This is a genomic window from Mesorhizobium sp. CA13, assembly GCF_020165235.1.
Classification (GTDB): Bacteria; Pseudomonadota; Alphaproteobacteria; order Rhizobiales; family Rhizobiaceae; genus Mesorhizobium.
Window position 1 is genome coordinate 1 of the sequence record NZ_JAIUHS010000021.1, and the last position, 47,775, is coordinate 47,775.

A 47,775-nucleotide genomic window follows, 5' to 3' on the forward strand; every position below is an offset into this window, starting at 1 on the left:
GACGGGCGCATGTCCGGCAAGCCGATCATGATCGGCGGCCGCCATGTCATCAACATCGCGCTTGGCATCGCCTTGGTCGTGCTGATCGTGCTTCTGGTCTCCACCGAATCCAAGCTCGTCTTCTGGCTCATCGTTGCCGCATCGCTGGTGCTGGGCGTGCTGCTCATCATCCCCATCGGCGGCGCCGACATGCCGGTCGTGGTGTCGATGCTGAATTCCTATTCCGGCTGGGCGGCGGCCGCGCTCGGCTTCACGCTCGGCAATCTGGCGCTGATCATCACCGGCGCGCTGGTCGGCTCGTCGGGCGCCATCCTGTCCTACATCATGTGCAAGGGCATGAACCGCTCCTTCATCTCCGTCATCCTCGGCGGCTTCGGTGGTGAGACGGCGGCTCAAGCCGATGATGGCATCGAGCGCACGGTCAAGCAGGGCTCGGCCGACGATGCCGCCTATCTGATGATGAACGCGCAGAAGGTCATCATCGTGCCGGGCTACGGCATGGCCGTCGCGCAGGCGCAGCATGCGCTGCGCGAGATGGCCGACAAGCTCAAGGCCAACGGCGTCGACGTCAAATACGCCATTCACCCCGTGGCCGGGCGCATGCCGGGCCATATGAACGTGCTCTTGGCCGAAGCCAACGTGCCCTACGACGAAGTGTTCGAATTGGAGGATATCAACTCCGAGTTCGCGCAGGCCGACGTCGCCTATGTCATCGGCGCCAACGACGTCACCAACCCGTCCGCGCGCGACGACAAGAGCTCACCGATCTACGGTATGCCGATCCTCGACGTCGACAAGGCGCGCACCTGCCTGTTCGTCAAGCGCTCGCTCGGCTCCGGCTATGCCGGCATCGACAACACGCTGTTCTACAAGGACGGCACCATGATGCTGCTCGGCGACGCCAAGAAGATGACCGAGGAAATCGTCAAGGCCATGGATCACTGAGATTGATACGCCCAGCAAGGCGATGAAGCGGGAAGGGCCCCAGCCACTCCAAGCCTGCTCATTCCAACGCGGCGCAGTCTGCCTTTGCGGCTAAGATATCCTTCCTAGGCCGAAGCGGCCCTCCGCGACGATCGTCACGGTCGAAGGGCGTGGGCTCTTGACACCTATACCGCACAGCCTTCTGGTCTGGCGCAGCTTTCCGGGGAACCGCCGGATCCGGAATCGTATGTCAGGCAGACCGCTCTGCGGACTAAGCCGAAAGCCGGATTCGGCATGCGCAAGCCGGCGTCCATTGTGCTCAAGGGTCAAGTGCGACAGGTACGTTCAATGAACCCAAAGCTTACAGACTTACACTCGCTCTTGCCGTCCATGGCCGATGCCGGACTGGCGAGCCGCGAGGCTACGCGGGGCCTTTTCGGTGAGAGCACCGCCTCGCGAGCCTCCGACCTGCACCGCCTGATCGAAGCGCAGATCGTCGACGCCGATGCCCTCGCAGGCTTCCTGTCGTCCTATTATGGCGTGCGGCTTCTCGACCGGCAGCAACTCGCTGACTACAGGCCCGTCGCGCAGAATCTCTCAAACCGATTTCTTGTGGAGAACTGGATCGCGCCGCTCACGGCGCCTGACGGGAGCGCCGTCATAGGGGTTCTCCACCCCGGAGACGCAGACCCGATAGAGGCGCTGCGATCCATTCTCGATGGTGACGTCGAGGTCTGCGTGGTTCCCGCACCCGACTTGGAATCTTGCCTGGAACGCCTTTCCGGCACCCAGGATGTTGCCCAGGCCACCGGCGAAGGAGCAACCTCCGAAGCGGCTATCGCAAGCCTGCGGGATCTCGCGAGCGGCGCGCCGGTTGTGGTTGTCGTCGACGACATCTTCCGGCGCGCGCTCGATCTGAGGGCAACCGACATCCACCTCGAACCGATGCGCGGACGGCTCGTGATGCGTTTCCGCATCGACGGCGTCTTGCGGATCATGCCTCCGCCGCCGCACGAAATGGGCGATGCGATCGTGTCGCGAATCAAGGTTCTCGCGGGCCTCGACATCACCGAGCGCCGCAAGCCTCAGGATGGTGCTATGCGCCTTCCCATCGGCGACCGCGAAGTCGAACTGCGCGTTGCCACCCTCTCCTCCATCCATGGCGAGACCGTCGTCATGCGCATCCTGCACCGCGACAGCGTCCTGCTGGATTTCGCTGGTGTGGGCCTGCACGAGGAAGAACGGCAGACGCTGAACCGGCTCCTTGAGCACACCCACGGAATGATCGCCGTCGCCGGCCCGACCGGCAGCGGCAAGACGACGACGCTCGCCGCCGCGCTCTCGAAGCTAAACGATCCGGGCCGCAAGATCGTGACCATCGAGGATCCCGTCGAGTACCAGATTCCTGGCATCGTGCAGTCGCAGATCAACTCCGCGATCGGCATCACCTTCTCATCCGCGATCCGGACGTTCGTGCGACAGGACCCCGACGTGATCCTGGTCGGCGAGATACGTGACGGCGAGACGGCACGGGCCGCCGTCCAGGCAGCGCTCACCGGACACCTCGTTCTCACCACCGTCCACGCGAACACCGCTGCGGCGGCCTTCACGCGTATGCGCGACCTGGGTGTCGAGACCTATCTTCTGGTCGGCGCCGTACGAGGCATCATCTCCCAGCGCCTGTTGCGGCGGCTCTGCGATCACTGCAAGCAGGAAGGAATTCTTTCGACCGAGACTTTCTCCTCCGACTCGCGCTACCAGGCTGTCGGGTTCTCCCAGGGCCAGAAAGTGTTCAACGCAGTGGGCTGCGGCCGTTGCAACGGCACGGGGTATCGAGGCCGCATCGCCGTGTTCGAGATACTGGTCCTCGAGGAGGCTATCATCGAGCTCGCTTCACAAGGAGCAGACCACTCCAGGATCGAAGCGCTCGCGCTGGAGCGGGGCATGAGCACGATGGCGCATGACGGTGCCAGGAAGGCAGGGCAAGGTCTCACCTCGCCGGCGGAGGTACTCAGGGTCACCGGGTTTCGCTGAGCGAATCCGTCCGCGGGTGTGCTTGCCTCTGATCTGCGGACTGGCGGTTGGAAAATCCTGCGCAGCCCTTGGTTACTATTGCCCGCCGCCCTCGTTTTCATAGGGCTCGATGCTCTCGCCCTCCAAAACATAGCCCGAAGCAACGGCGTTTGAACCGTCGACGAAGGAGAGGTCTTTCTTTTCGGACTGCACCCGCATAGTGCCCGTTATTCGAACGCCCTCGAACAGGCTCGCAGGCGCGAACGGAGCGGATGACTTTATGTAGATCACCTGGTTCGGCGGCGGTGGCGGCTCATGGATGCACGCACCGAAATAGGGGACAAGCAGGAACTCCGTCGTGCCTTTCGGATCGAACTCCAGCGGCAGAAGATATCCGGCGATGGCTACCCGCTCGCCGTCATACTTCTGCTCGGTAAGGGTTCCGCGCCTCTCGACCTCCGTAGCCCAGGCTACGTATCGTTCGTAGAGCGCATCAAGATCGACGCCCTGCTTTGCAAGTTTCTCCCTGTCGGCGTCGACCCTCTTCTTGGCTTCCTCGCGCTGGAGTGCGAACTCCTCGCTCAACTCGCCCGACGGGTGACCTTTCCAGTAGAGGACATTTCTCAATGCCTCCTGCTGCTCCAAAGGAAGTTCGTCCGGGGAATTTGCCAGCGATTCGGCCGGCGGGACAAGCATCTCCCATTTCAGCTGGGTGGGCCCCACGCTATATGCGGCGCCGCAGCCAAGGCCCAAGACCGCGAGCATGAGCGCGATGCTGTGGAACATCGATCTCGCGTTGCGGAGGAAAGTTCTTCGGGTCTTCATGTTCTCACCATCATGCCGTTTGCGAGGGACATCCTGTAGGCGCGATAGGCAGGCAGAAAACCGGCCGCCATTCCGCCGATCAATATTGCCAATAGCAACAGAGCATCGGTCGTGGATGGAGGCTGAATGCCGATGTCGATGCCGAACTGTCTGTCAACAAGCGGGCGGGCCACCGCCAGGACCGCATAAAGTGCCGCCGTCCCTATTGCGATCCCCGCTACTGTCAGCAGTGTCGCCTCTCCGACAAGAAGTCCTGCAACCGTGCCGGGCTTTGCCCCCAGCGAGCGCAATATCGCGATCTCACGCCGTCGCTCGTTGAGCGTCGACAGGATCATCGCCGACAAACCGAGCATCGAGGTCACCACGACCATCGCGGAGACGCCAAGCAATGCGGTCTCGGCGGTGGCGACCAGTCTCCACATCTCCTGCAAGGCGACCCCCGGCAGCACAGCCGAAAGAGGCTCGGCCCTGTATTCGTTCACCCCGCGCTGGAATCCGATGACTTGCAGGCGCGACTTCAAGCCGATGATCGCGGCGGTTATCGCCTTCGGAGGAAGCGACATCTGCCGCAGACGGTCGGCCGTCGTAACTTGCCCCGGGATCCGTGAACCAGACCGCCAGTCGACATGAATGGCCTCGACAGCCTTCAGACTGACATGGAGGGACTTGTCCACAGGCGTGCCGGTACGCGCCAAAATGCCGGACACGCGAAACGGGAGGTCATCGTGCTGCGGCCCAAGGGAGCCCGCGCCGTGCGCGACGGTGATGTTGTCGCCGATGGAATAGCCAAGCCGGCTCGCGACGTCCGAGCCGATGACGACATCGAAGAGGTCATTGAAGGGGGCGCCAGCCGCAAACTTCAAGGACTGGCCGCCGCGATACTGGAAGTGCACAAAATAATCCGGAGTCGTCCCGATGACGCGAAAGCCGCGATGGCTGTCGCCAAGTGAAAGCGGAATTGCCCAGGCGACCTCCGAGCGCGAAACGATATCCTGGTAGCTGCGCCATGTGACGTTGTTGGTGGCGTTACCGATGCGGAACACGGAGTAGAGAAGGAGTTGCATGGCGCCTGACCTTGCACCGATGACCACATCCGCGCCCGACACGGTCCCGGCAAAGCTGCCTCTTGCGCCGCTGCGCACCTTTTCGACACCGAGCAGCAGCATGACGCTGACGGAGATCGCAAGAATCGTCAGCAGCACCGTGATCCAGCGGTTGCTCAGGGACTGGAAGGCAAGACGGGCGACGATCATCTCTTGTCGCTTTCGCGTTTCGACTTTGCCAGGATGTCGGTGAGCTGGACCACTCTGGTGAAATGTCGTGCCAAGCGTCGGTCGTGACTGACCATGATCAGAGTTGCCTTGGTGGCGTCGATCTGGCCGAACAGCAGGTCGAGAAAATCCTGCTGCCGATCGTCGTCGAGAGCCGATGTCGGCTCGTCGGCGACAACAATATCGGGGGAGCCGATGAGCGCCCGCGCCGTCGCGACGCGTTGCTGCTGACCGACGCTCAAGGTGGCCGCCGTCTGCTGCCCGATATCCGCCGGAAGCCTCAGGGCCGACAAGAGGCGCCGGGCTTCGCTCTCCGCGCCGCCCGCAGCCGTTGCGCGGGCGCGACGTTCCGGTGCGAAGCTGAGCGGTAACAGCACATTGTCGATGACGGCGCCGTAGGGAAGAAGATTGAACATCTGAAAGATGATGCCAAAATGTTCCGCCCGAAACCGATCGCGCCCGCTGCCGCTCAATTCGTCAAGCCGTTGCCCGAGGACTTCCAAGCGCCCAGCTTGCGCCAACGCGATGCCTGTCAGCAAGCTGAGGAGCGTCGACTTTCCGCTACCGGATGCGCCAAGCAGCAGAAGACGCTCCCCGCGGGAAACTTCGAACTCGCCGATTGAGAGGCAAAACGGATCTCGCGCGTTCCACCTGTATTCGACGCCGTGCAAGCGCACGGCGTCTGTCGCGGCTTCCGCGTTCATCTCATCTCTCCAGATAGCGCGCCTCGCGGGACACCTCAAAAGCGGTCTGTCCATTGGCATCGACGACCGTCACGCCGAGTTTCCCGGATCCGGCGAAGCGATCGAAGAAGGGGAAGTCGAGCCACGAGGCCTGGGCAGTATCCGCGCAGGCGAGAGCATAAGTTGCTCGGAACTCGGTGTGATGGGCCTCGTGCTCTTCAGAACCCGCGGCCTCACCGGCCTCCGCCGTGGCATGGTGGTCCTCATGTTCTTCCGCGACGACTTTGACGTCGGCGGAGATGACGGTGCACTCTGCGGAGTCGGGCAACGCGAAGAGCTTCAAGGGTTCCTTAAGGTCGGCGAGCGCGGTCTCGACGGCGCTCTTCTGCTCTGCGGTTTCAGCTTCGTGCTCAAACCCGACAATATCCATGCCGGGGGCAGCGAGCTCCATCTGAACATTGTTGGCCTCGAAAGCGATCGCCAATGTCCCGTGTCCATGGACATGTGGTCCAAGCTCTCGACGACCTTCTTCTGCGTGCGCCGTCGAAATAACAATAAACATGCCAGCGGCAAACAACGTCCCGGTGTGGTGATGCAATCCCATCTCTGTCTCTCCAGATCGATATGATCATAGCCGCCATCGACAAGTGTCGGCGCGTTGCGCGACCGCGAGAAGCGGCAGCTCAGCGATCCATTCAAGCTCCCGGAGGGCCGCGGATATCGTAGTGTGAAGAGAGTTCTATGGTGTCCGGGCGCGCCGCGGTCGCGACCCAGTCGATCGTGTAAAAGGTGAGCTCGGAAAGGACATGAACTGCCGGAGGCGCCGGCAGTGCGGCTCCCATGGAGCCGATGATGCATATGTCACAATGGCCCTTGTCGTCGTGGTGCCCCGACGCGGGCCCTTCTCCGGATCGTGCGAGCAACCGCTCGAAGCCGGATAAGAGCAAGCCGTTTCCATGCGTCGGGCCATCGATGTGTCCGAAAGCAAATGCCATATGGAAAAGCACGCCAAGCAATGTCACGCAGGCTATCGCCTGAGATCGTCGCAGCCATTCCGGCACAGTGAGTTCGCCTGGTGTCATCCTGCAAGATGTCCTGGTTCAAGACATGTGAGGAGGCCTTCGGGGCGCGCCGCTGAAGGTCTTGAGATACTCGGCTTAGTTGATTCGTCGAGAGCGTCGCGTGGCCTGTGACGGTCGTAGCGATGGGCGAAGGCATCGACGAAGGGCTGCCGCTTGTCGATCTGGTGCGGCAAGTCTCGCGGCAGGATCGAAGCGACGACTTCGAGGTGTGCGTCTGGCTTTTCCTCTCGCTTCTTGCCAATGGCTGCTGGCACGTTGGCCTCCCAATCCGCGAGCATGTCCTCCAGGCATGCTGCAACGAGCTTGTTGTGGGTCCCTTCGGGCCTGCCTGCCGGGTTTCCGGACTGACATGGCTTGAAAGGCCCCCAGGGCTGTTTCGGTGCTGTTGGATCAGCCATCTTCCTCAGCGTCGAATGATAGCGATGTCGTTGAAGCGGTAGGTCGATGGTGGCGATGGACGCGGTGGCGCGCCCAGCGCTACACCATCCTGGACAATTCGACACTGATCTGTTTCGCCGTTTGACGCACCAGCCTTGCGCAGAGCTCGTGGCGCCGCGCGTCGTGCCGATACACGGGCATGCTGATACTTACCGCTCCGATCGGTTCCCCCGAACGATTGAAGATCGGGCTGCCGAGACAGCGGATATCCGGTTCGTTCTCCTCGTCATCGAACGCGAACCCTTGCTCGCGCGTCCGCTTCAACTCATCGAACAGCGCTTCGGGTGTCGTGAACGTCTTGGCGGTATGGCGTCTCAGATCCAGGCTCTTGATGACTTCCATCAGCCGCTGGTCTGGCAGACCAGACAGCCACGCCTTACCCACGGATGTCGAGTGAAGTTCAACCTGGCCGCCAATGCTGGTTTTCATCTGAACCCTGCTGGAGCCCACCAACTTGTCTATGTAGACCATCCGGTTGTTGCTGGGCACCGCAAGGTGCACCGCCTCATCCGTTGCGTCGCGGAGCGAAACCAGAAAATCCCTAGCGATCGTCCGCAAGTCGGAGTCCTCCCAGGTCTTGGCAGCAAGCTGGAGGAGGCGCGGGCCCAAGCGGAACGTTCCACCCTCTCCCGACTGCGTGATGAGGCCCTCCGCCGTGAGCGCCGAAACCAGGCGGTAGACCGTCCCCCGGGGAAATGGCGCGCACTTTGTCAGTTGCGCAATGTCCAATGCTCCGGGGGCATCCGCGATGATCTGCAGAACAGTGATGAACTTCGAGAACGAGGCCGCTCCCTGTACGTGAGTAGGAACTCTCTCGTCGGCTTCGTCCTGGAGCTCACTTAGGCCCATGGCGCATCTCCTTGCAAGCTTGACAACGAAACATGGTGGTACTACACGGTTTTGGACAAGCTGTCCATATTGTAGTCAGCGTCATAGCTCCGGTTCTAACCGTGTGATCGAGGAGGATCAACGGCCAATGCACTTGTGGCGAATTTGAACGCATCGGGACGTCCGTATCTTCCGCGAGAGGGTACGGGAATTTCTGTGGGAGAGGAAGCAGATGACCAAAAAAGGATACTGGGTTGCAATGGTCGATATTGCGGACCAGGAGGGCTATAAAGAATACATTGCCTTGAACAAGGCAGCGTTCGACAAATACGGGGCGTCCTTCGTCGTTCGCGCGGGAATGAGCCAGGTCATGGAAGGCCCTCACGCGAACCGCCTGGCGGTCATCGAGTTCAAGGACTACGAGACCGCTCTCGCCTGCTACAACTCTCCAGAGTATCAAACGGCGATCAAGGCCCGCGAGAAGCATGCCAAGGCACATCTGGCCGTGGTGGAAGGTGTCTGACACCGGAAGCTCGCCCGGGACCTCCTGTCATACTGGTTGGAGGGATCGTTGCCTTTACCCCTGCGCTGTTCGACCGGATGAGCAGGACAGGCCTTCATCACGCGATTGGGCGTTTCTACCCCATCAGCATGCGGGAGGCTCCCTGCTCACGGTCTGCGGGTTCTCGTCAGAGTGCCGCAAGGATCAATGCATGCGCGCACAACCTTTTGGGAGCAGTTATGACCACGCCGTTACAGTGGCTTTTCAAGGCTTTTGACGTCTTCGTCGTCGTCGGCATGGCCGTCATCAGCATCCTGATCTTTACAAATGTCGTGCTACGTTACGGCTTCAGCTCAGGCATTCCGTTTGCCGTTGAAGTCTCCCGCGTGGTCCTCGTCTGGGTCATCTTCATGGGATCCGTGGTGGCCCTGGCCAAGGGCGCGCATCTCGGCGTCGAGTCGTTGGTTGTCCGGTTGCCTCGAAGGGCGCGCCTCGCCTGCTTTCTTGTTTCATACGGCCTGATGCTCTGGTGCTGCTGGCTCATGGGACAGGGCAGCTTGTCACTCACCATCATCGAGTGGGGCAACGTCCTGGCACTGTCGGGAATTCCCGTGGGCTCCATCTACGCCGCGGGGTTCGTCTCTGCCATCCTGATGGCTCTGGTTCTCCTCCTTGATCTCTGGCGCTCCCTGCGCGGCATCCTGCCCGCCCCCTGGTCGGGGGTGGAGCATGTTGAGCCGCTGCCGGTCGTGCCCCCCGCGCTTATTTCGGAGAAAGCACCGTGAGCGGCTTGGTCTTTATCGCTTCCCTCCTTGGTGCGATGGGCATCGGGATTCCAATCGCCTTCGCCCTGATGCTGTCGGGCGTCGCGATGATGATGCTGATGGGAAATCTGGATGCACAGATTCTGGCGCAGCGGCTGGTCAATGGCGCTGACAGCTATCCGCTGATGGCGATCCCGTTCTTTCTCATTGCCGGCGAGCTCATGAACGCCGGCGGCCTCTCCCGCCGCATCGTCAACGTGGCCTTGGCGCTCGTCGGTCACATACGTGGCGGCCTCGGTTACGTGGTCATCGGCACTGGGTTGGTGCTTGCCAGCGTCTCCGGATCCGCAATCGCGGATACAGCGACGCTCGCGGTCATGCTGGTCCCCCTGATGCGGGATGCGGGCTACCATATGGGTCGAGCCTCGGGCTTGATGTCGGCTACAGGCATTATCGCCCCTGTGATCCCGCCGTCTGTCGGGTTCATCATCCTGGGCGTCACCGCAAACATTTCCATCGTCGGCCTGTTCTTCGCCGGAATCGTGCCAGGGCTCTTGATGGGGCTGAGCCTCATAATCGCCTGGTGGTTCCTCGCCAAAAAGGAAACGGCGACGGTCCGGCTCAAAATACCGCGCAGGGACCTCCCGAAAACCATCATGACCGCCGGTTGGGCGTTGATGATGCCAGCGATTATCCTGGCCGGACTGCGGTTCGGCATCTTCACCCCTACTGAGGCCGGCGTCGTTGCCGCTGCCTATGCACTGTTCGTCGGGCTGTTTGTTTATCGGGAACTGACACCGAGGCTGCTCTATGACGCGCTGCTCGCCGCCGGGCGCTTGACAGCAGTGATCATGCTGTTGGTGGCTGCCTCCATGATCTCCGGCTTCATGCTGACGATTTCCGATATGCCCGCCCAGCTCGTCAGTCTCCTCGGTCCATTCATCGACTCGCCGATCCTGCTGATGGGTATGATCGTTCTGGCTGTCTTTATCGTCGGCACGGCGCTCGATTTCGCACCCTGCATCACCATTCTGGTGCCCATCCTCATACCGCTCGTCAATGCGGCCGGCATCGACCCGGTCTATTTCGGGGTCATCTTCATGATGGTCAACGCGGTGGGCATGATCACGCCTCCCGTCGGAACGGTCCTCAACACAGTGTGCGGAGTCAGCGGAGTTTCAATGGAGGAGGCTACAAAGGGTGCCATGCCTTACCTTGTGGCCCAGATGATCCTCATCTTGCTGCTGGTTCTGTTCCCGGCACTGGTGAGCGTGCCAGCGTCATGGTTGCATTAAGGTTCGAAACGTCGGGAGTTGGACTGGACATTCGACGACGGCTTTTCCGCCGATGCGATACAGGGCCCCGACGAGGACGTCGGCAAGGCCCCGGTGCGGGGCGAGTTGCAACCGCTGGCGCATGTCAATGTCCAATCGCTGCACGTGTTTGAGTTCCTCGCCTGCCTCGGGCTGACCGAAGTCGACGAGGTGTACGGTGTCCAAGCGGGAAGCAGAAGGCGTGCTTTGTGGTTTTCAAGCGTCATAGAACGGTATTTTCCCGAGGCGCCGGGCGTAGGCTTGGGTTGGGTGTGTAGGTGAGGGTAGGTCGGCAAGGCAGCGCTCCAAATGCCTGTTCCGTGTGGGTTCGCAGAGGCGCGGCGGCCTGCCTCTTGGCGGTAGTGGCCGCGTGTACCTCCACTGGTGATTTTCTTGGAGACGTTGCCGCGCGGCCGGATGCCATGGACAAGGTCGCGAACGCAGATTTGAGTGCGCGCAAGCCTTCCGGCGGCGGTTTTCTGTCGAGGCTCGGCTTCGGGCGCACGCAGAACAATCGGCAGGGTGAAGTATACTACGGATACGGACAGCAGCTGACCGCCGGCGAGCGCAAGTCGCTCGAGCGGCTGAGCGGCGAAAAGTTCGAGGTCAACCTCGAGGAGGCCGAGATCAAGGTCGCGGCCCGCACGGTGCTGGGGGAGGTGCTGGGAATCAGCTATTCGCTCGACCCCAGGATCGCGGGCAAGGTATCGATCACGACGTCGAAGCCTACGCCGGCCCCGGAAATCCTCACCATGTTCGAGTCCGCGCTGCACAGCAGCGGCGTGGCCATGATGCGCGAAAGCGACCGTCTGCGGCTGATTCCTTCGAACGAAGCGTTCGGAGCCGCCGAACTCGATCCGGGCACCACCATCCAGCCCGGCTACGCCGTCACGGTGTTTCCCCTGAAAAACGTTTCCGCCAGCACGATCCTGCCGCTGCTCGAAAACTTCGTCACCCGTCCCGGCATGGTGCGCGAGGATCCCAGCCGCAACGCGCTGATCTTCCAGGGGACGGCGGCGGAGCGGACCGCGGCGATCGAAGCAGCGCGCTCTTTCGACCAGGACTGGCTGGCCGACCAGTCGGTCGGCATTTTCCCCGTCAACAATTCCAGCGCGGCCACCATGATGCCCGAGCTGACCCGCGTGCTCGACATCGGGGAGGGGGGGCGCGGACGCAACACGATCAGGGTCCAGCCGATCGAGCGCAGCAATGCGATTCTGGTGGTGGCGAAGACGCGCAACCAGTTGCAGCGGGCGGCGAGCTGGATCGAACGGCTCGACCGGATCGACGCGTCTGCCTCCAATTTGCGGGTGTACAAGGTCCAGCACCTGGAGCCACGGCGCCTTGCATCGATGGTCAACGAAATATTCAACGGCGCCCCGGCATCGTCGGCTTCGGAAGACCCGGCCTCGCAGTTTCCGCCCGGCTCGCAGGCCGACGGCCAGAATCAGGGCGCCAATGGTTCCCAGCCGGCCACTGCGACGCCGGATCAGCGCATGGCGGATAGCCTGCCGGCCCCCGGTGGCGACACCGACCAGCCTATCGCGGGCGGTGGTGGTGGGTCGCAAAGCGGCGTGCGCATCGCCGCGAACCCGGAAAACAACACTATTCTCATCTACGGACGGCCCGACCAGCAACGGCTGATCGAACAGGCGATCACCGCACTCGACCGGCCGCAAGAGCAGGTCGCTATCGAAGCGACGATAGCCGAGGTCACCCTGACCAACGAGCTGCGCTATGGCGTGCAGTTCTTCCTGAAATCCAATGATATCGGCGCGGGCGGCAACAACGGATCGGTCGGTCTGTTCCAGGAAGCCAGCAAGGCCGTGCTGTCGCGAACGCTTCCGGGCTTCAACCTGCTGCTCGGCCCCGACACCGAGCCGCGCGTTGTCATCGATGCGCTGCGCGGCGTTACCGAGGTCAAGGTGCTTTCCTCGCCCTCGGTGGTGGTGCTCGACAACAAGCCCGCCTTGCTGCAGGTCGGTGATGAAATCCCGATCGTCACCCGCACCGCGCAGTCCGTCACCGATCCCGAAGCGCCGGTCGTCAACAACGTCGAGTTCCGCGATACCGGCGTGATCCTGAAGGTTCTGCCCCGGATCACCGGGAACGGCACGATCAGCCTCGTCATCGAACAGGAGATCAGCTCGGTCCAGCGTAGCCAGGCCCAGTCCCTGACGCCGACCATATCGCAACGAAAGGTCAGCTCGACCGTATCGGTCACCAGCGGCCAGACCGTGATGCTCGGCGGCCTGATCAGCGAACGCCAGCAGCGCGGCCGCGACGGCGTGCCGGTGCTTGGCGATCTGCCCGTCATCGGCGACGCCTTCCGGAGCAACCAGAACTCCGCGACGCGGACGGAGCTGATCATCCTGATTCGGCCTCAGGTCATGAAGGACGGCATGGATGCGCAACATGTGGCGGAGGAGATGCGGTCGCAATTGCGGCTGATGAACCAGCCATCCAGAAACGTGCCGCTGCGGCGGCCTGCCAAGACGATGATCGAATGAAGATTCTGAGGGCGCGGCGTCGGTCTGCCGCCGCCGTCGCAGTCGCGCTCGCCGCCGCTACCGTGCCCGCTGTCATCGGAAGCCCCGCATTCGTCGTCGCGTCGACGCTTGCGCTATGTGTTCTGGCCGCGGCAATCGCGGTTCATGATCTTGCGTCTTTGCTCATTCCTGACCGCTACACGGCCGGCATCTTGGTCGTCGCGCTCGCCGACTGGTGGTTCGAGGCGAGCGATTTCGCCGCGCTCGCCTGGCGCATCGGGCCGGGGGGCGCCCTGATGCTCCTGCTGTGTCTGTTCGACGTCGCGTATGGGAGGCTGCGCGGCCGCGACGGCATAGGCTTCGGCGACATCAAGCTGATCGGTGTGTCCACCGTCCTGGTCGGGCTGGCCGGCGTCGGCGCCCAGATCCTACTCGCTTCGGTCGCGGCTTTCATCTTCAGCGTCATCCGCGCGGTTCGCTTGCGCCGCCCGCTCCGTGCCGCGGCGCGCGTTCCGTTCGGAACGTTCCTCGCGCCGGCACTGGCCATCGTCTGGGCGTGGCTGCCCGCCGCATGGTGATCACATTGCTTGGGCCGGGGGAGGCGAAGTCTTGATTTCGACGGGATCGTGGCGTCATCTTTCGTGGCGAGGCATGGGGGCGAAATGGGTCTTGCGGCAGTGGGCATGAACTCGTCAACGAGCCGGCGGGGTGCAATCCTCGTCAGCGTCCTGTGGATTATGATTTTTCTGGGATTCCTTGCCGTGATACTTCGCGTGCAGATGACCGGGGTCGTGGCCAGTGTGCGCGTCACGGAAGACAAGGCGTCGGCGCGCATTCTGGCTGAAGCCGGGCTGTCGCAGGCCGCGGCCGAGATCCGCGCCGGCCCGCCGGACGGTGTAGTCGCGCTGAGCGATCAGATATCGTCCACGATCACCCTGCCAGCCGGGGTCGCTTCCATCTCCGCGAGAAATGAAGCGTTGCGGATCGATCTCAACACCGCCGAGCGGCCGCTGATCGTTGGCGCGTTGCGAGCCGCCGGCGCCGCTCCCGGAACCGCGGACGATCTGGCGACAAAGATCATCGGCCACCGCGCCCGGCCGACTCCGCTGAACGGACAGCCGGCAGGTTCCGCTCCGCAGCAGTCTGGAAACGACACAAAGCTGTTTCAGACGGTCTCCGAATTGGCCGCCTTCCCGGGAATAACGCCCGACATGGCCATCGCCATCGAACCCTATGTCACCGTCTCCTCCGGCTTGGCCGGCGTTCGCCTGGAAGCGCTCGATGATGGACTGCTGGGCGACATTCCTGGCCTGCCGGCGTCGGTGCGAAAGGCGATCAAGGATTTCCACGCCGGCCGTCTGTCGCGCGAGCAACTCGATCAGTCGCTGGCGGGGGTGACCTTCAACACGCTGAAGCCGGCACCGAGCTGGCGCGTCGATCTCCGGACGACCCTGCTGTCCGGCTACAGCGAATCTTTTGAAGCATTGATACTTGTGTCGAACGCGGACGAGGCACCTTACAGAGTGCTTGACTGGCGTCGCGCGGCAATTGAGTTGGAATGAATGCCCGTTGATGGGGCGCGACCGGTCTCAGCGGGGAGTGCCAGGCCAGCCTGTCCTCCCAGCGGAATCCCGACCGCGGAGCATCAGAGCCCCCCGGACACCGTGATCAGGGTGCCTGTCATGAACCCCGCGCCAGGAGACGCAAGCATCAGGGCCGCGCGCGCGATGTCTTCAGGCTCCGCGATGCGCCCCATCGGGGTTGCCGCCGCAATCCTGGCTGGTCGCTCGGGGTTTCCGCCTTGGGTGTGTATCCTCGTGTTGGTGGTCCCGACACGTATGGCATTCACGCGGATGCCCTCCGGCGCCAGTTCTTTGCCCGCGCCGATGGAGATGGATTCCACTGCACCCTTGCTTGCGGCATAATGCACATATTCGTTCGGGCTGCCGAGGAAGGCGGCGAGCGAAGACATGTTGATAATCGTCCCGCCTCTGCCGCCCTTGCGGTTGGACATGCGTTTCGCCGCCTCCTGTATACAGTACATGACGGCGAAGACGTTGGTCCTGAAGGTGTTTTCCAGCACCGCGGGCTGCAACTCCTCGATTCTGCCGGCTTTCCCAATGATCCCGGCATTATTGACCAGGCAGGTCACTCGCCCAAGTGCATCGTCGCAGGCGCTGAACAGGGCCTCGATGTCCTCCTTCTTGCCCACGTCTCCCTGTACCGCGATGGCGCGGGCGCCTGCGGCCTTGCAGTGCTCAACGACTTCGGATGCGGCGGCAGCATCCGAAAGATAGTTTATGCAAACATCGTAGCCTTCAACGGCGAACAGCCGCGCCGTTGCGGCACCGATGCCGTGGCTTGCGCCCGTTACGATCACGATCGGTCTCACGGAATTACCTCCTCGCTCCTCCTTTGAGGGCATTCGCAGCCTAGAAAACGGTCTCAAGGATCGCGGCGTAGTCTTCCTTGGTCAGCGAACGTGGATTTGTGGGATGACTGTGATCTGCAATGGCTCGCTCACACACCCAATCGATGACGTGCCGGGGGACCCCCAGTTCGGACAATCTGGGCGTAATGCCCAGACTACGGTTCAACCCGTCCAGCGCATCTGCGAGCGTTGTATGTTCAAGTCCCGCCAGGCGCTCGAGGTAGTCGACCTTCTGAGCCACGGCTTCAACTTGCACGTTCCACCGAAGGACGGTCGGCATCAGGATGGCGTTGAGCGTCCCATGATGGAGCTTAGCCTCCTTGAGACCGCCCAATGCATGGCTAAGCGCATGGACGGCTCCAAGCCCCTTCTGAAACGTCATGCCCCCTTCGAGGGCACCCATCATGAGTTCGGTCCGCGCCTCCGCGTTCGCGCCGTCTGCGTAGGCGACAGGCAAAGCCTTCCAGATGCGTTGGAAGCCGTCGGTGGCAATTGCCTCGGCAGGTGGATTATAGCGGGGGGAAAGATACGTCTCGATACAATGCGACAGTGCGTCGAGCCCTGTCGAGGCCGTCAGAGCCGGGGGGAGCCCCATCGTCAACCCCGGGTCACAGATCGCCCTGCGCGGGATGAGGTAGGGGCTGATAAACCCGAGCTTCCGGCCGTCATCCAGTGTGATCAGTGCCGCGCGTCCAACTTCGGACCCCGTACCCGCCGTTGTCGGGATGGCCACAAGGGGCGCTACCGCGCCGGTGATGCGTGCCACCCCGCCCAGGATCGCTGCATAACGCTCAAGTTCACCATTGTGCGTGGCGAGCAGCGCCACGCCCTTGGCCAGGTCGATCGGAGAGCCTCCGCCAATCGCCACTACCCCATCGCAGTCGCCTTGCCTGTACAGCGCGAGACCGGCAGCAACTGCGGCCTCAGTCGGGTTGGAGGGAACGTCCAGGAAGATCGGCGCTGTTCTCAGGAACTCGAATACCGGACGCTCAAGCAAACCAGCGGATTTGATGCCGTGATCGCTGATCACCAAAGGGCGGGACACGCCGAGTTCGCGCAAAATTTCTGCCAGTGACTCGGCCGCTCCAAGTCCGAAATTGATATTTGTAAGGTAGTTTATATTGTTCACGCTGCCACACTCCTTGACATTCCGCACATGCATCGCTGCAGCCACCGTCTGGCATTCGGCACATTTCGTGCAGCCGGTGAATGCGAACCCGCGACCTTCTTGGAATCGCTTAGTCCATAATATGGACAATCTGCCCAAGCATTAGGTGGAACTGCACACTTGTCAAGCTCCACCTTATGGTTGCGGCGGCGTTCCCGCCGCCTTGACAAAGAGGTTGCGGGCCCTTATCCAAATTTGGACCGATTGACCACATTATGGTCAGATCGATGGCGATCTTGGAGGACATGGTACAGGAACCGCTGACATGCTGATTTCGCCGGAGGAACTGGCCAGCCGCCGCGAACTCGAAGCCAAATCAAGTCCGCGGCTCACTATCGGCGCATTGCGCAGTCCAAAGGCCTCCCGTGCGAAAACCCTGATTCGCCTGCGGCCATTCGTGCCGGCAGTGACACCCCCGAACCGGAAGGAAAGCCTTTGTCGAAACCCGCCGCCACCGTGTTGATACCAGGCTGGATGCACGAGCATGCCCGCTGCATGCTCAGAACGCATTTCAGCCTGGTCGAAACCCCTGACTGTGACATTCACGCCCATCTGTCTCCGGAGGTGCGGACGTCAATTCGTGCCGTGGCCTGTCGCGCCAGAATCGATCGGCAGTTCATAGACGCCCTTCCCAACCTTGAGATCATCGCCAGCTACGGCGTCGGCTACGACGCGGTGGATGCTGCCTACGCACGCAGCAAGAATATCGTCGTTACGAACACCCCTGATGTCCTGAACGAGGAGGTCGCCGATCTGACGTTGGGGCTCCTTATCAGCGTCGTGCGCGAGATACCCAAGGCGGCAGCCTTCGTTCGCGAGGGCCGGTGGAAAGCATCGGATTACCCGCTTAGCCGTCTGACGCTGCGGAACCGCAGGGTCGGCATCTACGGAATGGGGCGGATCGGTCGCTGCATCGCCCGACGAGTTGAAGCGTTTGGGCTTCCTGTTTCCTATCACAGCCGGCGTCCGGCGGAGGGGGTCGCGTACGACTACTTTCCTTCACTGCTGGAACTCGCCAGTGCCGTCGATGTGCTCATCTCCATCGTGCCGGGCGACCCGTCGACCGCAAACAGCGTGAATGCCGAGGTGCTGTCCGCCCTCGGGCCCGAGGGTGTGTTCATCAACGTAGGCCGCGGAACGGTCGTGGACGAGGATGCACTGATCGGCGCCCTGCGCACAGGAGCCATTGCGGCGGCCGGCCTCGACGTGCTCGCGGATGAACCCAATGTCTCCGAAGACCTGCTGGGGCTCGATAACCTGACGATCCTACCGCATATCGGATCCGCGTCGGTCAGCACGCGCACCGCAATGGCGGACCTCGTGGCACAGAACGTGATCGCCTGGTTCCAGAGTGGAGCGGCGATCACACCCGTACCCTAGACAGCCTCCGATCAGCCGCCGAGGCCTCCTGCACTGTCAGCGGATGTTAGGACCCATGCACGTTAACCCAACAGGCAAGCATCCGATCGCCAAGGCCCTGAAGTGCGGCGGTGAGGCGTTGACAATCCGTTAATAGTCTGCCCAGTATACATTGTTGGACATTGCGTCCACATTGTGGACTCTCTGATCGGTCGATGCTTGGGGGTTTCGGTCAGATTCGCGGTGTCACCATCGGTCAAGCAGAAAACGGAGGAGTGACTCTTATGAACCTATGGAAAGGCGGATTGGCCGTCGTGGCCGCGCTAGCGATCGGGGCGGTATCGTCCACCGCGGCGCTCGCACAGACGGTGTTCACCTGGACGCCAAAGCCGGTGGCGCTGGCACCATACAAGGCCCCGAACAAGCCGCATACGACGATAGCCGACGTGCGCGCCAAGATTTCTCCCGCACATCAGTCCAAGACTTGGCACCAGGAGGTCGTGAGGGACAAGCACCTGCAGGCTTCATGGGTGCAGTTGGCGGTCGGTGATCAGTCGCCGGCCATGTTCATATCGGATACCCGCGCCGCCTTCATTGTCTGGGAAGGTTCGGTCGAGTTCACGATCGGGAGCGAGGCGCCGTTTACGGCCACCAAAGGCTTTATGGTCCAGGTTCCCGCGCGCACACAGTTCCAGATGAAGAACGTCGGCGCGGTGCCGTCCCTGCACTTCGAGGTCTTCACCGCGGACGCAAAGATCACTTACCCGCAGGCGGCGGCAACCTTGCCGAAGCCGCCGGCGGGGATGACCTGGGGGTTGACGCGACAGGATCCGGGTGCAGAAGCCCTTGGGACGGGCAATTCTACTTTCAGGGATTTCCTTGCTTCGCCCTCGGGCGGCGCATTCGTAACCGCCCCTGGCTTGTTCGTTAACGCCATCCGCGGCCAGGCGTTCAACTGCAATATGCAGCCCCCCACGGCGCTCGGGCACAGGCACATCAACTATGGTGAATTCTGGTTCATCATGGAAGGTCAGATCCAATACAACCTCGAAGGCTTGCCGGGCTTCGTCTCAGAGCCCGGCGATATTGTCTATGTCCCGGCCGGCCGGTGGCACTCGGCGGCGAACTATTGTCCGGGGTACGACACGCGGATTGCTATCAATCCCTTCCCGACCGGTACGCATAACTGGCCCCCAACGGCCTCCCAGCCGAATCCCCCGACGCCCCCGATCTCGGGCAAGGGATGGCTTGATTGATGTTGCCGGTGGCCCGTCCTCATCGTGAGGGCGGGCCGTTGGTCTGACCTGACTTTGGCGCGGCGGGGAGCATCGGCCGGGGTGTATTCGGGGGGCGTTCATCGTGGCCGCAGAAATTGATCACACCGCCGGTCGGAGGCATCGCCGGCGCAGAAGCGGCGTACCGCCCGCTTCAGTAGCCAGGGACGCCACATCGTTAGTCTTGGCCGAATAGGCCATTCTCGTACCGCCGGTCCTGTTCCTTAGTGGTTGCAGTTCCTGCATTCTGGTTCCTTTGAACCAATTCTTGGGAGGTTGAACTATGAAGAAAGTATTGTTTCTGACTGCGGCGCTGCTGGGAGGGCTCTTGGCTGCCGCTCCGGCCATGGCTCAGAACCCGCGCCTGGGCTACGTGCCCACGGAAGACCATCCGGTCGGACAGGCTTCGCGCTATTTTGCGAAGCTGGTGGAAGAGAAGACGGGCGGGCGCATCAAGATCGACACGTTCGGAAATGGCGTGCTCGGCAGCGAGCCCGAGATGCAGGCGTCGGTTCAGGCCGGCTTCATCGACATCATGGTTGGCCCCACGCCCAACCTGGTCGGCGTCGTTCCGCAATTCATGATCTACGACCTTCCGTTTTTCTACAAGGACTTCGCCGCGGTCGATGCCGTCATGGACGGCGCGGTCGGCGAGCAGCTGTTTGCACAACTGAAGGAAAAGACCGGCATCGTCGGTCTGGCGTGGTGGGACAACGGCTTCCGCCACATGACCAACAAGGTTCGTCCCGTCAAAACGGTGGACGATATGGCAGGGATCAACATCCGCGTCATACCCAACCCGTTGTTCATTGCGACCTGGACGGCTTTGGGAACCAATCCGACGCCGCTTCCCTGGCCTGAGCTGTACAGCGCCCTCGAAAATGGCGCCGTCGATGCCCAAGAGACGCCGTACGCTCTTATCTACACCGCAAGGTTCTATGAGGTGCAGAAGTATCTGACCAAGACGGGCCACGTCTATACGCCGTTTGTTCTTCTCGCGAGCCAGAAATGGTTTGGAAGCCTCTCGGACGAAGACAAGAAACTCGTCATGGAAGCGGCAAAGGAATCGGCAGCCTTCCAACGGGATATTTCTCGCAAGGAGGCAGAGAATTTGGAGGCGGAGCTCGCGGCGAAGGGCTTCGAGATTTCCCAACCCACGCCTGAAGCGCTCGCAGCCATGACCGAACGCGTTGCGCCTGTCGTGAAAGAGTACAGCGAAAAGATCGGCGCCGATCTGGTCGAGCAGGCGCGCGCCGCCATGGCGGCAGTCGCCAAGCCGTAGAGGTCTTATGACGCCGGAGCCAGGTTCGCCTGCTCCGGCGTCCATTTGCGGAAGCATCGTGCGCCTGATTCAGTTTGAAGCCGCAAGCAGTGTGCCCGGCTTGGGACACGTCGCAGACGCCAAGGTTCAACAAATTGACGGTGCTCCCGCGTTCCAGGCCGGCTTCCGGCATCTGGGTGCGACCGGCATCGATATCTCTCAAACCTCTAGTTGGGGTGAGATTTTTGACCGTCGTCTGGCGGCGGCGGGCATGTCGTCCCTGGCCACGGTGGTACGGGCGCAGTCCGTGGACCAGTTCGTCCAGGCATTCAGCGGCACTTGGCAGCTCGTTGATACGCGCTATTCCAACCCTCCCTCGAGCCGAGCATGGATCGGATGCGGCGCTTGATGCGCCGGCGAGCCTGCTCTCGCTTGCGACAGAACCTGCGGGAGATGCCCCTCCGATTACGCCTCTTCGCGCCGGACCTTCTCGAATGAAGTTCTGAGACACGAGGCGATTTCAAACAGGACTGGCCTGGAGCGCGCTGGCATTATCGGCAGAGGCGTCCTCTGTGCAGCGGCCGTTTCCCGGCTCCGCCAATTAGGCCAAATCTGTTGACCGTCGTAGCCATACCTGAATCACTCCCTCGACGGTATGGAGGCGGTATAATTACACAATGGCCACGGATGTTACAGTCATCCAGGCTATTACGCTAGAGAGTAAGTCTTTGTTTAATTGAGAAAAAATGGTGCCCAGAGGCGGATTCGAACCACCGACACGCGGATTTTCAGTCCGCTGCTCTACCAACTGAGCTATCTGGGCCTGTTCCGGCTAACGAAAACTCGCGCTCCGGATTTCATGGAAGCGCCGTGGGCGTCCCTTGAAAGCGCGTGGGTTATAGCATGGGAATCCGGCCTGTCCAGCGCCCAGATGTGGATTTCCGGCAGGAAAAGAAGTGCCGCTTGATGCGCTGGTTTCCGCGCCGCGTCGCCGCTATCTGGCGCCCGCCAATCCCTTGCGAAAATCCGTAGGTGTCATGCCGGCGAGCTTCCGGAACGACTTGTTGAAGGCGCTGAGCGAACCGAACCCCGAATCCATCGCGACCCTGAGCACATTGGCGTCCTGGTGCATGAGCAGCGCCTGCGCATAGCTCAGCCGCAACAGGTTGACATATTCGTTGAGCGTCATGCCGGTGGATTTCTTGAAGATGCTCATGGCGTATTTGGGATGGAGGTCGGCGGCCGCCGCTATGTTCATGCAATCGATGTCGTAGAGGAAATTCTCGGCGATGAAATCGCACATGCGCCCGACATTGCGTGACGACTGCTGGTCGAACGGGCTGCCCGCTTCCTGTCCGGCCGCGTTTTCCGGCACCAGCCTGTAGGGCTCGAACCGTACCCGCTCCAGCCGCAGCAACAGTTCGTTGACGGCGTGCTCCGCCCTGGCCGGGTCGCCGGAGCGGGCGTAGCGGTTCCAGCGGTCGAAACTGTCGTTGTCGGATTGATCGGTGGCGCTGGTCACCAGCGTGGCACCCGTCATCAGCCGGTGACGTATGTCAGCCGGCAGATGCAGCCGGAAGAAATGCACCAGCGGCAGATGCGCGCCGGCATAGATGGCGTCGTCGCTCAAATCGTCCATCTGGTGCGGCAGTCCGCCCCAGAACAGGCACATCTCACCGGCCGAAAGCGAGATTTCGTGGTCGTTCATGCGATAATGCACGCTGCCGCGCATGATGAAGTTCACCTCGACCTGCGCATGCCAGTGCGGCTTGAGCATCACCAGGGGTGCGGTGTGGAACATCTGCAACAGCAGCGGCATTCCTTCCACGCTGCTGGCGCCAGGCTGGTAAAACGGCCGGTCCGGCATCTTACTTTCCGCCAATTTCGTATTCCCTTTGTCGGGGACAAGCCTTCCGCGCCGCATAGTCTAGCCCGGCTCGCAGAGAGAGCAAATGAAATGGGAGGATTTCAATGCGCATCATACTGTCCTGCGCCGCGCTCGCGCTTGCCTTGGGTTCAGCCCCGGCCTTCGCGCAATCGGGCGAAATCACCATCTGGAGCTGGAACATCGCCGCCTCGTCGCTGAAGGCGACGATTGCCGGGTTCAACAAGCTGCATCCTGACATCAAGGTCACCGTCCAGGACCTCGGCAACCAGCCGACCTATGACAAATCGATCGCCGGATGTGCCGCCGGCGGCGTCGGCCTGCCTGATGTCGTTACCATCGAGAACGGCGAGGCCGAGAATTACTGGAGCCAGTTTCCCGATTGCTTCGTTGACCTGCACACGCTGGGCTACAGCGCCGAGGACCAGGCGAAATTCCCCGATTTCAAGCGCACCGAGCTCGAGGTCGGCGACAAGGCCTATGCGATGCCGTGGGATTCCGGCCCGGTCGCCGCCTTCTACCGGCGCGACTTCTACGAAAAGGCCGGCGTCGATCCGGCATCGATCAAGACCTGGGACGATTTCATCGCCGCCGGCAAGAAGATCCAGGCCGCCAATCCCGGCGTCACCATGACCAACGCCGACTTCAACGGCGACACCGAATTCTTCCGCATGATCTCCAATGAACAGGGCTGCGGTTATTTCTCCGAGGATGGCCAGTCGATCACGGTAAACCAGCCGAAATGCGTCGATACGCTGGCCAAGATCAAGGAGATGAAGGACGCCGGCATCATCTCCTCGGCCGACTGGGGCACCAAGATCACCAACAACACCGCCGGCACCGTCGCCACCCAGGTCTATGGCGGCTGGTATGAAGGCACCATCCGCACCGAATCGGCCGGCGAGAATGGCAAATGGGGCGTCTATCTGATGCCGAGCCTTACCGCCGACGGGCCACGCGCCGCCAATCTCGGCGGCTCGTCGCTGGCCATCACTTCCGGGTCGAAGAACAAGGAAGCGGCTTACGAGTACCTGAAATACACGCTCGAAACCAATGAGGGCCAGATCACCATGCTCAAGGAGTTCGGCCTCGTCCCCTCGCTGGTCTCGGCCCTGAACGACCCCTACGTCTCGCAAGGTCTGCCCTATTGGGGCGGGCAGGCGGTGTGGAAGGACATCCTCGCCACTTTGCCCAAGATCGTCCCCAGCCGCGGCACGCAGTTCCAGAGCGACGCCGAAATCATCATGCGCGCCGTGCAGACCAAATATCTCGCCGGCGGCTATCCCGATGCCAAGGCAGCCCTCGACGATGCCGCCGCCCAGATCGCGGCGGCGACCGGGCTGCCGGTCAAATCATAACCTCCCAGACGGGGTCCGGGCAGGCATGCGCCGCCCGAACCCGACCGCGGCCCGCGGAGCTTCCTCGGGGGCCGTGTGAAATGTTGCATGACCGACGGACCGGTTCCCGCTGCGCGCGGGGACCACAGCTTGAAACGCCGACGAGAGAAGGAGGAGCAGGATGCGCAACCGCAACGCCACGGCCTATCGTTTCCTCGCGCCCTACCTGCTGATCTTCTCCGTCTTCTGGGTATGGCCGATCATCTCTTCGTTCCTGATCTCGTTCCAGGCGACGCGCACCGTGCCCTGGCGCTTTGCGCCCGGCTTCAACTGGGGCCGGCTGATCGGCGATCCGGCCTTTTTCAACGCGCTGAAGAACACGCTGCTCATCCTCGTCATCCAGGTGCCGGTGATGATCGCGCTGGCGATGGTTATGGCCGTGCTTTTGAATTCGCCGCTCTTGAAGGCGCGAGGGCTGTACCGTTTCGCCTTCTTCGCTCCGGTCGTCGTCGGCGAGGTCGCCTACTCCGCGGTGTTCCGGCTGATGTTCAATCTCGATTTCGGCATCATCAACAAGCTCCTGAACAGCGTCGGACTGCCCAAGATCGACTGGTTCTCCAATGTCACGCCGGCCATGGCGCTGATCATGATCGCGGTCACCTGGCGCTGGGCCGGCTACAACGCCATCATCCTGCTCGCCGGCATGCAGTCCATCCCCGAGGATGTCTACGAGGCGGCGACGCTCGACCGGGTCAGCAAGCCCAAGCAGTTCTTCTTCATCACCTTGCCGCTTTTGAAGCCGGTCATCGTGTTCTGCACAGTGCTGTCGATCATCGGCACCATGCAGCTGTTCACCGAACCGTTCCTGATCACCGAACGCGGCGGGCCGGGCGGCGGCACCGAGACGCTCGGCCTGCTGCTCTATCGCCAAGGCTTCCGGTCGCTCAATTTCGGCTACGCCTCGGCCGTCGCCTACACCATGGCGGGGTTGGCGATCGCCATCACGCTGGTGCAACTGTGGCTGACGAGGGAGAAGCAATGAGTTCGCTCTCGTCCGCTCGCCTGAGGCGCAGCCTCTTGCTGCATCTTTTCCTGACGCCACTGGCGCTGATCTGGCTGTTTCCACTGTGGATGATGGTCGTGTTCTCGACCATGCCGGACAACGGCATCTTCAGCCCCGGCATCGAGCTTTTGCCGCACGGCAATTTCGTGGACAATTTCAACAACCTGCAGCGCGACACCGACTTTGTCGGCGCGATTTTCATCTCCGTCTCGGTGGCGGTCACCTACACCTTTCTGTCGGTGCTGCTGACCTCCATGGCCGGCTGGGCGCTGGCCCGCTACCGCTTCGTCGGCAAGGGCGTTGTCGTCGCCATCATCCTGGGCACCATCACGCTTCCATACGCGGTGGTGCTGATCCCGCAATTCATCATGGTGGCGCGCGATTTCAAGCTCGCCAACACCTGGGTGGCGCTGATCGTGCCGCCGCTGTTCAATTCGCTTGGCGTGCTGTTCATGCGCCAGAGCTTTTCCATGATGCCCGATGACCTGTTCGATGCCGCCCGCGTCGAAGGCGTGAAGGAGTGGCGCATCTTCGTCTTCATCGCGCTGCCGCTGGCACGGCCGATGCTGGCCGCGCTTTGCATCATCCTGTTCCTGGCGTCCTGGAACAATTACCTCTGGCCGCTTTTGATCAACAGCCAGCCGGGCGCGATGACCGCGCCGGTGGCGCTCGGCACGCTGATCGGCCTTACCAAAGTGTCGTGGGGCGGCATCATGGCGGGCGCGGTAATGCTGACCGTGCCGATGCTGATCGTGTTCGTGCTGCTGCAACGCCATTTCATTGCCGGCATTGCCGCCGGCGCCGTCAAGTAAGGGTAAGCATGGCGAACGTCACGCTCAACAATGTCGTCAAGCGCTTCGGCGTCTTCGAAGTCGTCCATGGCGCCAATATCGACATCAGGGACGGCGAGTTCGTCGTCTTTGTTGGTCCCTCCGGCTGCGGCAAGTCCACGTTGCTCAGGATGATCGCCGGGCTGGAGGACATCAGCGACGGCGAGATCGCCATCGGCGGCAAGGTGGTCAACGATGTCGAGCCGGCCGACCGCGGCATCGCGATGGTCTTCCAGTCCTATGCGCTCTATCCGCACATGAACGTGGAGCAGAACCTTTCCTTCGGGCTGCGCATGACCGGCAATCCGAAGGCCGATACCGACCGGCGGGTGAAGCGCGCGGCCGAGATCCTGCGCATCAGCGAACTGATGGACCGCCGCCCGAAGAAACTGTCCGGCGGACAGCGCCAGCGCGTCGCCATCGGCCGCGCCATCGTGCGCGAGCCGCAAGTGTTCCTGTTCGACGAGCCGCTGTCCAATCTCGACGCCGAACTGCGCGTCCAGATGCGGGTCGAGATCTCGCGCCTGCACAAGGAGCTCGGCACCACCATGGTCTATGTCACGCACGACCAGACCGAGGCGATGACGCTCGCCGACCGGATCGTCGTGCTGCGCGGCGGCCATGTCGAGCAGATCGGCCGCCCGCTCGATCTTTATGACAATCCCGACAATCAGTTCGTGGCCGGTTTCGTCGGCTCGCCGAAGATGAATTTCATCAAGGGCCGCGTCGTCGGCTGCGATGCGCGCTGCGTCGTGGTGGAACTCGCTGGCCAGGAGAAGACCCGTATCACGCAGCCGCTGACGGGCGCGGTGTCTGAAATCGGCAGCAAGGTCATCGTTGGCGTGCGGCCCGAACATTTCGGCAGCGCCGGGGAGGGCGACGCCGATCTTGCCGTCACCATCGATGTGGTCGAGCACCTGGGCGGCACGAGCTTTCTCTACGCACGAACGGCCAATGGCGAGGACGTGGTGATCCAGCGCGACGCGGCCAGGGTCCCCGAGACATCAGAGATCATCGTATCCATCCGCAAATCCTACCTGTTCGACGAAAAAGGGCTGCGGCTGCGCTGATCGGCCGCCCTTTCCCATCTCGCAAGGAGAATGACAATGACTGCAACCACGCCCATCCGCTGGGGCATTCTTGGCCCGGGCAGCATCGCCAAGGCCTTCGCCGGCGGCGTCGCCGGCTCCCACAACGGAAAGGTGGTCGCCATCGGTACGCGCGATCCGGGCAAGCCGGGCCTGGCGCAGAGCTTCCCCGGCGCGCGCATTCTCGACGGCTACGAAGCATTGCTCACTGACGCGGAAATCGACGCGATCTACATTTCGGTCCCGCATCCTGGCCATGCGCAATGGGCGATCCGGGCGGCGGAAGCGGGAAAGCACGTGCTGTGCGAAAAACCGCTGGCGCTGACCGCCTTCGAGGCCGACGCCATGACGCATGCCGCGCGCAAGGCCGGCACCTTCCTCGGCGAGGCCTTCATGTACCGGCTGCACCCGCAGACGCTGAAGCTGGTGGAACTGATCAAATCCGGCGTCATCGGCGAGATCAGGATGATCAAGTCGAGCTTCGGCTTCGCCATGCCTGATTTCATGCCGCAGCATCGGCTCTACGCCGACGACCTCGCCGGCGGCGGCATTCTGGACGTCGGCGGCTATCCCGTCTCGATGGCGCGGCTGATTGCCGGCGCCGCGGCTGGCAAGCCGTTCATCGAGCCGGACAAGGTGGCCGGCGTTGCCCATCTTGGCCAGTCCGGCGTCGACGAATGGGCGTCCGCGCTGCTGCATTTTCCAGGTGGCGTCGTCGCCGAGGTGTCCTGCAGCATCTCGCTCAACCAGGACAATGTGCTGCGCATCTTCGGCACCAGGGGCCGCATTGAGGTGCCGGATTTCTGGTTCGCCGGCGGCGACCGCGATGTCGGCTTGGGCCGGATCGATGTGATCGGCGCGGACGGTGTGCGCGAAACCATCAGCGTGAACGAAAAGCGTCACGTCTATTCCTTTGAGGTCGACGCCGCCGGCGAGGCCATCCTTGCCGGCCGGCAGGAATTCGCCTGGCCGGGCATGGCCTGGGCCGACAGCCTCGGCACATTGCGCGTGCTCGACAGATGGCGCGCGGCCGTGGGGCTGGAGTACGAGATCGAGAAGGCTTCGCTGCGCACCAACACCATCTCCGGCCGGCCTCTGCGGTCCGCAGGAACGGCGATCGGCAAGCGCGCCATTCCCGGCTTGGCGAAACCGGCCTCGGTGGTGGCGCTCGGCTTCGAGGATTTCCGCACCTTCTCCTCGGGCTCGATCCTGCTCGATGCTTTCTTCGAGGCCGGCGGCAATCTCTTCGACACCGGTTTTGTCTATGGCGCCGGCTACACCGAAAAACTGCTTGGCGAGTGGCTGAAGAACCGTGGCGTGCGCGAGCGGTCGGTGGTCATCGCCAAGGGCGCGCATTCGCCGCTCTGCTATCCCGACGTGATCGGCAAGCAGCTTGGCCAGTCGCTGGACCGCCTGCAGACCGATCATGTCGACATCTATTTCATGCATCGCGACAATCCGGACGTGCCGGTCGGCGAATTCGTCGATGCCATGGACCGCGAAGTGAAGGCCGGCCGCATCCGTGGCCCGTTCGGCGGCTCGAACTGGACGATGCAGCGCATGGACGAGGCGATCGCCTATGCCGAGCGCACCGGCAAGCAGAAGCCGGGCGCGCTATCCAACAATTTTTCGCTGGCCGAAATGCTGGAGCCGATCTGGGCCGGTTGCGTGACCTCCTCCACCGATGATTGGAAGGCCTGGCTGACCGCGCGGCAGATGCCTAATTTCGCCTGGTCAAGCCAGGGGCGCGGCTTCTTCACCGAACGCGCCGGGCGCGACCGGCGCGACAATGAAGAACTGGTGCGGGTCTGGTACTCGGAGCGCAATTTCGGCCGCCGCGACCGGGCGATCGAACTTGCCGCGCGGCTGGGCAAGAGCCCGATCCATATCGCGCTCGCCTATGTGCTCAACCAGCCTTTCCCCTCGGTGCCGTTGATCGGCCCGCGCACGCTGGGCGAACTGGACGACAGCTTGCACGCCCTCGACATCGCGCTTTCACCTGCCGATCTCCAATGGCTGGACGGCGGCAGCCGGCAAGCGGCGTAGTGCATGTCGTCCAAGGTGCGCGGGACGGCGACGGGGTCAGGTCTCGTCGTCGGACACCCTGATGTCGCGCCTGGCCGGAACCCTCATGCTGGCATACATGCCGGTGGTGCGGAACTGGCCCGGGCTAATGCCGTAACAGCGGCGGAAGACCTTCGAGAAATAGTTCGCGTCCTCGAAGCCGCACAGGATGGCGACTTCCTTCACCGGCAGGAAGTCAGCCTTGGTCAAAAGCTTGGCGGCCCGTTGCAGCCGCTGCTGCAGCACGAACTCCGCGGGCGGGATGCCTTCGCTCTCGGCGAAGCAGCGCGAGAAGTGCGCCCGGCTGAGGCCGCTGATCTGGACGAGGTCCGCGACCGGTAGCGGCCTGTCGAGATTGGCGTTGATGTGGTCGATGACCGGCTGCATGGCGCTCTGCTTTTCGGCAAAGGCATGCGAGCCGAAGACATCGTCATAGAGCGCCATCGCCGCCTCGTAGGCGATCGCCGACGCTGCCCCCGGCGCAGCGGCCCCGTTTATGAGCCGCAGGCTGCAATCGGCGAGGTGATCGATCGTCTCCGGCTGCAGCCGAAAGACCGGACCCGAAACGTCGAGGATCGATTTGTGGATGCGCAGCGCCTCCTCGCCATTCATCGAGATCCAGAAATATTCCCAGCGCTCGTCCTTGGCCAGCCAGTAGCGGTGGTTGTGCGGCACCAGCACCAGCAGCGTGTCGTTCTGCTGCAGGCGATAGTTGCGGTTCTCATAGCGAAGCCGGCCGCTTCCGTTGATCGTGTGCTGGAGCACGGTGAATGGCGTCTGGCCGCGCTTGCGCCCGTCCCAATCGTAGATTTCGCGCTCGCGCACTTCGTAGCCGGTGCTCGTCGGCATGGCATGCAGGCGCTGGCGACCGCGCGGCAGCGAGATCGTGCGCATCGACTGTCCGTTGGCGATCAGATCCCGCAGCACAAAATTACCCTTGAAAGCATAATCCTTCTCTGGTCGCGCTCGCGAATAAGCGCATAATCGGCTCCTCAAGAACGCGAAGAACCCGCGGTCGAGGAGCGGGCGGGAGGAGAAAAGCCGGAATCCGGCTCGATTGGCACGCGCGCCTTGGCGTGTGGCTATGTCCTCCCTTGCTGCTCCTTGCCTAGCATTCGATCGGATCGAGGTGAAGGTGATGAGTTTCAAAATCGCTATTATCGGCGCCGGCAGCGTCGGATTCACCAAGAAGCTGTTCACCGACATATTGTGCGTGCCGGAGTTCAAGGGCATCGAATTCGCGCTGACCGATGTCAGCGAGCACAATCTCCAGATGATCAAGGCGATCCTCGACCGGATCGTCGAAGCCAACAAATTGCCGACCAAAGTGACGGCGACGACAGACCGCCGCAAGGCGCTCGAGGGCGCACGTTATGTCATCAGCTGTGTGCGGGTCGGTGGCCTCGAAGCCTATGCCGACGATATCAGGATCCCCTTGAAATATGGCATCGACCAATGCGTCGGCGACACGATCTGCGCCGGCGGCATCCTCTATGGCCAGCGCAACATCCCGGTGATCCTCGATTTCTGCAAGGATATACGCGAGGTCGCCGAGACCGATGCGAAATTCCTCAACTATGCCAACCCGATGGCGATGAACACCTGGGCGGCGATCGAGTACGGCAAGGTCGACACGGTCGGGCTGTGCCACGGCGTTCAGCACGGCGCCGAGCAGATCGCCGAGGTGCTGGGCGCGAAGTCGCCTCGGGAACTCGACTATGTCTGTTCCGGCATCAACCACCAGACCTGGTTCATCGAGCTGCGCCTGAACGGCCGCGAAATCGGCAAGGACGAGCTGGTCGCCGCCTTCGAGGCGCATCCGGTCTATTCAAGGCAGGAAAAGCTGCGCATAGACGTGTTGAAGCGCTTCGGCGTCTATTCGACGGAAAGCAACGGCCATTTGTCCGAATACCTTCCCTGGTACCGCAAGCGTCCGGACGAGATCACCCGCTGGATCGACATGTCCGATTGGATCCATGGCGAGACGGGCGGCTATCTCCGTTATTCCACCGAGACCCGCAACTGGTTCGAGACGGAGTATCCGCAATTCCTCGAAGCGGCGTCGAAGCCGATCGATCCGTCAAAGCGCTCCAACGAGCATGCCAGCCACATATTGGAGGCGCTGGAGACCAACCGCGTCTATCGCGGCCACTTCAACGTCAAGAATGATGGTGTCATCACCAATTTGCCGCAGGACGCCATCATCGAATCCCCCGGCTTCGTCGACCGCTTCGGCATCAACATGGCGGCCGGCATCACCTTGCCGGAGGCATGTGCCGCGACCTGCATGTCCTCGATCAATGTCCAGCGCATGTCGGTGCATGCCGCCATATCCGGCGATATCGACCTGCTCAAGCTCGCCGTGCTGCATGACCCGCTGGTCGGCGCGGTGTCGACGCCGGAAGAGGTCTGGCAGATGGTCGACGAGATGGTCGTCGCCCAGGCGGCCTGGCTGCCGCAATATGCGCATGCGGTTCCGGCGGCAAAAGAGCGGTTGTCCAAATCCAGGGTCAAGACCCGCGAATGGGCGGGTGCCGCGCGGCGCAGCGTCCGCTCGATCGAGGAGTTGCGCGCCGAGAAGGCCGCGCTGAAGCAGGCTGGCTGAAAACCGGGTTCGACGGCGGATCCACGGGAGGTAGATCCACCGCAGTCAGCCGTCCAGGCACAAGACGAGCAGCAGCAAAACAAAACGTCTGAACACGAGGGAGGAGACAATGAGGAACATACGCAGCATTGGCATGGTCGCGGGACTGGCGCTGAGCGTCTCCGTCCCCGCGCTCAACGCTTTCGCCTCCGAGCCGACGGTCCCGCCGGTACCGGCGACGTTTCCGGCCGAAGGCAAGATCACCTATGTGCCGCGTGACTCCATCCTGGAGTTCAAGGCGCTGCCGCAATATCACGAGCCGGATTGGGTGACCGAGAAATACGTCAAGACCGGCAAGCTGCCGCCGGTGAAGGACAGGCTGCCGAACGAGCCGCTGGTCTTCAAGACGGGAAACATGCCGGATGGCATCGGTGTCTATGGCGATACGATGCGCCATGTCATCGGCGGGCGGCCGGAAGGCTGGAACTACGGCGCCGGCCAGACGCAGGGCTGGGGCGGCATCGACATCGGCCTATCCGAGTGCCTGACGCGCACCGCGCCGCTGTTCCAGGTCGAGGCCAAGGACACCGAGCCGCTGCCCAACCTCGCCAAAAGCTGGGATTGGTCGACGGATGGCCACAAGCTCACCATGCATCTCGTCGAGGGCGCCAAATGGTCCGACGGCGCGCCCTTCAACGCCGACGACGTCATGTTCTACTGGGATGACGAGGTCATCGATCCCAATGTCTCTCCGCTCAACGGCGCGACGCAGGAAACCTTCGGCGTCGGCACGACGCTGAAGAAGATCGACGACTACACCGTCGAGTGGACCTTCAAGGAGGCCTTCCCGAAACAGTATCTCTACGCAATGGCCTACGGCACCTTCTGCCCCGGCCCCGCGCACATATTGAAGCCGCAACATCCGAAATATTCGAAGAACACCTACGACCAGTTCAAGAACGCCTTCCCGCCGGAATATATGAACATGCCGGTCATGGGCGCCTGGGTGCCGGTCGAATACCGGCCCGACGACATCATCGTCATGCGCCGCAATCCTTACTATTGGAAGGTCGACGAGAAGGGCAACCAGCTGCCCTACCTCAACGAGTTGCATTACAAGCTGTCCACCTGGGCCGACCGCGATGTCCAGGCGGTGGCCGGCTCGGGTGACTTCTCCAATCTGGAGCAGCCGGAGAACTTCGTCGCCTCGCTGAAGCGGGCTGCCGAGGCGAATGCGCCGGCCCGTCTTGCCTTCGGCCCGCGGCTCATCGGCTACAATCTGCGCCTGAACTTTTCCGCCAATGGCTGGGGCAACCCGGATGAGCGCGGCCAGGCGATCCGCGAGCTGAACCGCAACGAGGATTTCCGCAAGGCCGTCACCATGGCGCTCGACCGCAAGGCACTCGGCAACTCGCTGGTCAAGGGGCCGTTCACCGCCATTTATCCTGGTGGCTTCTCCTCGGGCACCAGCTTCTATGACCGCAAGTCGACGGTCTACTATCCTTTCGACCTCGAGGGCGCCAAGGCCGAACTCGCCAAGGCCGGCCTCAAGGATACCGATGGCGACGGTTTCGTGAACTTCCCGGCCGGCACCGCCGGCGGCAAGAATGTCGAGATCGTCATGCTGGTCAACAATGACTACGGTACCGACAAGAGCCTCGCCGAAGGCGTCGTCGCCCAGATGGAGAAACTCGGGCTGCGGATCGTGCTAAACGGCCTCAACGGCACCCAGCGCGATGCCTCGCAATATTCCGGGCGCTTCGACTGGCTGATCCGGCGGAATGACCAGGAGTTGACATCCGTCGTGCAGAACACCGTGCAGCTCGCTCCCGTCGGCCCCAAGACCAGCTGGGATCACCGCGCACCTGAAAGCGGCGAGGTCGACCTGATGCCTTTCGAGAAGGACCTCGTCGACATCGTCAACAAATTTGTCACGTCTGAGGACAATGATCAGCGCGCCGCCCTGATGAGAGACTTCCAGAAGATTTCGACGGAGCACGTCTACAATATCGGCCTGACGGAATATCCCGGTGCGCTGATCGTCAACAAACGCTTCTCCAACGTTCCAAAGGGCACGCCGATCTACATGTTCAACTGGGCAGAGGATTCGATCATCCGCGAGCGGGTCTTCGTGGCGGCCGACAAGCAGGCGAAATACGAATTGTTCCCGGAAGAGCTGCCCGGCAAGCCTGGAGACAAGGGCCCGATGTAAGTTTACCTCCCTGACTGAGACCTCCGGCCGCGCCGCTGGCGCGGCCGGACAAAGGCAACCTCCGAACGCACCAAAAAGACGCGATCGGCAAGACGAGGAAGCGGACCGTCCATGCTGCGATTTCTGCTCATGCGCATAGCGTCGGCAATCCCGGTCCTTGCCATACTGAGCCTCGTCACCTTCGCCATTATCCAGGCACCGCCCGGCGACTATGCCGACTACATCCGCTCGCAGTTGATCAACCAGGGCGGCGCTTCCTTCGCCGAAGCCGACGCGCAGGCCAACGCCTACAGGATCGAACATGGCCTCGATAAGCCGCTGCCCGTCCAGTATCTCAACTGGATCGGCGGCATCGTCACCCGCGGTGATTTCGGCTACAGCCTCTACTACAACAAGCCGGTGGCCGACGTCGTGGGCGAGCGTCTGCCGCGCACCCTCATCCTGGCGCTTGTGTGCCATCTGCTCGCCTCGGTGCTCGGCATCACCTTCGGCATCTGGGCGGCGACCCGGCAATACACCTGGATCGACTCGACACTTTCGGCCATCTCCTTCCTCGGCATGACGGTGCCGCGCTTCCTGATGGCGCTGATCATCGTCTATCTCCTGGTCTTCCAGTTCAACGTCTCGGAGATAGGCAGCTTCTTCTCACCGCAATATGGCGGCGCGCCATGGTCGTGGGCCAAGTTCGTCGATCTGGTCAAGCATGTCTGGCCGGTGGTCGCGATCGCCACCTTCGGCGGGCTCGCCTACAACATGCGCGTCATGCGCGGCAATCTGCTCGACACGCTGAATGCGCAATATGTCGAGACGGCCAGGGCCAAGGGACTGACCGGCAGCGCCGTCGTCATGCGACACGCCGTGCCCAATGCGCTGCATCCGCTGGTCATGTATCAGGGCGTGGTGCTGCCTTACATGCTGACCGGCGAAATCGAGACGGCGATCATCTTCGCGCTGCCGACCGTCGGCCCGGCGATCGTCGGTTCGATGGCGGTCGGCGACGTCTATGTCACCGCCACTTTCATGATGGTGCTGTCGGCGACGCTGATCGTCGGCAACATCATCGCCGACATGTTGCTGGTCCTGCTCGATCCACGCGTGCGCCAGTTCGGGGAGAGCTAGATGCTGGCCCGCGATACATCGCCACCGCCGCTGCCGGCTGAAGGACCTGTCGAGAGACCCGCGCGCGGCAACGAGAGCTACACCGCGCTCGTCTGGCGCCGGCTGAAGCGCTCCTGGACCGGCATGGCGGGGTTCTGGCTCGTCGTGCTGCTGATCCTTATGGCGGTGTTCGCGGAGTTCCTGGCGCCGATGGACCCGAAGGTGACCGATGTCGCCTTCGCGCCGCCGCAAACCCCTGTTTTCCACGACAGGGACGGCAATTTCGTCGCCCGGCCCAGGGTCTATGCGCTGGCGGATTCGGCGGATCTCGATCCGGTCACCTTCCAGCCCATCGTCGGCCCTGACTATGATCATCCAAGACTGCTCGGCTTCTTCGTCGAGGGCGCGCCCTACAGGCTCTTCGGGCTCATTGGGGCGAACCGGCATTTCTTCGGCTCGATGGACGGCCAGCCGGTGCATTTTCTCGGCACCGACAAGTTCGGACGCGACGTGCTCTCGCGCGCCATCCATGGCTCGCGCGTCTCGCTGATGATCGCGCTGACGGTGGTCTTCATCATCACCGTCATTGGCACTACGGTCGGCATGGCTTCCGGCTATTTCGGCGGTCGGTTCGATGTCTGGATGCAGCGCTTCGTCGAGCTCGTGCTGGCCTTCCCGCAGCTGCCGCTCTATCTGGCGCTGACGACGCTGATCCCGGTCACCGCGCCTACCAACGTCTTCCTCGCCTTCGTCATCATCGTGATGTCGGCCCTGGGCTGGGCGCAGATGTCGCGCGAGGTGCGCGGCAAGACGTTGGCGCTGGCGCGCATTGAATACGTACGCGCCGCCATGGCGGTCGGCGCCACCGACCGGCGCATCATCATGCAGCACATCTTCCCCAATGTGATGAGCCATGTGATCGTCGCGGTGACGTTGGCGATCCCCACGGTTGTGCTGCTCGAATCATTCCTCGGTTTTCTCGGCTTCGCGGTGAAGCCGCCGCTGATCTCCTGGGGGCTGATGCTGCAGGACACCGCGACCTACTCCGTCATCGGCACTTATCCGTGGATCCTGTCGCCCGTCGGTTTCGTGCTGGTCACCGTCTTTGCCTTCAACGCGCTGGGCGACGGGCTGCGCGACGCCGTCGATCCTTATTGAGGTGGCTGGGATGACGCTCGCGCTCGCCGAACCCTTCGCACCGTCCGTCCGGCACGACCATGACGGACGCCAGGGAGAACCCGTGATCGATGCCCGCAACATCGAGGTCGCCTTCAAGGTCGAGCACGGCACGGTCGAGGCGGTCAAGGACGTCTCGTTCCAGCTCTATCGCGGCGAGACGATTGCCATCGTCGGCGAATCCGGTTCCGGCAAATCGGTGACGGCGCGCACCGTCATGGGATTGCTGTCCCGGCGCGCCACCGTGTCGCCGAGATCGACCGTCTGTTATGATGGGCAGAACATCCTGAAGTTCCCCGAGAGCGCCCGGCGCAAGCTGCGCGGCAACCGCATCTCGATGATCTTCCAGGAGCCGATGAGCTCGCTCAATCCAATCTACACGATCGGCAGCCAGATCGTCGAGGCGATCAGGGTTCATCGCAAGGTCGGCCGGCGGCAAGCCTGGGCACGGGCGCTCGAACTCCTGCAGCATGTCCAGATCCCGGATCCGGTCGCGCGGCTCAAGCAATATCCGCATCAGCTTTCGGGCGGCCAGCGCCAGCGCGTGATGATCGCCATGGCGCTGGCCAACGATCCCGACGTGCTCATCGCCGACGAGCCGACGACGGCGCTCGACGTCACCGTCCAGGCACAGATCCTGAACCTGATCCGCAATCTGCAGAAAGAGCTGCGTATGGCGGTGATCCTGATCACCCATGACCTCACGGTCGTGCGCAAATTCTCCGACTACGTCTATGTCATGCAGCATGGAGAAATGCGCGAACACAACGTCACCGAACGTCTGTTCTCCGATCCCCAGCATCCTTATACGCAACGACTGCTTGCCTCCGAACCGCGCGGGCGGCCACAGCCGCTGCCGGAGGGCTCCGGCACCATTCTCGAAGCGAACGGGGTGCGCGTCTGCTTCATGCTGCGCCACGGCACTTTCCTCAAACCGGACTGGCGCGAGCTGGTCGCCGTCGACGATCTCGATCTCAAGCTTTGTCGCCACGAAACACTGGGGCTGGTCGGCGAATCCGGCTCCGGCAAGACCACTTTTGGCCAGGCGCTGCTGAGGCTGATCGATGCCAAGCGCGGTGAGATCCGTTTCGACGGCCAGCCTATCGAAGGTCTGTCTCGCAATGAGATGCGGCCGCTGCGGTCGCGCATGCAGATCGTCTTCCAGGATCCCTTCTCCTCGCTCAACCCGCGTATGACGATCGGGCAGATCATCGAGGAAGGGCTGGTCGTCAACAGCATCGGGGCGACGCAGCGCGAGCGGGTCGAGCGCGTGCGCGAGGCGCTGGTCAGCGCCGGCATGCCCGGCGACATTCTCTCACGGTTCCCCCACGAATTCTCCGGCGGCCAGCGCCAGCGCATCGCCATCGCCCGAGCCATCGCATTGGAACCCGAATTCATCCTGCTCGACGAGCCGACTTCGGCGCTGGACCTCTCCGTCCAGGCGCAGATCATCGATCTCTTGCGCAAGCTGCAGGACGAGCGCGGCTTGAGCTATCTCTTCATCTCGCACGACCTCAAGGTGGTTCGCGCTCTGTGCCACCGCGTCATCGTCATGCAGCACGGCAAGATCGTCGAGCAGGGGCCTGTCGACGAGGTCCTCACCAATCCCAAGACCGCCTACACCGAACGGCTCGTCCGGGCCGCTTTCGACGTGGCCTGAACACATGCCGGAGGTTAGCGTGGCAAGAAATCCCAGGATCACTTTCATCGGCGCCGGCTCGACCGTGTTCATGAAGAACATCGTCGGCGACGTGCTGCAGCGGCCGGCGCTTTCGGGCGCGACGATCGCGCTGATGGACATCGATCCGCAGCGCCTGGAAGAGAGTGCCGTCGTCGTCAACAAGCTGATCGCGACGCTCGGCGTGAAGGCGAAAGCGGAGACCTATTCCGACCAGCGCAAGGCGCTGGCCGGCGCCGACTTCGTCGTCGTCGCCTTCCAGATCGGCGGCTACGAGCCCTGCACCGTCACCGACTTCGAAGTGCCGAAGAAATATGGCCTGCGCCAGACGATTGCCGATACGCTCGGCGTCGGCGGCATCATGCGAGGCTTGAGGACCGTGCCGCATCTGTGGAAGATCTGCGAGGACATGCTCGCCGTCTGCCCCGAAGCGATCATGCTGCAATACGTCAACCCGATGGCGATCAACACCTGGGCGATATCGGAGAGATATCCAGAGATCAGGCAGGTCGGCCTCTGCCACTCGGTGCAGGGCACCGCGATGGAACTGGCGCACGATCTCGATCTTTCCTACGAGGACATCCGCTATCGCTCGGCCGGCATCAACCACATGGCCTTCTACCTGAAGTTCGAGCATCGCCAGCCCGACGGCTCCTACCGCGACCTCTACCCAGATCTCCTGCGCGCCTATCGCGAGGGCCGCGCGCCCAAGCCCGGCTGGAATCCGCGCTGCCCCAACAAGGTGCGTTACGAAATGCTGACCCGGCTCGGTTATTTCGTCACCGAAAGCTCCGAGCATTTCGCCGAATACACGCCCTATTTCATCAAGAGCGGCCGTCCCGACCTGATCGAGAAATATGGCATTCCGCTGGATGAATATCCCAAGCGCTGCATCGAGCAGATCGAGCGTTGGCGGGGGCAGGCGGAAGCCTACCGCTCGGCCGAGCGCATCGAGGTCGAGCAGTCGAAGGAATATGCCTCCTCGATCATGAATTCCGTCTGGACCGGCGAGCCATCGGTGATCTACGGCAATGTCCGAAACAATGGCTGCATCACCTCGCTGCCCCGCGAATGCGCCGCCGAGGTGCCGTGCCTGGTCGACGCCTCCGGCATCCAGCCGACTTACATCGGCGATCTGCCGCCGCAATTGACGGCGCTGATCCGCACCAACATCAACGTGCAGGAACTGACGGTGCGGGCGCTGATGAGCGAGGACCGGGAACACATCTATCATGCGGCGATGATGGATCCGCACACGGCAGCCGAGCTCGATCTCGACCAGATCTGGTCACTGGTGGATGAGCTTCTTGCCGCTCACGGCGACTGGCTGCCGGCCTGGGCGCGGACAAGCCGCAAGACTGAAGCTGCCTGATGGGCTCGGTCTCTCATTTCGGCTCGTCGGCGTCTGGTTCTTCCTCGTCGTCGCGGGCTTTGATGACATAGGCGCCCTTCAGCCAGCGGTTGAGGTCGATGTCCTTGCAGCGCTTCGAGCAGAACGGATAGGTCTCGCGCGCCGAAGGCTTGCCGCATTCGGGGCAGGGGCGCTTTGGCCGCAGCGGCGTCACCTTGTCGTCCGAGCTCATGGCCGCGCCGTGGACCAGTTTTGATGGACTTTGAAGCCTTCGCCCGAAAGCAACGCGACGGTCTCGTAAAGCGGCAAGCCGACCACATTGGTGTAGGAGCCGACCAGCTTGACGACGAAAGCGCCCGCAAGCCCCTGTACGGCATAGCCGCCGGCCTTGCCGCGCCATTCCCCCGACGCGACATAGGCGTCGATCTCCTCGCGCGGCAGCCGCTTGAACCGCACCCGCGTCTCGACAAGCCGCTGGCGCAGTTTGCCGCCGGGCGTGATCAGGCAGATGCCGGAATAGACCCGGTGCGAACGCCCCGACAGCAATCCGAGACAGTTGGCGGCATCGTCGAGCGTCTCGGCCTTGGGCAGGATGCGCCGCCCGACGGCGACCACCGTGTCGGCGGCCAGCACCAAGGCCGGCGCGTAGTCGGTTTCCGACTTCAGCGAGGCGAACGCCTTTTCGGCCTTTTCCTTCGAAAGCCTTTTGGCCAGCGAGCGCGGATGCTCGGCACGCAGCGGCGCCTCGTCGATGTCGGCAGGCAGTATGCGGTCCGGCTCGATGCCGGCCTGCTGCAACAGTTCGATGCGGCGCGGCGAACCCGAGGCAAGCACCAGCTTCAGCAAAATGCTCATCGCGGACCAGTCGGCCTTGATCTTACTTGAAACGATAGGTGATGCGGCCCTTGGTCAGGTCGTAAGGCGTCATCTCGACCAGAACCTTGTCGCCGGTCAGCACGCGGATGCGGTTCTTGCGCATGCGGCCGGCCGTATGGGCTATGATTTCGTGTTCGTTTTCGAGTTTCACCCGGAACATGGCGTTGGGCAGCAGTTCCGTGACGACACCCGGAAACTCGAGGACTTCTTCCTTCGGCATTCGATACCTTTGCTTGGATGGTTTCCCGGCGTTTAGAGCATGATGCCGAAAAGTGTGAAGCGGTTTTCGGACGACATCATGCTCTACTTCTTTGATCTGGAGTCGGATCCTGTCAGGTCGAAGAGACCCAATCGCATCCGACTCCAGCCGGAAATTCGGCGGAACCTATATGATAATCGTCGGCTTGTGAACACGCTTAATCCGTCGTGTTTTTTGCTTCCGGAAGCAAAAAACGTCGGCCTATGCGCAACTTCAGCCGTTCGCGCACATCGCGATAGGCCGCGATGATCTGCTCGCGCGTGCCGCCGGCGCCGGTAGGGTCCGGCGTCGGCCAGTATTCGACCTCGACGGCGAGCGAGCGGGTGAGCTCCAGCGCGGCATGGTGCGCCTCCGGCGCGAGCGTGACGATGAGATCGAAATAGTCGTCTTCCAGCTCGTCCATCGTCCTTGGGTGGCGCTCGCCCAGCGACAGGCCTTCCTCGGCAAGCACGGCATCGACGAACGGGTCACGCTCGCCGCTGCGCACGCCCGCCGAGGCGACGAAGGTGGTGGCCGGCAGCATGCGCCGCGCCAACAGCTCGGCCATCGGCGAGCGCACGGCATTCATGCCGCACAGGAACAGGATCGAACGGGGCGGCGCGCCGGCGGTCAGGGGTTAACCCCGCCAATGGAGCACGCAGACCAGCGTGAACAGCCGGCGCGCCGTGTCGAAATCGATGTCGATCTTGCCGGCGAGCCGGTCCATCAACGTCTGCGAACCTTCGTTGTGCAGGCCGCGGCGACCCATGTCGATCGCCTCGATATGGCTCGGCGTCGAGGAGCGAATGGCGTCGTAATAGCTTTCGCAGATCAGGTAGTAGTCCTTGACGATGCGCCTGAGCGGCGTCAGCGACAGGATATGGGTGACCACGGCGGAACCGTCGTCGCGCGTCACGGCGAAAACCAGGCGGGACTCGGCCAGCGACAGCTTCAGCCGGTAGGGGCCGGCGCCGCTGTCGTTGACCGGCTGAAAACTGTTCTCCTCGATCAGGTCGAAGATCGCCACCGCGCGTTCGTGCTCGACGTCCGGCGTCGAACGGCCGATCGATTCATCGAGTTCGACATCGATCAGCCTCGCACGGGTTTGATCGGAGCCCGACATGGCGCCTACATGTTCAGCCGGATAGCGACGGAGCGTCCATGCGCGTCGAGCCCTTCCGCCTTGGCCAGCGCGATCGCGGCGGGCGCCAGCGCCCGCAATTGCTCGGGCCCGAGCTTCAGGATCGAGGTGCGCTTGACGAAATCGAGTACCGAAAGGCCTGACGAGAAACGCGCCGAGCGCGCCGTCGGCAGCACGTGGTTGGAACCGCCGACATAGTCGCCGATGGCTTCGGGCGTATGGCGGCCGAGAAACACGGCACCGGCATTGTGCATCCGCGACAGGAAACCCTCGGCGTCGTCGATTGCCAGTTCGACATGCTCGGCCGCGATGCGGTCGACCAGCGGCAGCGCTGCCTCGATCGCCTCGACCTCGATCACCGCGCCGAAATCGCGCCAACTCGCCGCCGCCGTCTCCGCCCGCGGCAGGCCCGGCAACTGCCGTTCGACCGCCTCCGCCACCGCCTTGCCAAAGGCCGGATCGTCGGTGATCAGGATCGACTGCGCCGACGCGTCATGTTCGGCCTGGGCCAGGAGATCGGCGGCGATCCAGTCGGGATCATTGTCGCCATCGGCCACGACGAGCACTTCCGAGGGGCCGGCGATCATGTCGATGCCGACCGTGCCGAACACCTGGCGCTTGGCCGCCGCGACATAGGCATTGCCAGGGCCGACGATCTTGGCGACCGGCTTTATCGTCTCGGTGCCATAGGCCAGGGCAGCGATCGCCTGGGCGCCGCCGACGCGATAGATTTCCGGCACGCCGGCAAGGTCGGCCGCCACCAGCACGAGCGGATTGATGACGCCGCCCGGTGCCGGCACCACCATGACGATGCGCTCCACGCCGGCGACCTTGGCCGGTATGGCGTTCATCAGCACCGAGCTCGGATAGCTCGCAGTGCCGCCCGGCACGTAAAGCCCGACCGCCTCGACCGCGGTCCACCGCCAGCCGAGCTCGACGCCCGCGGCATCGGTAAAGCGGTCGTCCGTCGGCCGCTGCCGCTCGTGATAGGCGCGGATGCGGTCGCGCGCGAATTCGAGCGCCTCGATCGTCTGGTGGTCGCAAGCGGCATAGGCGCGGGCGATCTCGTCCTTCGACACGGCAATGCCGAGTTCCCTGAGGTCGGCCCGGTCGAAGCGTCTGGTAAAGTCGACGAGGGCGGCGTCGCCGTCGGCGCGCACGCGCGCGATGATCTGGCGCACGGCCGCGTCGACGTCGGCCGACACTTCCCTCTTGGTGGTGAGGAAAGCGGCGAAACGCTGTTCGAAATCGGCGTCGGACTGGCGAAGCGTGATGGCCATCGCTCAGGCCCTGTGCACGGGACGCGACGTGGCTTCCCACGCGCCGCCGACATCGGCAAGGCGGGCCTCGATGCATTCGACATCGAGCATGATCGCGCCGCCTCCTGAAAAGATCAGCTCGACGATACCGGCCGGCTTGCTGATCTCGATGAAGCTGATCGCCAGCAGCGACAGCACTTCGGCCGGCTTGTCGCGGGCAATGCCGCTGGTTTTGGCGCCCAGAACCCGATCGAAATGCAGCACGGCCTGGCGCCGCTCGTTATGCTGGCGAAAGAAGCCCGATTTGGCCTCCCAGACGAAACGGTTCATGGTCAGCACGAAACGCTTGGCCGCGGGAAGGTATTCAAGGTCCGAGACTTTCATCACGGCGTCCTGGACATGGGCGGATACGATGCTCAGGTCCTGGTCGTCGAGGGCGATAAGCTTGAGGCCGTTCATGCGGATTTCGCACCTGAAAATTGACTGTTCAGCCTTCTGTTAGAGCATGATCCCGAAAAGTGGAAACCGCTTTTCGGAAAAGATCATGCTCGAGCAGGAATCCGGAGGTCGTTCCGGTCCGCGCAGCCGTGAGGCGGGCCTAAGCCGAAATGCGCTCGATCACGGCGCCGCAACTGGACAGCTTTTCTTCCAGCCGCTCGAAGCCGCGGTCGAGATGATAGACGCGGTTGACCGTGGTTTCGCCTTCGGCCGCCAGGCCGGCGATGACCAGCGAAACGGAAGCGCGAAGGTCGGTCGCCATGACAGGCGCGCCCTTCAATTTCGGCACGCCCTCGACGATCGCCGTCTGGCCCGAAAGCGTGATGTGGGCGCCCAGGCGCGCCAGTTCCTGCACATGCATGAAGCGGTTTTCGAAGATGGTCTCGGTGATGCGCGACTTGCCCTTGGCCATGGTCATCAGCCCCATGAACTGCGCCTGCAGATCGGTCGGGAAGGCCGGGAAGGGCGCCGTCGTCACGTCGACCGGCGAAATGCCGGCGCCGTTGCGCTTGACGCGGATGCCGGAATTCGTCTGCGTGATCTCGGCGCCTGTCTGCGAGATCACGTCCAGCGCGGTCTGCAGCAGGTCGGAACGCGCGCCTTCGAGCACGACGTCGCCGCCGGTCATGGCGACGGCCATGGCATAGGTGCCGGTCTCGATGCGGTCCGGGATGACGCGCACGCGCGCGCCCGACAGCGCCTCGACGCCGTCGATGGTGATGGTCGGCGTGCCGGCGCCGGAAATCTTGGCGCCCATGGCATTGAGGCATTCGGCGAGGTTGACGATCTCGGGCTCGCAGGCGGCGTTTTCGAGCACCGTCTCGCCCTTGGCGAGCGACGCGGCCATCATGAGCACATGGGTGGCGCCGACCGACACTTTCGGAAAGACGTAACGGTTGCCGACGAGGCGGCCATTCCTGGTCTTGGCGATGACGTAGCCGGTGTCGACGTCGATGTCGGCGCCCAGCACCTGCAGGCCTTCCAGGAACAGGTCGACCGGCCGCGTGCCGATGGCGCAGCCGCCCGGCAACGACACCTTGGCCTCGCCCATGCGGGCCAGCAGCGGGCCGATGACCCAGAACGAAGCGCGCATCTTCGACACCAGCTCGTAAGGGGCCGTCGTGTCGACGATGTTGCGGGCGGAGAAATTGATGGTGCGCGAATAGCCTTCATTCTGCTTTTCGCGGCGTCCGTTGACCGAATAGTCGACGCCGTGATTGCCCAGGATGCGGATCAGCTGCTCGACATCGGCCAGATGCGGCACGTTTTCGAGCGTCAGCGTGTCGTCAGTCAGAAGGGACGCGATCATCAGCGGCAGGGCGGCGTTTTTCGCGCCCGAGATCGGAATGCTTCCGGCGAGCTTGTTGCCGCCGACAATTCTGATGCGATCCATGAAGACTATCCCCTCGGCCCCGAAAGCCGGTTTCAATCGTTTGAGTATCGGCCCGTCTAGACCATCGGCCAATCTGGTTCAAGAATTAGGCTGGTTCAAGAAATAGGATTTCCTGGCACCCGACCCAAGAGTGGCTGATTTGAGTTAATCTTTTTGTATTTCCTTCACCGCGCCGAGCCCGTCAGTCCGCTGGTCCGCGTCGCCCGCGCGCTGTTTGTCGGCGTCGCCGGTGCGCTGCTTGTCAGCGTCGCCGGTGCGCTGTTTGTCAGCGTCGCCCGCGCGCCGCGAGCGCGACTGCGCCTTGCGTTTCAGCAGATTCGCGCGCAACTGCTCGGCCAGCCGGTCCTTGCGGCCGGTGCCGCCCTTTTTCGGTGGAGTTGTCGTGTCGTTCATCGTCCCGTCCTAGCCGGCGGCCGGCCAGCCCGCTATTCAGGCATAACCAACATTGTGGCGCGGCCATGTCATCAGAACCTATCCGGCAAGGCTTTCACAGATGCATTGCACTTGGCCTTGCGCTTGCCGGTTCGATATGGCAGAAGCCCCGCCATCAGCGGCTGCGGTAGCTCAGTGGTAGAGCACTCCCTTGGTAAGGGAGAGGTCGAGAGTTCAATCCTCTCTCGCAGCACCAGCCTATCCCATTGAAATCGCTGAAGCCCTTGACATGCAAGGCTCTGTGTCCATTCTGACGTTACAAAAACCGTAACAAATGGGATGGACTTGATGGCTGGTCGCGTTCGAAATCTCCTAAACCGGGACGGCCGCTATTTTGCTCGGCTCGTCGTTCCGAAAGAGCTGCGTCCCTACATGGAAGGCAAGACGGAGCTGCGAACGGCCCTCGGGCCTGACTACCGGGCGGCGTTGAAGACACTCCCTGGGGCGGTCGCAGCCCTACAGAACAGGATAGCACTCGGCGAGCGCCGGGCAATCGATGCCGGCGAACGATCCATAACTACCGGGCGCTATCCGCTGTCTCCGCCCCAAATTGCGGTTCGCGATTACCAGGCGCAGCTGACCTTTGACGAAGAAATCCGAGCTAATCACCATCAATATGCGTCCTTTGACGTGGGCTATGATGAGGGGCTGCCCTTCCGCGAAGGCTATTCTGGAAAGCTGTCTGATGACCAGCTTGAACTGCTAGTGGGCGATCGAATCGAACGCTACCGAACTTTGGGCAATCACGCAGCGCCGAAGGGAAGCGCGGAATGGCGCCAGATCGCAAGAGCCCTTTGTGTTTCGAGCTATGAGGCATTGGCGAGGCGGGGCGAACGAAACGAGGGTGACTTCACAGGTAGCCCCTCGCATCCCCTGCTAACGACCGCCCAGCCCGCTGAGGATGAGCTTGAGCCCGTGTCGCTGAAGGGCCTGCTTATCGACTACCTTGATGAGCGCGCTGCCGACGGGAAGGGCAGAGAGGCCCGTAAGCGCTGGACGCCCGTTTTCGCCAACTTATCCAAGTTCATCGGCCACGACGACGCCCGCAAACTTACCAAGCAGAACCTGCTGGAGTGGAAAGATGCAAACCTGAAGGTGCTGGCGAGCAAGACCGTCAGTGACGTCTACTTGACCTCTGTTCGAACGATCTTGAAGTGGGCTGTCAACAACGATCGGCTCAAGACAAACGTCGCGGAGAACGTGCGGATCAAGGTTTCGAAAAAACAGCGTTCGCGCGAACAGGGCTTCACCACGGACGAGGCTGTTGCCGTTTTGAAGCTGGCTCGAGATTACCAGCCAAAACACTCCGATAATCCGCGGACGCGCGAAGCGCCCCAAACGACCGCAGCCAAACGGTGGTCGCCGATCTTGTGCGCGCACACGGGCGCTCGAATTGCCGAGATCACTCAGCTTCGGAAGCAGGACTTTCGCTATGAGAAGGGTGTCCCGGTGGTCCGGATTGCGCCGGACGCCGGTTCCGTCAAAGCTGGCAATTATCGCGATGTTCCATTGCACAAGCAGCTAGTGGAGCTGGGCTTTATGACCTTTGTGAATGCCGCTGCCGACGGTCCGCTCTTCTATCCAGCTTCCAAGAAGAAAGATGGGTCTCTGCCGGCCCGAACCGTCGCCGGTCGGGTAAGCCAGTGGTTGCAGGCGCAGAAAGTCATTCCCGAAGGCGTCAGCCCCAGTCATGGCTGGCGTCACCGGTTCAAAACAGTCGGCCGCGAAGTAGGCATTGCAGACCGGACGCTGGATGCAATCCAAGGTCATGCAGGACGCACCGCGGGTGACGACTATGGGGACGTGACCATCTCGGCGAAGGCTTCTGCGATTGGACAAATGCCACGATACGAATATTGAAAACGACGTTTCACCAAATCTTGAAACGGATACTTGAAGCGCATTTGCCGAGATTCCACTTGTCCCTGACAACAGGATTGTTGCAGCCACTGAGCGAAGGAGAACCATGTGGCGAACTTGTCCGAGAAGAAAGACGCCGAAATCGATCAGTGGATACGCAACCACGAACAAAAGCGTGCGACAGGTGCGCCACTTTACCTGCAATTGCTAGAGGAGCGAGCGCGGCGGAGTCAGGGAAAGGGTCACCTCAGCATCGACAAGTCTCTCGAATTGCTCTCCCAAGCGGCGATCGAGCAACGATGCGTCACCTATGGCGATCTAGCAAAGGCAAGCAACGTAGAATGGAGCCAAGCCCGACATCGCATGAGCGGTGCGAACGGACACCTCGATCGGCTCCTTGATGTCTGCCATGTTCGCAACTTACCCATGCTGCCTGCAATTTGCGTCAATGAGAGCGGTCGCGACACCGGAGAACTGGAAGCAAGCGCATTAGAGGGCTTTGCCGCTGGGGCCAGGCGGCTCGGCTTTGCAGTGGCGGACGCGCTTTCATTTCATCACCAAACGCGCGATGCCTGCTGGCAATGGGGCCGAGATCAATCGCGAACTGGCTGAGGCAATGTCGTTGGAGCTCCTAGCTAAGCAATCCATTTGTTTCCCGGCAGATCGGTGCACTGAAATGCCAGACAGCCGCGCCGCAGGATGAAAATTGGCAAGTTTTTCCCACCAAAACTTTCTTCAGTTGGCCTTTTCGCCCGGGAAATCGGCTTTCCGAGCATAGGGTGCACCGAATCAACGACTCTGGCGACCTAATAACTTGGTCAGTGTAGGCCTTGAACCGGAACCCTCACGAGGCCTCCCTCTGGCCCAGCTTCTCTAGGGCCATCGCTACTCGGCCATTCAGGGTCTCGTAGGCGAGAAGGCTACCTGAGGCCCCGCTACCGAGCCTGTTCAACGGGCGAATCTTGAGCCCCTTAGCTCGCAGGATCCGCTTGAGCGCAGGCCTGGCGGTTTGGGCTGCTGCCGGTTTCGTGGACACCGAGATAAGGTGTTTGACGGAACTGGAGAGTGGGAATGCAAAGAAGGAAGT

The 47,775-nt window shown here is 62.3% G+C and carries 46 protein-coding genes and 2 tRNA genes; 27 read left to right on the top strand and 21 right to left on the bottom strand.

The features are described from left to right. Both LB566_RS29110 and LB566_RS29115 read left to right on the top strand, forming a co-directional pair. Positions 1-945: NAD(P)(+) transhydrogenase (Re/Si-specific) subunit beta (locus tag LB566_RS29110; protein WP_224629470.1), on the top strand; the 945-nt coding region annotated here is incomplete at its 5' end. 369 nt (positions 946-1,314) lie between these two features. Continuing rightward, positions 1,315-2,958, top strand: a complete 1,644-nt coding sequence (locus LB566_RS29115) for a GspE/PulE family protein (RefSeq protein WP_224629473.1) — start codon at positions 1,315-1,317, stop codon at positions 2,956-2,958. 75 nt (positions 2,959-3,033) lie between these two features. On the opposite strand, the gene LB566_RS29120 is transcribed toward LB566_RS29115, so the two are convergent. The 7 genes from LB566_RS29120 to LB566_RS29150 form a co-directional block, all read right to left on the bottom strand. Continuing rightward, positions 3,034-3,723: a DUF3299 domain-containing protein gene (locus tag LB566_RS29120; RefSeq protein WP_224629476.1), complete on the bottom strand. Its 690-nt coding sequence runs from the start codon at positions 3,721-3,723 to the stop codon at positions 3,034-3,036. A gap of 35 nt (positions 3,724-3,758) precedes the next feature. Continuing rightward, a complete protein-coding gene (locus LB566_RS29125; protein WP_224629478.1) occupies positions 3,759-5,015 on the bottom strand; it encodes an ABC transporter permease in 1,257 nt (418 codons plus the stop codon). Continuing rightward, positions 5,012-5,737, bottom strand: coding sequence for an ABC transporter ATP-binding protein (locus LB566_RS29130; RefSeq protein ID WP_224629483.1), 726 nt, complete (start codon positions 5,735-5,737; stop codon positions 5,012-5,014). The genes LB566_RS29125 and LB566_RS29130 overlap by 4 nt, the downstream gene beginning before the upstream one ends. Before the next feature lies 1 nt (position 5,738). Continuing rightward, a complete protein-coding gene (locus LB566_RS29135; protein ID WP_224629484.1) occupies positions 5,739-6,320 on the bottom strand; it encodes a DUF2796 domain-containing protein in 582 nt (193 codons plus the stop codon). Between the two features lie 91 nt (positions 6,321-6,411). Continuing rightward, on the bottom strand, positions 6,412-6,798 hold the full coding sequence (locus LB566_RS29140; protein ID WP_224629487.1) for a hypothetical protein: 387 nt from the start codon (positions 6,796-6,798) through the stop codon (positions 6,412-6,414). Then, positions 6,795-7,076, bottom strand: coding sequence for a hypothetical protein (locus LB566_RS29145; protein WP_224629490.1), 282 nt, complete (start codon positions 7,074-7,076; stop codon positions 6,795-6,797). The genes LB566_RS29140 and LB566_RS29145 overlap by 4 nt, the downstream gene beginning before the upstream one ends. A 199-nt stretch (positions 7,077-7,275) precedes the next feature. Continuing rightward, positions 7,276-8,085: an IclR family transcriptional regulator gene (locus tag LB566_RS29150; RefSeq protein ID WP_140552699.1), complete on the bottom strand. Its 810-nt coding sequence runs from the start codon at positions 8,083-8,085 to the stop codon at positions 7,276-7,278. A 211-nt stretch (positions 8,086-8,296) separates the two neighbouring features. Between LB566_RS29150 and LB566_RS29155 the strand changes: the two genes are divergently transcribed. From LB566_RS29155 to LB566_RS29185, 7 genes are all read left to right on the top strand, one after another. Next, positions 8,297-8,587, top strand: coding sequence for a DUF1330 domain-containing protein (locus LB566_RS29155; RefSeq protein WP_140552698.1), 291 nt, complete (start codon positions 8,297-8,299; stop codon positions 8,585-8,587). A gap of 218 nt (positions 8,588-8,805) precedes the next feature. Further along, the gene (locus tag LB566_RS29160; protein WP_224629494.1) at positions 8,806-9,351 is read left to right on the top strand and encodes a TRAP transporter small permease; all 546 of its coding nucleotides are present in this window, start codon (positions 8,806-8,808) and stop codon (positions 9,349-9,351) included. Then, the gene (locus LB566_RS29165) at positions 9,348-10,625 is read left to right on the top strand and encodes a TRAP transporter large permease (protein WP_224629496.1); all 1,278 of its coding nucleotides are present in this window, start codon (positions 9,348-9,350) and stop codon (positions 10,623-10,625) included. The genes LB566_RS29160 and LB566_RS29165 overlap by 4 nt, the downstream gene beginning before the upstream one ends. 18 nt (positions 10,626-10,643) lie before the next feature. Then, a complete protein-coding gene (locus tag LB566_RS29170) occupies positions 10,644-10,925 on the top strand; it encodes a DUF1007 family protein (RefSeq protein WP_224629498.1) in 282 nt (93 codons plus the stop codon). An 80-nt stretch (positions 10,926-11,005) separates the two neighbouring features. Beyond that, the gene (gene gspD, locus LB566_RS29175) at positions 11,006-13,153 is read left to right on the top strand and encodes a type II secretion system secretin GspD (protein ID WP_224629569.1); all 2,148 of its coding nucleotides are present in this window, start codon (positions 11,006-11,008) and stop codon (positions 13,151-13,153) included. Beyond that, complete coding sequence (locus tag LB566_RS29180) at positions 13,150-13,710, top strand: prepilin peptidase (protein ID WP_224629500.1); 561 nt, start codon at positions 13,150-13,152, stop codon at positions 13,708-13,710. Before gspD ends, LB566_RS29180 begins: the two co-directional genes overlap by 4 nt. A 183-nt stretch (positions 13,711-13,893) precedes the next feature. After that, positions 13,894-14,694, top strand: a complete 801-nt coding sequence (locus tag LB566_RS29185; RefSeq protein ID WP_224629501.1) for a type II secretion system protein GspK — start codon at positions 13,894-13,896, stop codon at positions 14,692-14,694. Positions 14,695-14,777: 83 nt separating this feature from the next. Here the strand turns inward: LB566_RS29185 and LB566_RS29190 are convergent, their stop codons facing one another. Continuing rightward, the gene (locus tag LB566_RS29190) at positions 14,778-15,524 is read right to left on the bottom strand and encodes an SDR family oxidoreductase (RefSeq protein ID WP_224629502.1); all 747 of its coding nucleotides are present in this window, start codon (positions 15,522-15,524) and stop codon (positions 14,778-14,780) included. A gap of 40 nt (positions 15,525-15,564) precedes the next feature. Further along, complete coding sequence (locus LB566_RS29195; RefSeq protein WP_224629503.1) at positions 15,565-16,692, bottom strand: iron-containing alcohol dehydrogenase; 1,128 nt, start codon at positions 16,690-16,692, stop codon at positions 15,565-15,567. A gap of 474 nt (positions 16,693-17,166) precedes the next feature. On the opposite strand from LB566_RS29195, the gene LB566_RS29200 reads away from it, so the two are divergent. From LB566_RS29200 to LB566_RS29215, 4 genes are all read left to right on the top strand, one after another. Further along, the gene (locus LB566_RS29200) at positions 17,167-18,111 is read left to right on the top strand and encodes a 2-hydroxyacid dehydrogenase (protein ID WP_224629504.1); all 945 of its coding nucleotides are present in this window, start codon (positions 17,167-17,169) and stop codon (positions 18,109-18,111) included. A 293-nt stretch (positions 18,112-18,404) separates the two neighbouring features. After that, positions 18,405-19,346 carry a cupin domain-containing protein gene (locus LB566_RS29205; protein WP_224629571.1) on the top strand — a complete coding sequence of 314 codons (942 nt, stop codon included), beginning with the start codon at positions 18,405-18,407 and terminating at the stop codon, positions 19,344-19,346. Positions 19,347-19,647: 301 nt separating this feature from the next. After that, positions 19,648-20,646, top strand: a complete 999-nt coding sequence (locus LB566_RS29210) for a TRAP transporter substrate-binding protein (protein ID WP_140552689.1) — start codon at positions 19,648-19,650, stop codon at positions 20,644-20,646. Positions 20,647-20,704: 58 nt separating this feature from the next. Next, positions 20,705-21,034, top strand: coding sequence for a hypothetical protein (locus LB566_RS29215; RefSeq protein WP_224629506.1), 330 nt, complete (start codon positions 20,705-20,707; stop codon positions 21,032-21,034). A 338-nt stretch (positions 21,035-21,372) separates the two neighbouring features. Here LB566_RS29215 and LB566_RS29220 read toward each other — a convergent pair. Then, a tRNA-Phe gene (locus LB566_RS29220) sits at positions 21,373-21,448 on the bottom strand. Positions 21,449-21,619: 171 nt separating this feature from the next. Continuing rightward, positions 21,620-22,492 carry a helix-turn-helix domain-containing protein gene (locus LB566_RS29225; protein ID WP_224629508.1) on the bottom strand — a complete coding sequence of 291 codons (873 nt, stop codon included), beginning with the start codon at positions 22,490-22,492 and terminating at the stop codon, positions 21,620-21,622. A gap of 104 nt (positions 22,493-22,596) precedes the next feature. On the opposite strand from LB566_RS29225, the gene LB566_RS29230 reads away from it, so the two are divergent. The 5 genes from LB566_RS29230 (at position 22,597) to LB566_RS29250 (ending at position 28,874) form a co-directional block, all read left to right on the top strand. After that, positions 22,597-23,868, top strand: coding sequence for an extracellular solute-binding protein (locus tag LB566_RS29230; protein ID WP_224629511.1), 1,272 nt, complete (start codon positions 22,597-22,599; stop codon positions 23,866-23,868). 160 nt (positions 23,869-24,028) lie between these two features. Continuing rightward, on the top strand, positions 24,029-24,889 hold the full coding sequence (locus tag LB566_RS29235) for a carbohydrate ABC transporter permease (RefSeq protein ID WP_224629514.1): 861 nt from the start codon (positions 24,029-24,031) through the stop codon (positions 24,887-24,889). Further along, on the top strand, positions 24,886-25,722 hold the full coding sequence (locus LB566_RS29240; RefSeq protein ID WP_224629516.1) for a carbohydrate ABC transporter permease: 837 nt from the start codon (positions 24,886-24,888) through the stop codon (positions 25,720-25,722). The genes LB566_RS29235 and LB566_RS29240 overlap by 4 nt, the downstream gene beginning before the upstream one ends. Positions 25,723-25,730: 8 nt before the next feature. Further along, complete coding sequence (locus LB566_RS29245) at positions 25,731-26,810, top strand: ABC transporter ATP-binding protein (protein ID WP_224629517.1); 1,080 nt, start codon at positions 25,731-25,733, stop codon at positions 26,808-26,810. A gap of 36 nt (positions 26,811-26,846) precedes the next feature. Beyond that, positions 26,847-28,874, top strand: coding sequence for an aldo/keto reductase (locus LB566_RS29250; protein WP_224629525.1), 2,028 nt, complete (start codon positions 26,847-26,849; stop codon positions 28,872-28,874). A gap of 36 nt (positions 28,875-28,910) precedes the next feature. On the opposite strand, the gene LB566_RS29255 is transcribed toward LB566_RS29250, so the two are convergent. Then, positions 28,911-29,786 carry an AraC family transcriptional regulator gene (locus LB566_RS29255; RefSeq protein WP_263498435.1) on the bottom strand — a complete coding sequence of 292 codons (876 nt, stop codon included), beginning with the start codon at positions 29,784-29,786 and terminating at the stop codon, positions 28,911-28,913. A gap of 244 nt (positions 29,787-30,030) precedes the next feature. Between LB566_RS29255 and LB566_RS29260 the strand changes: the two genes are divergently transcribed. The 6 genes from LB566_RS29260 (at position 30,031) to LB566_RS29285 (ending at position 39,012) form a co-directional block, all read left to right on the top strand. Next, positions 30,031-31,497 carry an alpha-glucosidase/alpha-galactosidase gene (locus LB566_RS29260; protein ID WP_224629531.1) on the top strand — a complete coding sequence of 489 codons (1,467 nt, stop codon included), beginning with the start codon at positions 30,031-30,033 and terminating at the stop codon, positions 31,495-31,497. A 109-nt stretch (positions 31,498-31,606) separates the two neighbouring features. Beyond that, on the top strand, positions 31,607-33,688 hold the full coding sequence (locus tag LB566_RS29265; protein ID WP_224629534.1) for an ABC transporter substrate-binding protein: 2,082 nt from the start codon (positions 31,607-31,609) through the stop codon (positions 33,686-33,688). A gap of 111 nt (positions 33,689-33,799) precedes the next feature. Then, the gene (locus tag LB566_RS29270; RefSeq protein ID WP_140686535.1) at positions 33,800-34,807 is read left to right on the top strand and encodes an ABC transporter permease; all 1,008 of its coding nucleotides are present in this window, start codon (positions 33,800-33,802) and stop codon (positions 34,805-34,807) included. Continuing rightward, positions 34,808-35,944 (top strand): ABC transporter permease, encoded by a 1,137-nt coding sequence (locus LB566_RS29275; RefSeq protein ID WP_224629537.1) that lies wholly within the window; start codon positions 34,808-34,810, stop codon positions 35,942-35,944. Between the two features lie 10 nt (positions 35,945-35,954). Further along, positions 35,955-37,622 (top strand): ABC transporter ATP-binding protein, encoded by a 1,668-nt coding sequence (locus tag LB566_RS29280; protein ID WP_224629541.1) that lies wholly within the window; start codon positions 35,955-35,957, stop codon positions 37,620-37,622. A gap of 19 nt (positions 37,623-37,641) precedes the next feature. Next, positions 37,642-39,012, top strand: coding sequence for an alpha-glucosidase/alpha-galactosidase (locus tag LB566_RS29285; RefSeq protein WP_224629543.1), 1,371 nt, complete (start codon positions 37,642-37,644; stop codon positions 39,010-39,012). A gap of 13 nt (positions 39,013-39,025) precedes the next feature. Here the strand turns inward: LB566_RS29285 and yacG are convergent, their stop codons facing one another. The 9 genes from yacG to LB566_RS29330 all read right to left on the bottom strand — a co-directional run bounded on the left by yacG (position 39,026) and on the right by LB566_RS29330 (position 44,789). Next, positions 39,026-39,223, bottom strand: a complete 198-nt coding sequence (gene yacG / locus LB566_RS29290) for a DNA gyrase inhibitor YacG (RefSeq protein WP_140552671.1) — start codon at positions 39,221-39,223, stop codon at positions 39,026-39,028. After that, positions 39,220-39,846 carry a Maf-like protein gene (locus tag LB566_RS29295; protein ID WP_224629553.1) on the bottom strand — a complete coding sequence of 209 codons (627 nt, stop codon included), beginning with the start codon at positions 39,844-39,846 and terminating at the stop codon, positions 39,220-39,222. The genes yacG and LB566_RS29295 overlap by 4 nt, the downstream gene beginning before the upstream one ends. A gap of 22 nt (positions 39,847-39,868) precedes the next feature. Then, positions 39,869-40,087 (bottom strand): translation initiation factor IF-1, encoded by a 219-nt coding sequence (gene infA, locus LB566_RS29300; protein WP_006200926.1) that lies wholly within the window; start codon positions 40,085-40,087, stop codon positions 39,869-39,871. Positions 40,088-40,283: 196 nt separating this feature from the next. After that, on the bottom strand, positions 40,284-40,694 hold the full coding sequence (locus LB566_RS29305; protein ID WP_263498433.1) for a low molecular weight phosphatase family protein: 411 nt from the start codon (positions 40,692-40,694) through the stop codon (positions 40,284-40,286). 48 nt (positions 40,695-40,742) lie between these two features. Continuing rightward, complete coding sequence (locus tag LB566_RS29310; RefSeq protein WP_224629554.1) at positions 40,743-41,228, bottom strand: UPF0262 family protein; 486 nt, start codon at positions 41,226-41,228, stop codon at positions 40,743-40,745. Between the two features lie 5 nt (positions 41,229-41,233). Beyond that, positions 41,234-42,526, bottom strand: a complete 1,293-nt coding sequence (gene hisD / locus LB566_RS29315) for a histidinol dehydrogenase (RefSeq protein ID WP_224629555.1) — start codon at positions 42,524-42,526, stop codon at positions 41,234-41,236. Positions 42,527-42,529: 3 nt separating this feature from the next. Next, positions 42,530-42,964, bottom strand: a complete 435-nt coding sequence (locus LB566_RS29320) for a DUF2948 family protein (RefSeq protein ID WP_140501047.1) — start codon at positions 42,962-42,964, stop codon at positions 42,530-42,532. Positions 42,965-43,103: 139 nt separating this feature from the next. Then, positions 43,104-44,396, bottom strand: a complete 1,293-nt coding sequence (gene murA, locus LB566_RS29325; RefSeq protein WP_224629557.1) for a UDP-N-acetylglucosamine 1-carboxyvinyltransferase — start codon at positions 44,394-44,396, stop codon at positions 43,104-43,106. 144 nt (positions 44,397-44,540) lie between these two features. Beyond that, positions 44,541-44,789, bottom strand: coding sequence for a hypothetical protein (locus tag LB566_RS29330; RefSeq protein WP_224629560.1), 249 nt, complete (start codon positions 44,787-44,789; stop codon positions 44,541-44,543). A gap of 160 nt (positions 44,790-44,949) precedes the next feature. Here LB566_RS29330 and LB566_RS29335 point away from each other — a divergent pair. From LB566_RS29335 to LB566_RS29345, 3 genes are all read left to right on the top strand, one after another. Then, positions 44,950-45,024 (top strand) — tRNA-Thr (locus tag LB566_RS29335). A 92-nt stretch (positions 45,025-45,116) separates the two neighbouring features. Next, the gene (locus LB566_RS29340) at positions 45,117-46,688 is read left to right on the top strand and encodes a tyrosine-type recombinase/integrase (RefSeq protein ID WP_224629564.1); all 1,572 of its coding nucleotides are present in this window, start codon (positions 45,117-45,119) and stop codon (positions 46,686-46,688) included. A gap of 108 nt (positions 46,689-46,796) precedes the next feature. Further along, the gene (locus LB566_RS29345; RefSeq protein ID WP_224629565.1) at positions 46,797-47,300 is read left to right on the top strand and encodes a hypothetical protein; all 504 of its coding nucleotides are present in this window, start codon (positions 46,797-46,799) and stop codon (positions 47,298-47,300) included. Positions 47,301-47,775 lie beyond the last annotated feature (475 nt).

Bases quoted from the DNA above. Each gene is read 5' to 3' on its own strand.
- LB566_RS29115 (WP_224629473.1), top strand. From the start codon at position 1,315: ATGGCCGATGCCGGACTGGCGAGCCGCGAGGCTACGCGGGGCCTTTTC.
- LB566_RS29120 (WP_224629476.1), bottom strand. From the start codon at position 3,723: ATGTTCCACAGCATCGCGCTCATGCTCGCGGTCTTGGGCCTTGGCTGC.
- LB566_RS29125 (WP_224629478.1), bottom strand. From the start codon at position 5,015: ATGATCGTCGCCCGTCTTGCCTTCCAGTCCCTGAGCAACCGCTGGATC.
- LB566_RS29130 (WP_224629483.1), bottom strand. From the start codon at position 5,737: ATGAACGCGGAAGCCGCGACAGACGCCGTGCGCTTGCACGGCGTCGAA.
- LB566_RS29135 (WP_224629484.1), bottom strand. From the start codon at position 6,320: ATGGGATTGCATCACCACACCGGGACGTTGTTTGCCGCTGGCATGTTT.
- LB566_RS29140 (WP_224629487.1), bottom strand. From the start codon at position 6,798: ATGACACCAGGCGAACTCACTGTGCCGGAATGGCTGCGACGATCTCAG.
- LB566_RS29145 (WP_224629490.1), bottom strand. From the start codon at position 7,076: ATGCTCGCGGATTGGGAGGCCAACGTGCCAGCAGCCATTGGCAAGAAG.
- LB566_RS29150 (WP_140552699.1), bottom strand. From the start codon at position 8,085: ATGGGCCTAAGTGAGCTCCAGGACGAAGCCGACGAGAGAGTTCCTACT.
- LB566_RS29155 (WP_140552698.1), top strand. From the start codon at position 8,297: ATGACCAAAAAAGGATACTGGGTTGCAATGGTCGATATTGCGGACCAG.
- LB566_RS29160 (WP_224629494.1), top strand. From the start codon at position 8,806: ATGACCACGCCGTTACAGTGGCTTTTCAAGGCTTTTGACGTCTTCGTC.
- LB566_RS29180 (WP_224629500.1), top strand. From the start codon at position 13,150: ATGAAGATTCTGAGGGCGCGGCGTCGGTCTGCCGCCGCCGTCGCAGTC.
- LB566_RS29210 (WP_140552689.1), top strand. From the start codon at position 19,648: ATGAAGAAAGTATTGTTTCTGACTGCGGCGCTGCTGGGAGGGCTCTTG.
- LB566_RS29225 (WP_224629508.1), bottom strand. From the start codon at position 22,492: ATGCCGGACCGGCCGTTTTACCAGCCTGGCGCCAGCAGCGTGGAAGGA.
- LB566_RS29230 (WP_224629511.1), top strand. From the start codon at position 22,597: ATGCGCATCATACTGTCCTGCGCCGCGCTCGCGCTTGCCTTGGGTTCA.
- LB566_RS29235 (WP_224629514.1), top strand. From the start codon at position 24,029: ATGCGCAACCGCAACGCCACGGCCTATCGTTTCCTCGCGCCCTACCTG.
- LB566_RS29240 (WP_224629516.1), top strand. From the start codon at position 24,886: ATGAGTTCGCTCTCGTCCGCTCGCCTGAGGCGCAGCCTCTTGCTGCAT.
- LB566_RS29245 (WP_224629517.1), top strand. From the start codon at position 25,731: ATGGCGAACGTCACGCTCAACAATGTCGTCAAGCGCTTCGGCGTCTTC.
- LB566_RS29250 (WP_224629525.1), top strand. From the start codon at position 26,847: ATGACTGCAACCACGCCCATCCGCTGGGGCATTCTTGGCCCGGGCAGC.
- LB566_RS29255 (WP_263498435.1), bottom strand. From the start codon at position 29,786: ATGCGCACGATCTCGCTGCCGCGCGGTCGCCAGCGCCTGCATGCCATG.
- LB566_RS29260 (WP_224629531.1), top strand. From the start codon at position 30,031: ATGAGTTTCAAAATCGCTATTATCGGCGCCGGCAGCGTCGGATTCACC.
- LB566_RS29265 (WP_224629534.1), top strand. From the start codon at position 31,607: ATGAGGAACATACGCAGCATTGGCATGGTCGCGGGACTGGCGCTGAGC.
- LB566_RS29270 (WP_140686535.1), top strand. From the start codon at position 33,800: ATGCTGCGATTTCTGCTCATGCGCATAGCGTCGGCAATCCCGGTCCTT.
- LB566_RS29275 (WP_224629537.1), top strand. From the start codon at position 34,808: ATGCTGGCCCGCGATACATCGCCACCGCCGCTGCCGGCTGAAGGACCT.
- LB566_RS29280 (WP_224629541.1), top strand. From the start codon at position 35,955: ATGACGCTCGCGCTCGCCGAACCCTTCGCACCGTCCGTCCGGCACGAC.
- yacG (WP_140552671.1), bottom strand. From the start codon at position 39,223: ATGAGCTCGGACGACAAGGTGACGCCGCTGCGGCCAAAGCGCCCCTGC.
- LB566_RS29295 (WP_224629553.1), bottom strand. From the start codon at position 39,846: ATGAGCATTTTGCTGAAGCTGGTGCTTGCCTCGGGTTCGCCGCGCCGC.
- infA (WP_006200926.1), bottom strand. From the start codon at position 40,087: ATGCCGAAGGAAGAAGTCCTCGAGTTTCCGGGTGTCGTCACGGAACTG.
- LB566_RS29305 (WP_263498433.1), bottom strand. From the start codon at position 40,694: ATGAATGCCGTGCGCTCGCCGATGGCCGAGCTGTTGGCGCGGCGCATG.
- LB566_RS29310 (WP_224629554.1), bottom strand. From the start codon at position 41,228: ATGTCGGGCTCCGATCAAACCCGTGCGAGGCTGATCGATGTCGAACTC.
- hisD (WP_224629555.1), bottom strand. From the start codon at position 42,526: ATGGCCATCACGCTTCGCCAGTCCGACGCCGATTTCGAACAGCGTTTC.
- LB566_RS29320 (WP_140501047.1), bottom strand. From the start codon at position 42,964: ATGAACGGCCTCAAGCTTATCGCCCTCGACGACCAGGACCTGAGCATC.
- murA (WP_224629557.1), bottom strand. From the start codon at position 44,396: ATGGATCGCATCAGAATTGTCGGCGGCAACAAGCTCGCCGGAAGCATT.
- LB566_RS29330 (WP_224629560.1), bottom strand. From the start codon at position 44,789: ATGAACGACACGACAACTCCACCGAAAAAGGGCGGCACCGGCCGCAAG.
- LB566_RS29340 (WP_224629564.1), top strand. From the start codon at position 45,117: ATGGCTGGTCGCGTTCGAAATCTCCTAAACCGGGACGGCCGCTATTTT.